The organism is Candidatus Methylomirabilota bacterium, from assembly GCA_035709005.1.
In the GTDB taxonomy this organism is placed as follows: Bacteria; Methylomirabilota; Methylomirabilia; order Rokubacteriales; family CSP1-6; genus 40CM-4-69-5.
This window is the reverse complement of the sequence record DASTFB010000040.1, coordinates 56251-96983: the sequence shown is the minus strand read 5'-3', so window position 1 is coordinate 96983 and position 40733 is coordinate 56251. Positions and strand designations below refer to the sequence as shown.

General features: G+C 69.3%; 39 protein-coding genes (1 of these 39 running past the window's edge). 16 read left to right on the top strand and 23 right to left on the bottom strand.

The window, feature by feature from the left end:
• Positions 1-33 precede the first annotated feature (33 nt).
• From VFR64_06155 to VFR64_06140, 4 genes are read right to left on the bottom strand one after another with little or no spacing between them, the layout of a single operon-like run.
• Positions 34-1182, bottom strand: coding sequence for a cobalamin-independent methionine synthase II family protein (locus VFR64_06155; GenBank protein ID HET9489317.1), 1149 nt, complete (start codon positions 1180-1182; stop codon positions 34-36).
• Positions 1179-2387: a TRAP transporter large permease gene (locus VFR64_06150; GenBank protein HET9489316.1), complete on the bottom strand. Its 1209-nt coding sequence runs from the start codon at positions 2385-2387 to the stop codon at positions 1179-1181. The genes VFR64_06155 and VFR64_06150 overlap by 4 nt, the downstream gene beginning before the upstream one ends.
• Entirely contained in the window at positions 2384-2857 is a 474-nt protein-coding gene (locus VFR64_06145; protein ID HET9489315.1) for a TRAP transporter small permease, read from the bottom strand. The genes VFR64_06150 and VFR64_06145 overlap by 4 nt, the downstream gene beginning before the upstream one ends.
• A gap of 16 nt (positions 2858-2873) precedes the next feature.
• Positions 2874-3302 (bottom strand): hypothetical protein, encoded by a 429-nt coding sequence (locus VFR64_06140; GenBank protein ID HET9489314.1) that lies wholly within the window; start codon positions 3300-3302, stop codon positions 2874-2876.
• 116 nt (positions 3303-3418) lie between these two features.
• Between VFR64_06140 and VFR64_06135 the strand changes: the two genes are divergently transcribed.
• The gene (locus VFR64_06135) at positions 3419-3970 is read left to right on the top strand and encodes an OmpA family protein (GenBank protein HET9489313.1); all 552 of its coding nucleotides are present in this window, start codon (positions 3419-3421) and stop codon (positions 3968-3970) included.
• Positions 3971-4478: 508 nt separating this feature from the next.
• The gene (locus VFR64_06130; protein ID HET9489312.1) at positions 4479-6356 is read left to right on the top strand and encodes an ABC transporter substrate-binding protein; all 1878 of its coding nucleotides are present in this window, start codon (positions 4479-4481) and stop codon (positions 6354-6356) included.
• Here the strand turns inward: VFR64_06130 and VFR64_06125 are convergent.
• The gene (locus tag VFR64_06125; GenBank protein ID HET9489311.1) at positions 6353-7837 is read right to left on the bottom strand and encodes an ATP-binding protein; all 1485 of its coding nucleotides are present in this window, start codon (positions 7835-7837) and stop codon (positions 6353-6355) included. The genes VFR64_06130 and VFR64_06125 overlap by 4 nt on opposite strands.
• Positions 7838-8138: 301 nt before the next feature.
• Between VFR64_06125 and VFR64_06120 the strand changes: the two genes are divergently transcribed.
• From VFR64_06120 to VFR64_06100, 5 genes are all read left to right on the top strand, one after another.
• Positions 8139-9752 (top strand): FAD-binding protein, encoded by a 1614-nt coding sequence (locus tag VFR64_06120; protein ID HET9489310.1) that lies wholly within the window; start codon positions 8139-8141, stop codon positions 9750-9752.
• Complete coding sequence (locus tag VFR64_06115; GenBank protein ID HET9489309.1) at positions 9749-10078, top strand: ferredoxin family protein; 330 nt, start codon at positions 9749-9751, stop codon at positions 10076-10078. The genes VFR64_06120 and VFR64_06115 overlap by 4 nt, the downstream gene beginning before the upstream one ends.
• Positions 10044-10868: a cation:proton antiporter gene (locus tag VFR64_06110; GenBank protein ID HET9489308.1), complete on the top strand. Its 825-nt coding sequence runs from the start codon at positions 10044-10046 to the stop codon at positions 10866-10868. Before VFR64_06115 ends, VFR64_06110 begins: the two co-directional genes overlap by 35 nt.
• A gap of 76 nt (positions 10869-10944) precedes the next feature.
• Positions 10945-12300 carry a DUF2254 domain-containing protein gene (locus VFR64_06105; protein HET9489307.1) on the top strand — a complete coding sequence of 452 codons (1356 nt, stop codon included), beginning with the start codon at positions 10945-10947 and terminating at the stop codon, positions 12298-12300.
• Complete coding sequence (locus VFR64_06100) at positions 12297-13304, top strand: mechanosensitive ion channel domain-containing protein (GenBank protein HET9489306.1); 1008 nt, start codon at positions 12297-12299, stop codon at positions 13302-13304. The genes VFR64_06105 and VFR64_06100 overlap by 4 nt, the downstream gene beginning before the upstream one ends.
• 230 nt (positions 13305-13534) lie before the next feature.
• Here VFR64_06100 and VFR64_06095 read toward each other — a convergent pair whose 3' ends face one another.
• Complete coding sequence (locus VFR64_06095) at positions 13535-15076, bottom strand: ABC transporter substrate-binding protein (GenBank protein HET9489305.1); 1542 nt, start codon at positions 15074-15076, stop codon at positions 13535-13537.
• A gap of 209 nt (positions 15077-15285) precedes the next feature.
• Here VFR64_06095 and VFR64_06090 point away from each other — a divergent pair, with 209 nt between their 5' ends.
• Together VFR64_06090 and VFR64_06085 are read left to right on the top strand one after the other, a co-directional pair.
• Positions 15286-16224 (top strand): ABC transporter permease, encoded by a 939-nt coding sequence (locus VFR64_06090; protein ID HET9489304.1) that lies wholly within the window; start codon positions 15286-15288, stop codon positions 16222-16224.
• 18 nt (positions 16225-16242) lie between these two features.
• Positions 16243-17178, top strand: a complete 936-nt coding sequence (locus VFR64_06085; protein ID HET9489303.1) for an ABC transporter permease — start codon at positions 16243-16245, stop codon at positions 17176-17178.
• 40 nt (positions 17179-17218) lie between these two features.
• On the opposite strand, the gene VFR64_06080 is transcribed toward VFR64_06085, so the two are convergent.
• Together VFR64_06080 and VFR64_06075 are read right to left on the bottom strand one after the other, a co-directional pair.
• Positions 17219-17878 (bottom strand): redoxin domain-containing protein, encoded by a 660-nt coding sequence (locus VFR64_06080; GenBank protein HET9489302.1) that lies wholly within the window; start codon positions 17876-17878, stop codon positions 17219-17221.
• Positions 17879-17903: 25 nt separating this feature from the next.
• Complete coding sequence (locus VFR64_06075; protein HET9489301.1) at positions 17904-21089, bottom strand: adenylate/guanylate cyclase domain-containing protein; 3186 nt, start codon at positions 21087-21089, stop codon at positions 17904-17906.
• Between the two features lie 197 nt (positions 21090-21286).
• On the opposite strand from VFR64_06075, the gene VFR64_06070 reads away from it, so the two are divergent.
• Entirely contained in the window at positions 21287-21448 is a 162-nt protein-coding gene (locus VFR64_06070) for a hypothetical protein (protein ID HET9489300.1), read from the top strand.
• A gap of 164 nt (positions 21449-21612) precedes the next feature.
• Complete coding sequence (locus tag VFR64_06065) at positions 21613-21837, top strand: hypothetical protein (protein ID HET9489299.1); 225 nt, start codon at positions 21613-21615, stop codon at positions 21835-21837.
• A gap of 68 nt (positions 21838-21905) precedes the next feature.
• Here VFR64_06065 and VFR64_06060 read toward each other — a convergent pair whose 3' ends face one another.
• Positions 21906-22202, bottom strand: a complete 297-nt coding sequence (locus VFR64_06060) for an ABC transporter substrate binding protein (GenBank protein HET9489298.1) — start codon at positions 22200-22202, stop codon at positions 21906-21908.
• Between the two features lie 97 nt (positions 22203-22299).
• On the opposite strand from VFR64_06060, the gene VFR64_06055 reads away from it, so the two are divergent.
• Positions 22300-23241 (top strand): hypothetical protein, encoded by a 942-nt coding sequence (locus VFR64_06055; protein HET9489297.1) that lies wholly within the window; start codon positions 22300-22302, stop codon positions 23239-23241.
• Positions 23242-23245: 4 nt separating this feature from the next.
• On the opposite strand, the gene VFR64_06050 is transcribed toward VFR64_06055, so the two are convergent.
• Together VFR64_06050 and VFR64_06045 are read right to left on the bottom strand one after the other, a co-directional pair.
• On the bottom strand, positions 23246-23605 hold the full coding sequence (locus tag VFR64_06050; protein HET9489296.1) for a response regulator: 360 nt from the start codon (positions 23603-23605) through the stop codon (positions 23246-23248).
• Between the two features lie 167 nt (positions 23606-23772).
• Complete coding sequence (locus tag VFR64_06045; protein ID HET9489295.1) at positions 23773-24951, bottom strand: PAS domain-containing sensor histidine kinase; 1179 nt, start codon at positions 24949-24951, stop codon at positions 23773-23775.
• A gap of 499 nt (positions 24952-25450) precedes the next feature.
• On the opposite strand from VFR64_06045, the gene VFR64_06040 reads away from it, so the two are divergent.
• From VFR64_06040 to VFR64_06030, 3 genes are all read left to right on the top strand, one after another.
• Positions 25451-27052, top strand: coding sequence for a hypothetical protein (locus VFR64_06040; protein ID HET9489294.1), 1602 nt, complete (start codon positions 25451-25453; stop codon positions 27050-27052).
• Between the two features lie 150 nt (positions 27053-27202).
• Entirely contained in the window at positions 27203-28573 is a 1371-nt protein-coding gene (locus tag VFR64_06035; protein ID HET9489293.1) for an FAD/NAD(P)-binding protein, read from the top strand.
• 679 nt (positions 28574-29252) lie between these two features.
• On the top strand, positions 29253-30284 hold the full coding sequence (locus VFR64_06030) for a 2-dehydropantoate 2-reductase (protein ID HET9489292.1): 1032 nt from the start codon (positions 29253-29255) through the stop codon (positions 30282-30284).
• Here the strand turns inward: VFR64_06030 and VFR64_06025 are convergent.
• From VFR64_06025 to VFR64_05975, 11 genes are all read right to left on the bottom strand, one after another.
• Positions 30232-30621: a hypothetical protein gene (locus VFR64_06025; protein ID HET9489291.1), complete on the bottom strand. Its 390-nt coding sequence runs from the start codon at positions 30619-30621 to the stop codon at positions 30232-30234. The genes VFR64_06030 and VFR64_06025 overlap by 53 nt on opposite strands.
• A gap of 14 nt (positions 30622-30635) precedes the next feature.
• Complete coding sequence (locus VFR64_06020) at positions 30636-31268, bottom strand: OmpA family protein (GenBank protein HET9489290.1); 633 nt, start codon at positions 31266-31268, stop codon at positions 30636-30638.
• A 33-nt stretch (positions 31269-31301) separates the two neighbouring features.
• On the bottom strand, positions 31302-32573 hold the full coding sequence (locus tag VFR64_06015) for a hypothetical protein (protein HET9489289.1): 1272 nt from the start codon (positions 32571-32573) through the stop codon (positions 31302-31304).
• Positions 32574-32640: 67 nt separating this feature from the next.
• Positions 32641-33084 (bottom strand): hypothetical protein, encoded by a 444-nt coding sequence (locus VFR64_06010; protein HET9489288.1) that lies wholly within the window; start codon positions 33082-33084, stop codon positions 32641-32643.
• 58 nt (positions 33085-33142) lie between these two features.
• On the bottom strand, positions 33143-33421 hold the full coding sequence (locus VFR64_06005) for a hypothetical protein (GenBank protein HET9489287.1): 279 nt from the start codon (positions 33419-33421) through the stop codon (positions 33143-33145).
• A gap of 155 nt (positions 33422-33576) precedes the next feature.
• Positions 33577-34647 carry a sigma-54 dependent transcriptional regulator gene (locus VFR64_06000; protein HET9489286.1) on the bottom strand — a complete coding sequence of 357 codons (1071 nt, stop codon included), beginning with the start codon at positions 34645-34647 and terminating at the stop codon, positions 33577-33579.
• Between the two features lie 389 nt (positions 34648-35036).
• Positions 35037-35246 carry a hypothetical protein gene (locus VFR64_05995; GenBank protein ID HET9489285.1) on the bottom strand — a complete coding sequence of 70 codons (210 nt, stop codon included), beginning with the start codon at positions 35244-35246 and terminating at the stop codon, positions 35037-35039.
• Entirely contained in the window at positions 35240-35488 is a 249-nt protein-coding gene (locus tag VFR64_05990; protein ID HET9489284.1) for a CBS domain-containing protein, read from the bottom strand. The genes VFR64_05995 and VFR64_05990 overlap by 7 nt, the downstream gene beginning before the upstream one ends.
• 101 nt (positions 35489-35589) lie before the next feature.
• On the bottom strand, positions 35590-37257 hold the full coding sequence (locus tag VFR64_05985; protein HET9489283.1) for a glycosyl hydrolase family 28 protein: 1668 nt from the start codon (positions 37255-37257) through the stop codon (positions 35590-35592).
• Between the two features lie 46 nt (positions 37258-37303).
• Complete coding sequence (locus VFR64_05980; protein HET9489282.1) at positions 37304-38356, bottom strand: zinc-binding dehydrogenase; 1053 nt, start codon at positions 38354-38356, stop codon at positions 37304-37306.
• 186 nt (positions 38357-38542) lie between these two features.
• A complete protein-coding gene (locus VFR64_05975) occupies positions 38543-39157 on the bottom strand; it encodes a porin family protein (protein HET9489281.1) in 615 nt (204 codons plus the stop codon).
• A gap of 296 nt (positions 39158-39453) precedes the next feature.
• On the opposite strand from VFR64_05975, the gene VFR64_05970 reads away from it, so the two are divergent.
• Positions 39454-40368 (top strand): YihY/virulence factor BrkB family protein, encoded by a 915-nt coding sequence (locus tag VFR64_05970; GenBank protein ID HET9489280.1) that lies wholly within the window; start codon positions 39454-39456, stop codon positions 40366-40368.
• Between the two features lie 139 nt (positions 40369-40507).
• Here VFR64_05970 and VFR64_05965 read toward each other — a convergent pair whose 3' ends face one another.
• On the bottom strand, positions 40508-40733 hold the final stretch of the coding sequence (locus VFR64_05965; protein HET9489279.1) for a pyridoxamine 5'-phosphate oxidase family protein. 245 nt of this gene lie beyond the right edge of the window; the window shows 226 of its 471 coding nt (coding positions 246-471); its start codon lies off the right edge, out of view; the stop codon is at positions 40508-40510.

Here is a 40733-nt window from a genome sequence, read left to right as displayed (position 1 = left end):
GAGCTCGCTCAGCCCCCGAGGGGCGTCACGAGTCTACCCCGCCCACACTCGCCGGGCCACGCGACCGACAAGGCGGAGCTTCGCCTCCTGCTCCGCCGGGGTGAGCGGGTTGCCCGCCTCGCCCGAGGCGAAACCGCACTGGGGACTCAGGGCCAGGCGCTCCAGGGACACGATGGCCGCGGCCTCGCGGATGCGCCGCGCCACCGCGTCCTCGTCCTCCAGGGCGCCGCGCTTGGTGGTCAGCAGGCCGAGCGCCACCTGGACGTCGGGGCGGACGTGTCGGAGCGGGCCGAAGTCCCCCGCCCGCGGGGTGTCGTACTCCAGCAGGAGGCGGTCGTAGTTTGCCAGCCGGGGCAGGACCTCGCCGGCGATGCGCTCGTAGCCCCCGTCGGCCAGCCAGCGTCCCCCGGGCGCGTTGCCGCGGCAGATGTGGATGGCGCGGGTGATCCCCGACACCCCGGCGAACAGCTCGTTGTCGATCTCGGCGTCCTCCACCAGCTCCGCCGCCATGTCGTGGCCCCAGGCCTCGAATGCGGCGCGGTTGTCCGCGTCCACGTGCCACTGGGCGTAGTTCGGCGCATCCATCTGGACGTAGTCGCCGCCCAGCGCGACGATCCTGGCCACCACGTGCTCGCGCAGGTACCGGGCGATCGCCCGGAGCAGATCGCCGGCCGTCGGATAGGCCGCGCGCGAGTATTCCGGATGCCAGAAGATCCGATGCCAGCTAGGCGCGGGGATCGTGAACTTCGTCCGACGCCGGGCGTTGGCCCGCAGGAACGCGTACTCCTCGGCCACGATGTCGCGGACCACGGTGAGCGGCCTGGTCACGAAGGGCCGGGTGGGCGCGGTCCACACCTGGGCGCGCTGGCCGCCGGGCTCCTTCCAGAGCGACCACCACCCCGGATCGGCCGGCAAGAACGCGTAGCCGGCCAGCGGCGCGCGGGCCACCCCGGCCTCGCGCAGGGGAATGGTGACGACCCACGAGTTGCGGCGCAGCTCCCCGTCCGTGATGACGTCGAGGCCGGCCGACTCCTGCAGCGCGATGGCCTCCCGGACCGCGCGATCCTCGACCCGCCAGAGCGCGTCGGCGTCGATCCGTCCCTCCTGCCGGGCCTGCCGCGCCTCGCGCAGATAGGCCGGCCGCAACAGGCTCCCCACCACGTCCGCGCGCGCGATGCTCACGGCATGAACCTGGGCAGCCACAGGGAGAGCACCGGGAAGGCGATCAGGATCGCCAGGCGCACCACGTCGGCGACCATGAACGGCAGCACGCCGCGGAACACCGTCCCCGTGCTCACCTCGGGGAGCAGGTTCTTGAGCACGAAGAGGTTCATCCCCACGGGCGGGCTGATCAGGCCGATCTCGACGACGGTAACGATCAGGATGCCGAACCAGACCGGGTCGAAGCCGAGCTGCACGATCACCGGGAAGAACACGGGGATCGTGAGCAGGATCATGGAGGGCTCCTCCATGGCCGTCCCCAGCACCACGTAGATGGCGCAGATCGCCGTCACCGCCAGCAGGGGATGCACGTCGAAGCGGGTGACGAACGCCTTGAGATCGGCCGGCATCGTGGTGATGTTGACGAACTCGGCGAACACCAGCGCGCCGATGAGGATCGTGAACAGCATGGCGGTGCGCGCGCTCTCGATGAGTGCAGCATACAGCGTCCGCCGGGTCAGCGCGCGACGCCCCAGCGCGAACGCCATGGCCCCGAACGCGCCCAGGCCGGCGCCCTCGGTGGCCGTGAACATCCCCACGTAGATGCCGCCGATGACGAACACGAAGAGGGCCGCCACGGCCCAGACCTCCTTGAGGGCCAGCCAGCGGACGCGCCACGGGGACCGCTCGCCTGCGGGTCCCGCGTCGGCATCCCGCCAGGTGACGTACGCCACGGCCACGCACAGCAGCAGGGCGGCGATGATGCCGGGCACGATGCCGGCGGCGAACAGCTTGCCGATGTTGGTCTCGGTGAACACCCCGTAGATCACCATGATCGTGGACGGCGGGATCAGGATGCCCAGCGTGCCGCCCGAGGCGATCGCGCCGGCGGCGAGCCGGTCGGAGTAGCGGAACCGCTTCATGGAGGGGTAGGCCACCTTGGCCATGGTGGCCGCGGTGGCGATCGAAGACCCGCAGATCGCTCCGAAGCCCGCCGAGGCCACGATGGTGGCCATGGCCAACCCCCCGCGCAGGTGCCCGATGAAGGCGTAGGCGGCGCGAAAGAGCTCCTCCGACATGCCGGCCCGCGTGGTGAAGTTCCCCATCAGGATGAACAGCGGCACCACCGACAGCGTGTAGTTCCGTCCGGTCTCGTAGATCTTGGTCTGGGCGATGGCGAAGGCCACCGCCAGGAGCGCGACCAGGCCCAGCAGGCCTTGGGTCATCGGCGCGCGAGGGCCTTGGCCAGATGGATCAGGCCGGTGACCGCGATCATGATCGCCATGAAGTAGACGAAGGGCCCGTACACGATGCGCAGCACGTCGGTGGCGTCACGGTACGCCCAGATCCGATCGGCCTTGAGCCAGACGAGCCGGCTGAGCAGGGCCAGCACCGTGGCCGAGACCACGTGGACCCCGCGTTCGAGCGGCCGCCGGGTGGCGGCGGGCAGGAGCCGATCGATGAAGTCCATCGTGACGTGCCCGTCCGCGTACGAGACCAGTGGCAGACCCGCGAAGATCAGCACCACCAGCAGCAGCTCGGTGACCTCGAAAGCGCCGGCCAGAGGCCGGTTGAGGACGTAGCGCCCCATCACGTCGACGACCGTCAACAGCATCAAGGCCATGAGCAGGATGGAGGCGGCGATGCCGAGGACCGCGTCGGCGCCCCGCTCCCATCGGGACTCGGACGCGGTCACTGGCCGCGGGTCTTCTTCAGCTCTTCACGGCCACGCCGGATTTCAAGAGCTCGAAGGATTCCGGGGCCGGCTTGACGAACGCGGCGGCGCCGAGCGCCTTGGCCACCGCCTCGGCCACGCCCCCGCCCGTGCGGATCTTGAGGCCCTGCACGTCGTTGGTCCCGCTCACCGTCCGCTTGGTGAACATCTGGCCCGGCCCATCGGTGAACACGCCGAGCAGCTTCACGCCCCGGTACTCGCCGACCTTGTGGAAGTGCTTCCAGTGGACGCGGGAGTAGGCGACGGAGTTGCTCAGCGCCGTTTCGCCGCTGCCCGGCAGCTCCGGCAGGAGCGGCAGGACGTGTCGGGCCGGGGTGTAGCTCGCCGTGACATAGGAGACGTCGACCAGGCCGTCCCGCACCGCATCGAAGGTCCCCGGCGGCGCCGACGGATGTTTGGGCAGCATGGTCTCCTCCAGTCGGGGGTCCGCGGTGAGCGGGTAGTGTAGCAGATCGCTTGACTTGGTCCGTGACGGCCCTATATTCGGGGATTCTCCAGCGACAGTGCGGCATGGAGGTAGCCATGAAGATCTATGGATCGCGCGTCATCGCCTTCACAGCCATCGTGTCGGCCGGGTTCGTCGCCCCGGGGGCTGGCCCCACGGCCCTCGCCCAGGGCACCGGCGTCCTGGCCCAGGCGAGCACGCCTGCCGCGGCGCAGCAACCCGCCGCATCCGCGCCCCCGGCGACCATCGGCCTGCCCCGACTCCGAGACTACGAGGCGATCCCGGAATTGCGTGACATCTACTTCGACTTCGGAGAAGCCGCGATCCGGCCCGGCGACGCCAGGATCCTGGACGCCAACGCCGCGTGGCTTCGCGCGAATCCCGACCAGGTGGTGCTCATCGAAGGCCACTGCGACAATCGCGGGGTCACCGGGAGCAAGCACGAGTTCAATTTGGCGCTGGGCGAACGGCGGGCGGTGGCCGCGATGAATTACCTCGTCGCGCAGGGCGTGGAGCGGAGCCGCATCAAAGTTCTGAGCTACGGCGAGGAGCGGCCGCTCTGTGCTGAAGACAACGAGCGCTGCTGGACCCAGAACCGGCGATCGCGGTTCCTGGTGAAGCCCCGCTAGATCAACCGGCACACAATCGTCCAACTTCGGCCCGCCGTCGGCCAGGCCGGAGACCAAGGCCGGCCCGGGTGTGCAGTTTCTACAAGCGCGTTGTAGGCTTGGCCATCGCGGCTCTGCAAATCCATGCGCCACCTCGCCCCGCGACAGCAGTGATCACCGGGTTACGCGGCCCGCCCGCTGGCATTGCAAATGCCTGGATTACGGCTTTTCTCACCGCAGGCCCGGAGGGCCGGGAACCTCGTTCGCGGCTGCCGGCCAGTGACGAGGGGGCACGGCTATGAACGAAGAACGCAGCGGAGCGTCGGAGGGTTCACGCTCGCCGTGCGGGCATTCCAACGTCCCAGGCGCTCACTTCTGTGATGTCTGCGGCGTCAAGCTGGCGCTGCAATGTTCCCGGTGCCACGCGATCAACCGCGACCAGGCAAATTTCTGCAGCAACTGCGGTACGAGTCTTCGTGAGGTCCCGCAATCCGTCGATCGGACATTCTTCGGCCACCTGCCCTGGGCGATGGCGGGAAGTGAAGCTCAGGCCGACGGGCCCGAGGATACCGAGCGTCTGGAGGAGGTAGAGCGATTCCTCGATCGCCGCCCGGGAACGCGACGGGCCTGGATCTGGCTGGGGACCGTGGCGGTGAGCGCCATGCTCGGTGTGCTCGGCGCCGCTCTGGTCCGGTCGCAGCTGGGGACGCCCAGCAGCGACGCGAATCCCCGCGCGCTCACCTCGCAGCAGGAGGTCGCCGGGAGGCCGGACAGTGCGCCCTCGTCAGGGGCCCAGGCCCAGCCGCCTCCCCCCAGCGACGACCCGCCGGCAACGGCGGTCAGGGCTGACGAGCACCAGCCGGCGCCGGCTTCCCCCCGGGCCGGCGGGGAGCTGACATTCGTCGTCCCGGCGGAGCCCCCTTCCTACGATGCCCACCGGGAAGAGACCTTCGCGCTGATGCACCCGGCGGCCGCCCACTACAACACCCTGCTCCGCATCGATCCGTTCGACAAGACGGGCACCCGGGTCGTCGGCGACCTGGCCGAGGCCTGGACCGTCTCCCCGGACAAGCGCACGTACGTCCTCAAGCTTCGTCGAGGCGTGAAGTTCCACGACGGCACCGAGATGACCTCGCGGGACGTGCGGGCCACGTACCAGAAGATCATCAACCCTCCCCCGGGGATCACCTCGGCCCGAAAGGGCGAATATCTCGAGATCGAGACCGTCCAGGCGCCCGAGCCGTACATCGTGGCGTTCAAGCTCAAGTGGCCCTCGCCCTCGTTCATCCATTCGCTGGCCTCCCCGTGGAACTGGATCTACAAGGCCGATATCCTCGAGCGCGATATCCGCTGGTACGAGAAGAACATCATGGGGACGGGGCCCTTCACCTTCGTGGCCCACCTCAAGGGCTCGCACTGGGTCGGTCGCCGCAACCCCCACTACTGGGACCGCGGCAAGCCCTATCTCGATGGCTACCGCGCCCTCTTCATCCGCGACGACGCCACGCAGGTCGAGGCCATCAAGACCGAGCGCGCGCACATCCAGTTCCGTGGCTTCTCGCCGGCCCTGCGCGACGAGATCGTCCGGGCGCTCGGCGACAAGGTCACGGTGCAGGAGAGCCCGTGGAACTGTGGACTGGTCGTGGCCATCAACCACGAGCAGAAGCCGTTCCACGATCGGCGGGTGCGCCGCGCCTTGTCCCTGGCTCTGGATCGCTACAAGGCCGCCGAAACCTTGTCGAAGACGGCCATCGTGCGCGCGGTGGCGGGCGTGCAGGTGCCGGGCACTCCGTTCGCCACGCCGCCCGCCGAGCTGGTCAAGCTCGCCGGCTATGGGCGGGACATCCGCAAGTCCCGCGCCGAGGCCCGCCGCTTGCTCGCCGAAGCGGGGGTAGGCAAGGGATTCGCCTTCACCCTGAAAAACCGTAACGTGCCGATGCCCTATCGGCACATCGGCGCCTGGCTCGTCGACGAGTGGCGTCAGGTCGGGCTGAAGGTGCGCCAGGAAACGCAGGAGTCGGGCCAGTACTTCAAGGACCTCCGGGCCGGCGGCTTCGAGGTCAGCACCGACTTCCAGTGCGGGTACGTCGTCAATCCCGACCTGGATCTCTACAAGTTCCAGTCCCGCGAGCGGAGCGACGCCAACTACGGCCGCTACACCGACCCGGTCCTGGACGACCTCTACGTGCTCCAGAGCCGTACGGTGGATCCCGAGCAGCGCCGCCGGTACATCCGCATGCTGGAGAAGCATCTGCTCGACGACGAAGCCCACTACATCTACACGCTGCAGTGGCACCGGATCGTCCCGCACAGCGCGCGGGTGCGCGGCTGGACCATTACGCCCAGCCACTATCTGAACAATCAGCTCGATACGGTCTGGCTCGCGCCCGAGTCGAACGGGCGCTAGGCGATGTAGGGCCTGAGCCGCACGGTCACGCCGGTGCCGACGTCGACCTCGCTGCTGACGTCGAGCTGCCCGCCCAGCTGGCGGACGATCCCGAGGCTGCAGCTGAGCCCGAGGCCCAACCGCTGCGGCCCCTTGGTCGTGAAGAACGGCTGCGCCGCCCGCGGCAGCACGTCCGGCGGCATACCGCTGCCGGTGTCGGAGACGGTACAGACCACCCAGGCGCCGCCCGTCGAGGTGGTGATCGTGACCGTGCCCCGATCGGCCACGGCCTCGATGGCGTTGCGCACGATGTGCGCCAGCGCCTCCTCCAGCAGGGCTTCGCTGCCGACCACCCGGGGCACCGCCCCGGACTGCAGGACGAGCTCCACGCGCGCCCCCCGGGCTTGCGCCTCCGCCTGATCGGCGCGACAGAGCTCCACGGCCCGCTGGACGGTCAGGTTCAGATCGGCCGAGTCGCTGGCGGCGTGCGGCCGCCGCACGGAGCATTGCCGCAGCCGGTCGACGAGGCGCGCCGTGTCCAGCGTCGCCTGCTCACCGATCGCGAGCAGGCTGCGATGGTGGGCATCATCGAGCTTGGGCTTGAGCAGCTGGATGCCGGCCAGGATGACCATGAGCCGGTTGTTGACGTGGTGGGCGACGCCGGCAGCCAGCTCCTCGGTGGCCCGCAGTCGCGCCTCGTCCACCAGCGGATCGCGCGATGCGCCGAGCTGTTCCAGCGTGGCCCGGAGCTCGGCGTAGAGGCGCGAGTTCTCCAGGGCGAGGGCGGCGTGTCCGGCGATGATCGACAGCAGCTGGAGGTCGGTGTCCCCGGTCAACGTGCCCTCCAGCGCGAGCGCGCCGAGAACCTTGCCCCGGGCCCGGAGCGGGATGACCCGGGCCGGCGCGACGGCGGTCCCCCCGGCGATGACGTCGCCGGCGGGCAGCCGGTGACCGACCCAGCGTGAGTCGTCGACGTCGCCGGCCGTGGCCACGCAGGTGAGCTCCTGAGAGGCCGTGTCGAGCTGGTACAGCATGGCCTGCCGCACCCCGAGAACGTCGAGGATCGTCGAGACGATCCGGTGAGGTACCCGGCTGACGTCGAGCGGTTCGACCAGGTCCCGGGTCATCGCGGCCAGCGCCGTCGCGGCCTCCGCGCCGCGCTCCCGCTCGATGAGCCGGCCCGTCAGCTGGCGGTTGGCCTGAGAAAGCTCCGAAGCTTGGTCGGCTCGCCGCTTGAGGTGCCCGGTCACCAGAACGACGACGAGGCAGGCCAGCGCGACGATCTTGACGTGCCGGAACGGCTCATCCAGCCCGAAGGGGACGGCGATCTCGCGTAGCAGCGCTTCGCAGACGATGAGCGCCGAGCTGACCAGTCCGGACCCCACGCCGCCACGGAAGACCGAGTACACGACGCACGCCAGGTAGAGCGGGTGCGCGACAAAGTCGCCCTCCGTCAGCGCGTTCACGCCCAGGACGGTCGTGGCCGTGACGAGCGGGCCCATCAACCGGTCTGCGCGCATCGCCGACCCCCGTCCTGGTCGCGCCTTGACCACCATGGCAGCGTTTCGGCTTCGCAAGGCATATGCCAGACGCACGCGCTCGTAACTTCGCTACACTGCAACCAACTCACGCGCTGGCTCGCGGCTGCGGCGACGGCCGGCCGTCAGTGTCGTGACGCGCTGAAGCCCTGCGAACACGGGAAAGGTTTTACCGTGTCGCACGGAACGGTGGCCGGTAGAACAACCCTGGCCCATGACCCATAATGGGCGCCGCACGGACAGGGCCCGCGAGAGGGAGAGGACAGTGATCGACAGCCCGGAAATCCCCCGGCGTCGCAATGCGGAAGCGCTCGACGCCTGGACGGACGTGCTGGTCATCGGTGGGGGCCCGGCCGGCGCCTGGGCCGCGCTGGCGGCAACCGAGGCAGGCGTCCGTGTGATGCTCGTCGACAAGGGGTATCTGGGCACCAGCGGCGCCACGGCACCGTCCAACACCGGAACCTGGTTCGTGCCGCCGGGCGAGGGCCGCCGGCTGGCCATCGAGCAGCGGCAACCGCGCACCGGAGGCCTCGCCGACCCGCACTGGGTCGAGCGCACACTCGACACGGCGTGGGAGAAGCTTCACTGCCTGGCCGACTGGGGCTATTCGTTCCCGCACGGCGACGACGGCCGGCCGTACCTGGCCAATCTGCGCGGCCCGGACTACATGCACTTCATGCGCCGGCGCGTCCTGGCGGCCGGGGTCACCGTGCTTGACCACCATCCGGCGCTGGAGCTGCTGGGTGACGGGGACACCGTGGGCGGCGCCGCCGGGATCGATCGCCAGCACGACCGCCCGTGGCGAATCCGCGCCGGCGCCGTGGTCCTGGCCACCGGCGGCTGCGCCTTCGGCGAACGTATCTTGGGGGCGGCGACGTTGACCGGCGACGGGTATCTGATGGCCGCCGAGGCGGGCGCCGCGCTGGCGGGCATGGAGTTCTCGGCCCAATATGCATTCACTCCCAAGCCGAGCGCGCTCAACAAGGGGCTGCCGTTCCGCTGGGCGTCGTTCACCCGGCAGGACGGCACGCCGATCGCCACCGCGGGCCGCGATCGCCACGCCGCGGTGGCCCAAGCCTTGCTGGAAGGGCCGGTCTTCGCCCAGTACGACAAGGCCGAGCCCGACGTGCGGGCCTGGCTCAGGCAGGGTCAGCCGAATTGCTTCCTGCCGCTCGACCGCAGCGGGGTCGATCCCTTCACCGAGCGCTGGCCGGTGACGCTGCGCTGCGAGGGTACCGTGCGCGGCGTCGGTGGCATCCGGCTCCTCGACGACACCTGCGCGACCGGCGTACCCGGCCTCTACGCCGTCGGCGACGCCGCGACGCGCGAGCGGCTGACCGGCGCTATCAGCGGCGGCGGTGGGCCGAATTCCTCCTGGGCCATCGCGTCCGGGAACTGGGCGGGGCGGGCGGCGGCGATCTTCGCCGTGCGGATTCGAGCCCGGATCGCCGACCGGCCGGTGACGCCGCTGGGCCGGGCCGGGTTGCGGCCGGCGGGGACGGCGCGGGGGGCGCTCGCCCCGCACGAGCTGGCCCGCGCCGTGCGGGAGGAGATGCTGCCGCTCGACCGCAACTTCTTCCGAAGGGAGACGACGTTGCGTCGGTCCCTGGAACGGCTCGACGCCTGCTGGGGCGAGCTGCAGGATCAGGAGCCGGGGGATGCGCTGGCTGCCGTCAAGGCGCGCGAGGCGGCGGCGTTGGTCGCCACCAGCCGCTGGGCCTACCGGAGCGCCCTGGCGCGGACGGAAAGCCGCGGGATGCATCGGCGCCGGGACCTGCCGGATGCCGATCCCGCTCTGGTCTGCTCGTTCCAGGCGAGCGGGCTGGACGACGTGCGGGTCAGCCGCGCCGACCCTCGGACCAGCGCACCCGCTCCATGATCGAGATCGTGTCGGCCCGCCGTTGCATCGCCTGCGACGTATGCGTGAAGGTCTGCCCGGCCGACGTGTTCGAGGCGATGCTGGATGCCGCGCCGGTCATCGCCCGCCAGAGCGACTGCCAGACGTGCTTCCTGTGCGAGATCTACTGCCCCACGGACGCGCTCTATGTCGCGCCCGACGCCGAAGCTCCCTCCGCGGTGAGCGAGAGCGAGATCGAGGCCGCCGGACTCTTCGGCAGCTACGCCCGCGCGCTGGGGTGGCGCCGCGGCCGGCCGGGCGGCGCCGAGCACGATCCGACCTTCCGCCTGCGCGCCGCCGTTCAGTAAGGCGTCGCCAGCCGCGGCTGTCTCGCCGCCGCCGCGGCTGCGCCATCTCCTCAATGTGGAAAGCGGCCTCAACGACGGCCTGGCCCTGCCGATCGTCCTCATCCTGCTCGCCAGGCGCCAGACGGAGCCTGGCGTTCTCGTGGGCGAGGCCGGGCTCGGCGTGGTCCTCGGCGTCGCGGTGCCCTGGGTCGCCGTGCGCTTGGAGCAGACGCGCCTGTTCAGCGCCGCGCCTCGCTACGAGCCGCTGCTGGTCTTCGCCGTGGGTCTGCTGCTGTTCGCGGGGGGCTCGCTCACCCACGCCAATCTGTTTCTGGCCGCGTTCGCGGGCGGCGCCACCCTGGCCTCGCTCTCCACTGCCCTGCGCCAGGCCTTTCACGAGTTCGGCGAGACGCTCAGCGAGCTGCTCAAGCTCGCTGCCCTCCTGGTGTTCGGCATCCTGATGTCCCCGCCGTTCCTCGCCGAGGTTCCGCTGCCTGGCTATGTCTTCGCGCTGCTCGTCCTGTTTCTGGCCCGCCCGCTGGCGCTGGCCATCGCGCTGCTCGGCAGCCGGCTGGACTGGCGCGAGTGGGTGGCGGCCGCCTGGTTTGGACCCAAGGGCTTCGCGTCGGTGGTCTACGGCCTGCTGATCCTGCGCGGCGGCGTGCCCGATGGCGATCTGATGTTCCACCTCATCGCGTTGGTGACGGTGATGTCCATCGTCGCCCACTCGTCGACCGACGTGCTGGTGGCTCGCTGGTTCCGGCACGCGGCGGACCGGCCGGACGAGCGCCTCCTGGGCTCCGATGCCTGAGGCGTCGCCCTCCCCCCGGCTTCGCGGAGCCGACTGAAGGGGCGGTGGCACGGGCCTTGCGTTCGCCCCGAGGGAAGTGGCCCGGCTGCTAAATCTCTGGGACGCGCTCCGCGGAAGTTTCTGGTTTCTTCCCGCTCTGATCACCGCCCTGGCCGCCGCGCTGGCGCTGGGCCTGCTGGCGCTGGACCGTCGGCTGGACAATCAGCAGCTCGCGGGGCTCCTCTGGCTCTACGCCGGCGGGGCGGAGGGCGCCCGCAGCCTACTCTCGGCCGTCGCGGGCTCGATCATCACGGTCGTCGGCCTGGCCTTCTCGATCACCATCGTCTCCCTGCAGCTGGCCGCCGCTCAGCTCGGCCCCCGCCTGCTGCGCAACTTCGTCCGCGATCCGGGCAACCAGGTCGTTCTCGGTATTTTCGTGGCGACGTTCGTCTATTGCCTGCTGGTGCTCCGGACCGTGCGAGGGCGGGACGGCCTCGCCGACGGCACGTTCGTGCCCCACCTGGCCATCACCGGCGCCCTCGGCCTCGCGATGCTGAGCGTCGCGCTGCTGATTTACTTCATTCATCACGCGTCGATCTCGATCCAGGCCGACCACGTCATCGCCTCGGTGGCGCGAGAGCTCGACGGCGTCATCGACAAGCTCTGGCCCGACCGCTTCGGGCACGAGGACGGCGAGGCCGCCGCGGCGCCCCCGTGCGCGGTCACCGACGGCTCCGCCGTCGCCGCCCACGGCGGCGGCTACGTCACAACCCTCGACGAAAAAGCCCTGCTGCGCGCCGGCCGGGACCGCGACGTCGTCGTCCACCTCACCCGGCGTCCGGGCGACTTCCTCATGGCCGGAGAACCGCTCGCCTGGGTCCTGCCGGCCGACCGCGTGGACGAGGATCTGAAACGTGTCATCACGTCCGCCGTCGTGCTCGGTGCCGAGCGCAGCCTGCTCCAGGACGCAATGTTCGGTATCGAGCAGTTGGTGGAGATCGCGGTGCGGGCCCTGGCGTCCGGACACATCGACCCGACCACCGGGCTACGCTGCATCGATCGCCTCGGGGCGGCCGTCGCGCGGATCGGGGGCCGCGACCTGCCCGCGCCTTATCGTCGCGACGCGGCCGGCATCGTCCGGGTCGTAATGCCAGCGCTGACCCTGGATGACATCGTCGTGGCCGCCTTCACGCCCATCCGCCTGCAGGGCGCCGGCAGCCGGTCGGTCGCCCTGCGGCTGCTGGAAACCTTCGCGCGCGTGGCCGCCCGGCACGACCGCCGCGGTCTGCACCTCGCCCTGCTCGGCGAAGCCCTGCGCGTCCGGCGCGCGGCGACCGCGGCGCTCACCGACCCCGCCGACCGCGAGGCCGTGCAGGCGGCGTTCGAGCGGGTCCTGCGCGTGAGCCGTCCCGACGCGCGGAGGGACCTCGACGTCGGCGGCCTCGCCGCATGAGTGACGTGTTCCGCCTCGTCGGTCCCAACCACGCCGTCGAGCTCTTCGGCGTGACGCTCGTCGGCGTCAACGCCATCAACGGGCGCAAGCTGCTGTTCACGCTGCTCTTCATCGCGCTCATCCTCCTCGTGGCCCGCGTGCTCCGCCGCGCCTCCTTGTGGCTGGTCCGCGGCCGTGGATCAGAGCGCGTGGTGTTCTGGGCGCGACAAGGGATCAACCTCACCGCCGCCGCGCTTCTCTTCATCGGCCTCGTGTCCGTCTGGTTCGACGACCCCGTGCGACTGGCCACCGCCCTCGGCCTCATCACCGCGGGTCTGGCCTTCGCGCTCCAGAAAGTCGTTACCGCCATCGCGGGCTACTTCGTCATCCTGCGCGGCCAAACGTTCAACGTCGGCGATCGGATCGTGATGGGCGGCGTGCGCGGCGACGTCATCGCACTGGGCTTCACCCAGACCACGATCATGGAGATGGGCCAGCCGCCGCCGGTGCAGAAGGACGACCCGGCGATGTGGGTGCAGAGTCGGCAGTACACGGGGCGCGTGGTCAGCGTCAGCAACGCCCGGATCTTCGACGAGCCCGTGTACAACTACACGCGCGAGTTCCCCTACCTCTGGGAGGAGCTCGCCGTTCCCATCCCGTACACGGCCGATTGGACGCGCGCCGAGCGCATCCTCCTGACCGCCGCCGAGACGCACGGCGTTCCCGTCGCCGAGCTGAGCGCCGAGGTGCTTGCCGAGCTGCAGCGGCGATACTTCCTAAAGCCGACCGACGTCCGCCCCCGTGTGTACTTCCGTCTCACCGACAACTGGCTCGAGCTGACCGTCCGCTTCGTGGTCCGGGACCACGGCATCCGGGAGCAGAAGGATGCCGTCAGCCGCGAGGTGCTGGCCGGGCTGGACGCCGCGGGTATCCCCATTGCCTCCGCGACGTTCGACGTCGTCGGCCTCCCGCCCGTGCGGCTGGCCGACGAGGCGCCGCGGCCGGCGCGACGCGAGGCGGGCTGAGCGATACCGCAGCGAACCGAGCCGTTAATCGAGGCGGCGGTCGGCCCGGGCCAGGAGGGAGGCGCCACACGAGCTCGAGGCTCCGGCCGGGCACGTGGCCCAGGTCGCGGAGCCCCTCACTCAGCGCGGCGACGAGTTGATCGACCTCGCGCGTGGCCGGCACCGGACCGATGACCAGGATCCGGGACGCCGTCATTCCTCACTCCGCGTGAGCCGGCACGAGCCGGCGGTCAGCTGGCCGGCTTCTTCACCACGATCTCCCAGGCCGGGAGGTTCTCGTTGTGGTTGGCCTTGAACTGCACGTTCTTGTTCAGGCCCCACACCTCGTGGATCTTGAGAATCGGCACGTGAGTGGCGTTGTCCCGCATCCAGTGGTTCACCCTCTCGTAGGCCGACTGCTGCTCGGCGGGATCTGCGGTACCGACCGCCTTGTCCAGCATCTCGTCGAACTCCTTGAAGCAGTGGGGGCTCCAGGCGCCGCCGCAGGCGCTGAAGCCGCGGAAGGAGACCGGGGTGTACCCCGCCCCGTTGCCGAAGGCCTGCATGTACAGGGCCGGCTCCTTGCGCGTTCCCTGCTGGAAGGCCGTGAAGGTCCGGCGGTAGAGCGGGAAGACCATCGCGTTGCACCCGGCGTCGATCTTGATCTCCTTCAGCATGCCGGAGAGGGCCTCGCAGATCTCCTTGTCCGCCGGGTACCTCCCCGAGGTCGCGAAGAACTGGGCCTTGAAGCCGTCCGCGTAACCCGCCTCCTTCATGAGCTGCCGGGCCTTGGCGAGGTCGTACCCGTACCAGGTCATCTTCGGATCGTAGCCGGAGTACATCCAGGGGTGGAGCATCTGCTGCCAGCGGTCGGCAAAGCCACCCAGGAAGGTCTTGACGATACCCTCGGAGTTGACGGCGTGGTTCACGGCCTGCCGCACCCGCACGTCGGCGAACGGCCCGCCGTGCCCGGTGAAGAAGCCCATGTACATGATGCGCACGCTGGGGACCGTGACCACCTCCGTCTTCGGGTTGGCCCGGATCTCCGGGACAAACTGGGGGGCCACCCCGGTGATGACATCCATCTCGTCGGCGATGAGGGCTTTCACGCGGGTCGTGCTCTCTCGGACGCTACGCAGGATGAGGTCCTTCGGCCGGTCGGGGTACATGGTATTGCCCCACCAGCCGGGGTTCGCCTCGAAGACCATCCGCTGGCCCTTGGTCCACTCCTTGAGCAGATAGGGGCCCGAGCATTGAGGCTCGCGCGAGGCAGTGGCCGAGTCCATGTTCTTGACCTTCGGGTTGACGATGTGCCCCCAGCGCTGAAGCAGATTCAGGATGCCGTTGTCGGGCGACTTCAGGTGCAGGATCGCGGTGTGCGTATCCGGGGTCTCGACCCGGTCGATGCTCTTGAAGTAGACGACCAGGCGGCTCTTGGTCTTCGGATCGAGGATGCGCTCGAGCGAGAACTTCACCGCCTCGGCCGTGACGGGGGTGCCGTCGAAGAACTTGGCGTCTTTGCGGAGGCTGAACTTCCACGTCTTGGCGTCGACGCGCTCGAACTTCTCGGCGAGCCAGGGCTTGAACCCGCCCTCCTCCCCCTTCGACTGGATGAGGTTGTCGCAGGCCCAGGGCCAGATCATGGTCCCGATGAACTCGGACTGGATGTGCGGGTCCATCGTGAGGGGCTCGCCCGTGAGCGCGATCGTGACCTGGCCTTTCGGGGCGGCCGCCACCGGCACCGCCAACGCCACGATGGCCAGGGCCGTCAAGGTGATGAGCCATTTATGCATGTGTGTCTCCTCCCTCAAGGGGCTGGGTGATCTGCGAGAGGGACCAAGCGGTGCAGGACAGGTATCACGACATACCGCGGAGGTCAATGACGGAGAAAAGAGGAGCCGCGGGCTTGACGGCCAGAGCAAAAGCGGCGAGCATACCCGCGAGTTCCACGTTCTGGCGGAGGTTCCCCTCTAGGCTCCGCCGAATCTTCGGGGGTCGGCGCATGCGCACGTACGTCACCCGGAGTTTGCTCCAGGGCTTGATCGTCATCAACGGGGTCCTCCTCATTGTCTTCCTCATGCTCCACCTGACGGGGGACCCGGCGGGCGTTCTCATGCCGGTCGACGCCACCCAGGAGGACCTGGAGCGCTTCCGCAAGGACATGGGCTTCGACCGGCCGCTCCACGTCCAGTACGGTTACTTCCTGTTCGGTCACGGGGAGAGGAATCGGGGGGTGGTCCGGGGTGATTTCGGGTTCTCCTACCGTCACGAGGTGCCCGCCATGGGCCTCGTCGTCGAGCACATTCCCGCCACGGTGTACCTCGCCCTGATCTCGATGATCATCGCCCTGGCCATCGCCATTCCGGCGGGGATCCTCTCGGCCGTCTTCCGCAACACCTGGATCGACCACGTGAGCTCGGTCATCTCGATGTTCGGCCAGTCGCTGCCGAACTTCTGGATGGGCCTCATGCTCATCATCGTCTTTTCCGTGTATCTCAGATGGCTGCCGACCTCGGGCTACGAGGGGCCGGAGCACGTCATCCTGCCGGCGCTCACGGCTGGCCTGTACGCGACGGCCCGTCTTATGCGGATGATGCGCTCGACGCTGCTCGAGGTGATGGGGCTGGACTTCGTGCGCACGGCCCGCGCCAAGGGGCTCGGCGAGGCCTCCGTCATCGTCCGGCACGCCCTGAAAAACGCCGCCATCCCCGTGGTGACGCTGGTGGGGCTGGAGCTGGGGCTCCTCCTGAGCGGGACGGTGGTGACCGAAGTCGTTTTCGCCTGGCCGGGGGTGGGCTTCCTGACGGTGGACGCCATCATCAACCAGGACTACCCGGTGGTCCAGGCGGCGGTGACCCTGCTCGCGATCATGTTCGTTGGGGTGAACTTGACGGTCGACCTCGTGTACGCGTGGCTGGATCCCAGGATTTCCTATCGGTAGGAGGCAGAGACAGGACGCATGGCCATCGAGAGAACGATCGTCGCCGAGCGCACGTTTGATGGGTTCGACGGGCTGGCGCGGGAGGGCCCGTCGGGCCTGGAGCGGGCCTGGCGCAAGCTCGTGCGCCGGCCGCCCGCGCTCTTCGGCCTGTTCTGCGTGATGACGGTGGTCATCTGGGCCGCCACGCCCGGTCTCTTTGCCCCGCTCGATCCGCTGGACCAGAACCTGGACCGCTACCTGAAGCCCCCGGGTCACGTGGATGCCCAGGGCCGGACCTACTGGCTGGGTACGGACCAGCAGGGGCGCGACATCCTGAGCCGCATCATCTGGGGGTCGCGCATCTCGCTCGTCGTGGGCATCGCCACCGTCCTGGTGAGCGGTCTCATCGGCGTGACGCTCGGGCTCATGGCGGGCTTCTTCGGCGGCAAGCTGGACGCGGTCATCAGCCGGGTCGTGGACACCGCCCTGGCCATCCCCTTCATCCTGCTCGCCATGTCCCTCATCGCGATCCTCGGGGCCAGCCTGCAGAACATCGTCGTCGCCATCGCGCTCAGGACGTGGATCGTCTACACCCGAGTGGTGCGGGGGGAGGTGCTCGCCCTCAAGGAGCACGAGTTCATCACGGGGGCCCGGGCCATGGGGTGCCGCACGCTACGGATCCTGGTGGTCTATCTGCTCCCCAACGTGCTCTCCTCCGCCATCGTCGTCGCCACCCTCTACCTGGGCCGGATGATCATCATCGAGGCCTCGCTCTCCTTCCTCGGCGTGGGCGTGCCACCCCCGACGCCCACCTGGGGCGGGATGCTGTCCGACGGCCGCGCCTTCCTCGACACCGCCTGGTGGATCGCCTTCTTCCCGGGCGTCGTGCTCATGCTCACGGTCCTCGGTGTGAACCTCCTGGGAGACTGGCTGCGCGACGTCCTCGACCCCCGGATGAAGCGCCTCGCCGAGTAGGCCGGCCGGATCAAGCGCGGCGTCGAACCCCGCGAGCGGCTCAGCGGCCCGGCAGAGCCCGCACCGCGGTGAGAATCTCCGCCTCGGACGGGAACTTCCCGACGCCGGCCAGGCCTTCGGCGGCGCACTCGATGTTGGCCCAGCGCACGATGCCGTCCCGGTCGATCAGGAACTGGCCCTTGAGCTGGGGCCACTGCCGCTCCAGGTCGGCCCGGTCGGTCTCGTTCTCGGTGTAGCCGTCGAGCTTCGCGGCGGCCATGGCGGCTTGCGGAATAGGCAGGGGCTCGGCGAACTCGCCGGTGGGGTTGATCCGTGTCGTCTCCATCGCCTTCAGGAGCTCCGGGGTCGCGGCCGGCTTCGGCACCCCGTACGCGCGGTGCGTGCTGAGCGCCACGTCGGCGGCCAGCCGCAGCCGGGTCGGGCGGAACTTGAAGTAGAGCCGCGCGTTCTCCGGGGTTGTAGCCACGACGCCGAGCGTCTCCACACCCAGTGCCTTGAGCTTGCCTTCGAGCGGGCCCATCTGGGCGATCGAGCGGCGACAGAAGGGACACCACAACCCGATAAACAGAGCCAGCAAGAGAGGGCTCCGGCCCCGGTAGTCGTTCAGGGACACCGTCTCCTCTCGGTCCACCGCCGGAAGGGTGAAGTCGGGGGCCGGCTCGCCCGGGGCCACCGGCCGGCGCGATTCGACAGACGTCATGTCGAGCTCCTCCGTGTGCGGTTCTTCAATAGAGGAATGGAAGCACCATCAGCCCGTCGGGCTCGAGCCCCGCCCGCGCGCAGATTTCTTGGGCCTTGGCCAGGTAGGTCTCAGCCATGGCCTGGTTCCCGGCGTCGAGATACAGCGTCGCGAGGCCATCGTAGCAGGGGAAGAGGAGCTGCGGCTCTCCGACCTGCTCGGCCAGCGCCAGGGCCTCCTCGTACATGGCGAAGGCTTGCCGGTGTTCACCGTGGCACTGGTGGATCTGCCCGAGCACGATGAGGGGCACCGCCAGATGATCGAGCAGGCCCAGGCGCCGGTCGAGATCGATGGAGGCCTGCGCGGCCTCGACGCCCTCGGCCTCGCACCGATCCGTCAGCGCGCAGTACGCCACCGCCAGATTCGCGTACAGGCGCGACTGGAATCCGAGATCGCCCACCTTCTTGGCGGTCTCGAGTCCGCGCAGGCACGTCTCGATGCTGCGGCGCGGGTCGAGGGAGCTGTAGAGCACCCCTAGATTTGTATACCCACGACAGGCTGTCTGCAGCAATTCGCGCGCCTCGGCCAGCTCGATGCTGCATTCGATCTGCGCGACCGCCTCGGCCAGGCGGCCGGTGCGCGCCAGCGCCACGCCGAGCGTGTTGTAGGCCTGCGCGCGCATTGCCGCCGCCTCCCGCGCCCGCTCGGGCGCGGTGGCGGCCTCCTCCTCATGCGTCGCCTCGGCCAACGCCTGCTCGGCCCACGCGATGGCGCCGGCGTTGTCGCCGGCGCGAAAGGCCAGCCGCCCCATTTCCTGTAAGAGATGTGCCCGCTCGATCGCGTCGCCGTCCTGGCCGAGCAGCTCGAGACCGGCGGTAAAGCACACCGCGGCACGCTCCCGGTCGCCGCCGTCCCAATGGAGTCCCCCGAGCTTCCGCTGCAGGCGGGCGGCCGCCCCACGGTCGGTTGCCGTGTCGATCCCCGTTCGCACCGCCTCGTAGAGCGCGAGCGCCTCGCCCCGCCGCCCGGTCAGCCCCAGCAGGTCGGCAAGCCGCTCCTGCGCGGCCCGGACATCCGCGTCGCAGCCCGTGCACTCGGCGAGGGTCTGCAGGGCCCGCTCGTAGTGGCGGATCGCGTCGTCGTTGGCGTAGACCGAACGCGCCCAATCGCCTGCGGCCACGAGGTAGCGCGCCCCGCGGAGCTTGTCCGGGCTGAGGCTCCAGTGGTGGCCGAGGGCTTCCAGGTCGCTCAACCGGTCGGGACGCGGCCCGACGGCGTGCTCGAGGGCACGTGCGGCCCGCTCGTGGATCTCCGTCCGGCGCGACAGCAGAAGATTCTGGTAGACCACCTCGTGGACCAGCCCGTGCGTGAACCGATACTGGCGCCCGTCGGCGCCAGAGCCGACCGCCTGGAGGAGACCGTCCGCCACGAGCCGAGCGAGCGCCGTCTCGAATGTCGCGCCCGCGGTCGCCACGCTGCGGAGGAGCGTCGTGTCGAACACCGGCCCCACCACTGCCGCCTCCTGGAGCAGCCGCCGCGCATCGGCCGGCAAGCGATCGACACGGGAAAGCACCAGCCCGTGGAGCGTGGGCGGAACGTCCACCGTCTCGCATGCCGCCGTGCACATCCAGCGGTCACCCCGTTGCACGAGCACACCCTTTCCCACCAGGCTGCGGACGATCTCTTCGACGAAGAGCGGATTGCCACCGGCCCGGGCGGTGATGAACTCTTGCAGCGGCTCCAGACCATCGAGGGCGCCGCCGAACAGGCCGGCCACCAGGGCGCGCGTCTCGTCCCGGGAGAGCGGGGCCAGCCGGATGACCAGCTGGGCCGCCCGGGCCGCGAGCGGCGGCCGGGTGTCGGGCCGATGCGAGAGCAGCAGCATCAAGGGCCGCTCCGCCAGTTGATCGACCACCTGGCGCAGCAGATCCGCCGAGGCGGTATCCGCCCAGTGGAGATCCTCGACGACGATGAACAACGGCTCCCTGTCCAGGCGCCGCTCGACGAGGGCGCGCGCGGCCAGCCCGATCTGGCGCTGGAGCTGCTCGGGCTCGACGTCGGGGCGGCTCTCACCCTCCAGGCCGAGGACATAGCTCAGCACCGGCGCGAAGGCGGCCGCCTCATCCAGCAGGGCGCCCCGGTCCTCCTGACGGCTCTCGCGGAAGAGGGCCCCGAAGACGCCGTAGGTCGGCTCACCGAGGGACGAGCACGCCGCGCGGCGCACGGCCACCCCGGCCAGCCGCCCGTCGGCATCCAGTCGCGCCAGCAGTTCGGCGATGAGCCGCGACTTCCCGGTACCGGCTTCGCCGACAAGGCTGACCACCTGGGCTCGGCCCCGCCGCATCCGGTCGAACGCGGCCAGCAACTGATCGAGCTCGTCCGTCCGGCCCACGAGCGGCGCCGCCAGGCCGAGCGCGGCGAGGCCCCGCGCCGATCCCGGCTGGGCCAGCGCGCCGAGCAGACGATGGACGACGATCGGCTCGGTCTTGCCCCGGAGGGTGATCTCGCTCGCCGGCTCGAAGGCGAAACGGTGCCGCACGAGGGCGTGGGTGGCCGCTGATACCAGGATCGTGCCGGGCGCCGCGGCTGCCAGCAGGCGCGCCGTCGTGTTCACGGTGTCGCCGGTGACGGCATACGTGGCGCCGGCGGCGCCGCCGAGCTCCCCGGCGACCACCGGGCCGGTGTGGATTCCCACGTGCAGGGTGACCGCCTGGCCGAGGCGCCCCGCCCAGGCCTGGTTGAGCGCCGCGCTGCCCTCGAGCATGTCGAGCGCGGCGCTGCAGGCCCTGGCCGGATCGTCCTCATGCGCCACGGGCGCGCCGAAGACCGCCAGCACGGCGTCACCCACGAACTTCTCCACGAAACCGTCATAGCGGGTGATCGTCCGGGCGAGCGCCTGGAACAGGGCGTTCTGGAACGCTCGGACGTCTTCAGGATCGAGCCGCTCGGACAGCGCGGTGAAGCCGGAGAGGTCGGCGAAGAGGACGGTCACCTGACGGCGGTCGGCCTCACGGCCGGCCGGGGCCGGCGCCGGCTTGGGCCCGACAGTGGCCGGCGGCACTGCCTCCGGCGTCGTGGGCGCCCGTGAGCTTCCGCAACGGGGACAGAACGCGAAGTCGGGTGCGCAGAGGAATCCACAGGCCGGGCAGGGGGCGGGCAGCTGACGCCCGCACCGCGGACAGAACGCGTACCCCGCCGGGCTTTCCGCGCCGCAGCCGGGACAGGTCGACATATCCCCACAATTCTACCGATACGGGGTCGGGAGTGTGGTCAGACCACAGGCAGCGTCCCGACCCCACCGCGCGGACGTCACGACGACGCCAGGTTGACGGTCGATGGCGCGTAACCCTGCGCCCGGAAGCCCGGCCCCGCCGTGGCCCGCACCTTGCTCTTCCTCCGCCGCTACGTTTTCGTAGATTGGAGCTCTGAATGGCCGACGACGGTCGCTGTCCCGTGTGCCGAGCCTTGCGCCTGCCGGGCGATCGCCTGTCGTATCAGGCCGGCCAGCTGCTGCACATGGAGTGCTACGAAGCGACGCGGCGACCCCCCGAAGAAGAGGGCGACGAGCCGTCGACCGAAACCGGCGCGTAACACGCCGGAGAGCCATCCTGTGTCCCGGTGGCGCCGGCGCCACCGCCGATACATGGCCTGGAACCTATCGGCCGCGGCGCTGGCCGGCAAAACTCGGAAAAGTTTTTCCCGGATTGCCTTCGGGGACCGCGCCGCGTTACACGAGAGAGCACAGGGCGGCTCTCATGAACAACGAGCCTGAGCTTCCGGGCCTGCTGCTTTCGTGCCGCGAGCACGCCATCGCCTTCTGCGGGCGATGCGCGCGTCGCTACGGCTCGCGCGACCTGTTCATCGAGCGGGTCGAGACCGAATATCGCTTCCGCTGTCCCACGTGTGGATCCGACCTGACGGATGCCATCGTCGACCACGTGTGGTCGTGCCGGGCCTTCAGCGGACGCAAGGCCTCGTGACGCGAACCGGGCGCGGACGGCTCCGGAGCGGCCAGATGACGACCGTCATTCGATCACCAAGCCCTCGGTTACTCGATTAGGTGGTCGGCCCGCAGCAACAGGGACTGGGGGATGGTCAGTCCCAGCGCCTTGGCAGTCTTGAGGTTGATCACCAGGTCGAACGTGGTTGCCTGCTCCACCGGCAGCGTGGCCGGGTTGATCCCCTCGAGGATCTTGTCCACCAGGCGCGCCGCCTGGCGGCCCAATGCCTGCTGGTTGGGCGCATAGCTGATCAGCCCACCCTGCTCCACGAAGAACGAGGTCCGGAACATCGCCGGAATCGCCTGCCTCAGCGCAGCCTCGAGCGTGGATAGCCGGAAGATCAACAGGCACCCGTGGAGAGGTGCCGGCCACCCCGAGACGAGCTAGAATCTCCTCAACACGCGCTCGCGGGAGGGCTGGCCGGGCGCGAGGAGGCGGGTCATGGTGGGACTCGGATTGGCATCGTCGCACGCGCCGATGATGTTCCAGAAGGCTGCGTACTGGCCGCGGGTCGTGGAGCGGATTCCCGCGGAAGCCCGGGAGCAGCTTCCCAAAAGCGCCCGGACCGAGATCGCCACGCCCAGCATCATCGAGAGCCACATTCGGCGCATCGAGGCGGCCTTCGCCGTCCTCCGCGAGCAGCTGCAGGCCTTCCGCCCGGACGCGCTGATCATGATCGGCGACGACCAGGGCGACATGTTCGATGAGGTGAACAACCCCATCTTCTCGATCTACACGGGAGACGAGCCGCTCTGGGGCCGGAGCGCCCGCGACCCCCTGGGCGTCCGGCCCGAGGAACGGACGAAGCTGGTTTTCCCGCAGCACGCCCAGCTGGCCCGTCATCTGCTGCGGGGGCTGGTGAAGCGAGGCTTCGATGTCGCCAACATCGGCCGATTCGAGCCGCGCGGTAATCCTGCGCGCGGCGTGTCCCACATGGTCTCCAATCTCGTGCCCGAGATCGATCCCGGGCTCACCCTCCCCCTGGTCTGCGTGTTCATCAACGAGTACTATCCGCCGCTGCCCAGCGCCGCGCGGTGTGCCGAGCTCGGGGTGGCGATCGCCGATGTCCTCCGCGACCGTCCGGAACGCATCGCCATCTACGCCTCCGGCGGCCTGTCGCACTACCCGGGCATGTACAACGCCGGCTGGATCGATCAGCCTCTCGATCGCTGGATTCTCGAGCGTCTGGAGCGCAACGACCTCGCGGCCCTCGAGCATCTCTTCACATTCGACTCCGACAGCGTGCGTTCGGGCACGGGCGAGGTCCGGGCGTGGATCAGCGTGGCGGCCGCGATGAACCGGCCGGCGAGAATCGCCGATTACGTGCCGGCGCACTGCACCCAGACCGGGTGCGGCTTCGTCTACTGGCCGCCGGAGGTCTGAGGGCTCAGCGCCCCGCGGCGCGCGCGATGGCCATGCAGAGCACATCGGGCTCCACCGGTTTCGGCAGGTGGTCGACGAACCCGGCCGCCAGCGCTCGTTCCCGTGGATGCAGGCGCCCGTACGCCGTGGTCGCCACGACCGGCACCTCACCGATGGGGCTGGAAAGCCGTCGGATCTCGCTGACCAGCCAGTAGCCGTCCCTGCCGGGCATGGCGATGTCGCTGAGGACCACATCCGGGCGCCGGTCCTGCACGAGCCGGAGGGCCTCCGGCGCCGTCGACGCCGTCAGAACCACCGCCCCCGCCGCTCGCAGCGCCGTCCCGAAATAGTCGAGACTGCCGCTGTCGTCGTCGACGATCAGCACGGCGAGTCCGGCGAGGCTGCGTGGTGGCCAGGACGGTCGAGGCGTCGAGGAGGCGTCGTGGCCGCCGGGCCGGGGGTCGTCCCGCCCGGGACGATCGGCCACTCCTCCGCGGAGCCGGCGGCCGCCCGCGGGGGGCTGCGGGAAAGCTTCGGAGCGGACCAACGGAATCATACTCGGGACCTCTCGCGGGAATCGGAATCGGGGCCGCGGATGGTGGCTAATGGAAGCGCGACCGTGAAGGTTGCTCCCTTGCCCTTCCCGGCGCTCTCGGCCTTCACCTGCCCGCCATGGAGCTCGGCCATGGACCTGACCAGCGCCAGTCCGAGGCCCAGACCGCCGTGGGCCCGGGTACTGGAGGCGTCTTCCTGACGGAAGAGCTCGAAGACATGCGGCAGCGCCTCGGGGCTGATACCGACGCCGTTGTCTGTCACCACGATCTCGGCGTACATGTCGGACCGCCTCAGCGTCACGTCGATACGCCCCCCGATCGGCGTGAACTTGATGGCATTGATCGCGAGGTTCCAGATGATCTGCCGCATCCGCTCCGGCGCGCACAAGATGGGGCCGACGTCGGGCGCGAAGTGCGTGACCAGCGCGATGCCTTTGGCGTCGGCGGCCGGCCGGACGATGTCAAGGGCCCCATCGATCAGGGACGGTAACTCGCACTTCTCGAAGGTCAGCTGCATGCGCCCGGTGACGAGCCGGGACAGATCCAGCAGGTCGTCGATGAGCTGGACCTGGGTCGTTGCGCTGCGAGTGATGACGCTCAGGGCGTGACGCCGGGCGGCCTCGTCCAGGCTCCCGTTTTCGAGCAGGCGCGCGTACCCCAGGATTGAGTTGAGCGGCGTGCGTAGCTCGTGCGAGACGGTGGCCAGCAGATGGTCCTTGGCGCGGTTGGATGCTTCGGCCTCGATCAGCAAGCGGTCGCGTTCGTCCTCGAGGCGGCGGCGCTCCGTCATGTCGCGCGCGATCTTGGACGCGCCCACGACGCGCCCGGTCGCGTCCTTGATCGGCGACACACTGAGCGAGATGCTGAGACGGCGGCGGTCCTTGGTCACCCGCACGGTCTCGAAGTGATCGATGCCCTCGCCCTGCCGGATCCGCGCCAGGATGTCCGCTTCTTCGGCGTGTCGCTCCTCGGGAATGATCAATGTGATGTGGCGACCGATGGCCTCCGCCGCCGTCCAGCCGAACATCCGCTCGGCGCCACGGTTCCACGACAGGATCACGCCGTCGAGGCTCTTGCTGACGATGGCATCGTCGGCGGAGGCGACGATCGCGGCCAGATGGCTGCGGGCGTCGCCGATGGTCGGAAACACGCCGCCAGAGAGTTCCTCTCGGCTCACGGGGAGTATCGTACCGTACCGGGGTGCCTGCCGCGCGAACTGGCAGCCGGTAGGAATATTTTTTCCCTCTTGCCCCTGGTGATTCTCGGGCGGGCGTGGCAATCACGGCATACGTTCGTGGACACGGGCATCGTGCTGCTCGCCCTCTCGCTGGTCACGCTGCGACACACGTCGTCCCCCGTGGGCCGTGCTGATCGGCTCCGGGGCGATTCTGGTCGCGCTGGCTATGGCCGTCGAGCGTACCCTGCGGCGGGCCCCGAAGGGGCGAGATCGTGGGCTTCACGGCGGATCCTCTCTTCGCGGACACGCGGCGGCAGCAGATGCTCGAGGCCGTTCCCGGTGCGCCCCGGCACTTTGCCCGGCATCGGGCACTGTGCCCGCCCGCGTTCAGTGGCCCCTGCGGTAAGTCCGCACCGTGCCGTACCAGAGCCCCGGCACGGCGTGTGCCTATGGGCAGGACCGGTTCAGTCCCCCACGCGAGTGGGGAAGGAGGACGACGATGCGTGTGTCAGCGATAGCAATGGCGCTGGTGCTGCTCCTTGCGCTGTCGGGCGCGGCCACGGAGAAGCTGGGCACCGTGAACTTCCCGACCTCGTGTAGCCCGGCGGCCCAAGCCGAGTTCACCAGGGCGGTGGCGCTGCTACACTCCTTCTGGTTCCAGCACGCCATCAAGGGGTTCGAGGCCGCGGCGGCGGCCGATCCCACCTGCGGCGTCGCCGGCTGGGGCGCGGCGGTGGCCTGGCTCGGCAATCCGCTGGCCGGCGCTCCGCCGGCGAAGAACGTCGAGCTGGGGGCTATCGCCGTGGATCGCGCCAAGCGGATGGGCGCCAAGAGCCAGCGCGAGCTCGACTACATCGCGGCCATCGAGGTCTTCTACAAGGACCACGACAAGGTCGACCATCGCACCCGCGCGCGGGCCTACGAGAAAGCCATGGAAGCTCTGGCCGCGCGCTATCCCCAGGACCGCGAGGCCGCCATCTTCTATGCGCTCGCCCTCAACGTCACGCTCGACCCCAGCGACAAGACCTACGCCAATCAGCTCAAGGCGGCGGCCATCCTCGGCCCGATCTTCAAAGAGCAGCCCAATCATCCGGGCATCGCCCATTACCTGATCCACAGCCACGACTTCCCGCCCATCGCCGAGAAAGGCCTGGACGCCGCGCGACGTTACGCCACCATCGCCCCCTCGGCGCCCCACGCCCAGCACATGCCGTCCCACATCTTCACCCGGCTCGGCTACTGGCAGGAGTCGATCGACACCAATCGGGCCTCGGTCGCCGCGGCCAAGGACGAGCTACGCAGGGCCCGGCTGGAAGCGGGTTCCTACAACGCGCTCCATGCCATGGACTACATCGTCTATGCGGCGCTGCAGCTGGCCAAGGACCGGGAAGCCCGGGCGGTGTACGACGAGGTCCGGCGCATCGAGAAGATCGATACCGAGCACTTCGCGGCGGCGTTCGCCTTCACCGCCATTCCCGCCCGCTACACGCTGGAGCGGCGGCAGTGGGCGGAAGCCGCCGAGCTCACGCTGCATCCCCGGAGCCTGTCGTGGCAGAAATTCCCGCAAGCCGAGTCGATCCTGGTATTCGCCCGTGGCCTGGGCGCGGCGCGCGGCGGGGATGTCGCTGGAGCCAGGAAGGAGCTCGCCCGCCTGGAGGCCTTGCGCGATCGGCTGGCCGAGGCGAAGAACGCGTACTGGGCCGAGCAATCGGAGATCCAGCGGCTGGCCCTCGTCGGCTGGATCGCCCGGGCCGAGAAGCGCGATGACGAGGCGGTGAAGCTCCTGCGCACGGCGGCCGATCGCGAGGGCGCCACCGAGAAACACCCGGTCACCCCGGGCGCCATCCAGCCGGCCCGCGAGATGCTCGCCGAGCTGCTGCTCGAGCTGAACCGGCCCGCCGAGGCGCTGACAGAATTCGAGGCGTCTCAGCGGACGGATCCGAACCGGTTCCACAGTCTGGCCGGGGCTGCCCGTGCCGCGCAGCAAGCCGGCAACGGGCACAAGGCACGGACCTATTACGAGCGGCTGCTCGTGCTGGCGAAGAATGCCGACACCGGGCGCCCCGAGCTCAAGGAGGCCCGAGCCTACCTCGCAAAGTAACGTGCGGGACGATCAGGGCCGGGGGGCGGGCGGGGGGCGAATCCCGTCCGCCCCCCGGAGCTCCGCCATCAGGGAGTTCCACGCCTTGCCCACTGCTCGCTGTAAGGTCGACACGAAGACGGATCGGGTTCATCATGCGCCCGACAAGTCATGAGCCGAATCGCCATCGTCGGGGCCGGGTTGTCGGGAAGGCTGCTGGCCCTGAACCTGCTCCGCCTCGCCGCGCCTACTGCAGCCATCAGCATCTGGATGCTCGATCGAGGCGACGAACGGTGCATGGGCCCGGCCTATTCCAACGACGCGGATTCCTTGCTCCTCAACGTCCCGGCCGGTCGGATGGGGGCCCTGGCGGACGAACCCGAGCACTTCGTGAAGTGGAGCCGGGACCGCGGGGCTCCTGTGGGTCTCTTGGACTTTCTGCCCCGGACGCTGTACCGGGAGTACGTCCTGGCTCTGATGGGCGAGGCGTTACGGGCCCGAGCAGGCGGAGTGACGCTCGAGCACATCCAGGGCGAGGTGACGGACATCGCGATCAATGGCGGCCGCGCTACGATCCAGGTCGCGGACCAGACGTCCTTCGTCGTGGACCGAGTGGTGCTGGCGCTGGGAAACTTCCCACCCCCTCATCCGCCCGTCCAGAGCCGGTCGGCCCTCGACAGTGACCGGTACGTTCGCAACCCCTGGACCGCCGGCGTGCTGGACTCCCTCTCACGCCGGGACACGGTGTTCATGGTCGGCACGGGTCAGACCACCGTCGATCTCGCCACGGCACTCCATCGACGGGCCCACCAGGGACGGATCATCGCGCTGTCCAGGCGCGGGCTCTTGCCCCTGGCCCACCGCGGCTTCGAACCGTATCCGCCCTTCTTCGCGGACATCAAGGACTCGAAGAGGCTCCTGGACATCTTCAGGACCGTCAGAAAGCACTTCGAGCGGGCGGACGCGACCGGCGTCGACCTGCGGGCGGTCATCGACTCGTTACGTCCTGATACCCAGACCCTCTGGTTCAATCTCGCCGAAGAGGAGAAGCACCGGTTTGTTCGTCATCTCTTCCGGTACTGGGAGATCATCCGCAGCAGGATTCCCCCGGCGAGCGAGGCGACGATCGACGGGATGCGCGCCTCCGGGCAGCTCGCCATCCTGGCCGGAAGAATCAGGGACCTCGTGCCCACGCCAACGGCCATGGAGGTGCATTACGTCCGCCGGGGACGCACCTCGCCCGAGGTCGCCGCGGCCGCGCTGGTCATCAATTGCATGGGGCCGGAACTCGACTACCGCCGCATCGACGAGCCTCTGGTGCGCAATCTGCTGCGGCGGGGGCTGATCCGTCCGGGCCCCGCGCAGCTCGGTATCGACGCCCGCGGCGACGGCGCGATCATCGGGGAGAACGGCTCCGCGTCCGACGTCCTGTACACGCTCGGGTCGACGATGCGGGGCGTATTCTGGGAAGTGCTGGCGGTTCCCGAGATCCGCCTTCAGGCCGCGCGGCTAGCCGCGGCGCTCCTCGCCGCTCGCCACTGAGCTGCGGCCGCGCGTCCCGGCTCAGGCGCCGTAGAACCACAATACCCGGGTGATGGCCGGGCTGTGGGTCCGTCGGGTGAGCTCCAGCGCGTCACTGACCCCGGACGTGCAGCGGACAGGCTCGGCGGCTCCGGGTTCGGCCGCGTTCAATACCCAGAGGCAGCGCCTCGAGCAGGCCACCCCCAGCGCGTGGCGTGGCGTCGAATCGGCCTCACCGACGTACGACAGGGGGGGCGCCATGTCGGCGAAATGGCCGATCCGCGGAGGCGGGACCAAGGGGGTCGAGGGCCGTAACGAGCAGGCCGTCACGTCGCGATGCCGGCGCGATGGACAGGCGTCGGGATCGGTACGCACCGTCACGCTGGCGGTCACATCCTCGAGTGGGCAACGCACGGTGTGTTGGGTGGCTACCAGCCGTCTCATAAAGCCCCTCCCCGGCCCTCGTCGGGCTCTGGCCTCGTGAAATGCATCGGCAATGCCAGAGCTCCCGGCAGAGATTCCGAGGGCTTGCAGCGAGGTCGCCACCCCGCGCTGGGGCTCCGCCGCCCCGCTGTGGCGGTCGTTCCCAGCTCTAACCTTCGATCGCCCCGGTCAACGACGAAGGCCGCGGCCACCCTCTCCAGCCCCGGCACAGTGCTATGCTCGGAAGCGCTTCAGATCATACGGAGGCGAGGACGACATGATCCAGCGAATCGGCATCATCGGCGCGGGGGCCATCGGGTGTGTGGTGGGGGGGATGCTCACACGAGCGGGGCGCGACGTCACCCTCGTCGATCAGTGGCCGGAGCACGTCGAGGCCATGAAGCGGATCGGCCTTCGCCTGAGCGGCACGTGCGGTGAACATCTGGTCCCGGTCCGGGCGCTGCACATCCACGAGCTGCAGTCGGTCACGCGCCCCTTTGATGCGGTCTTCATCTCCGTCAAGTCGTACGACACGGAGTGGGCGACGGCGATGGCCCTGCCCTACCTCACCCCCGAGGGCGTGGTGGTCGACTTCCAGAACGGCCTGAACGACGAGCGCGTCGCGGCGGTGGCCGGCAAGCACCGCACGCTGGGCTGCGTCATCACGATCGGCGCCGGGATGTACGAGCCCGGCCACGCGATGCGGACCGACACCGGCACGGTTGGGTTCAAGATCGGGGAGCACGACGGCCGCGTCACCGACCGCGCCCGGGAGCTCGCGTCGTTGATGGGCGCCGTGGCGGAGACTCAGGTCACCACCAACCTCTTCGGCGAGCGCTGGTCCAAGCTCGCCATCAACTGCATGGCCAATCCGCTGGCCGGCCTCACCGGCCTGGGCTCGGCCGAGGTCCGGCTCGACCCCAAGGTCTCGGCCGTGGGGGTACATCTCGGCGCCGAATGCATCATGGTGGGACGAGCCGCCGGCCACGAGGTGGAGCCGATCTACGGCCTTCTCGCTCAGCGCTTCGTCGATGCCTACGAGGGCCGCGGCTTGCCCGAGCTGCTCGCCGACATCGCCGACGTCGCGCGCAAGCGAGGCGGCGGCCGCCCCTCCCTCCTGCAGGACGTCATGCGGGGCCGCCGGACGGAAATCGACTTTCTCAACGGCGCCGTCTGCGAGCGCGGCCGGCGTCTGGGCGTGAAGACCCCCTTCAACGACGCCATCGTCGAGATCGTGCGCGGCCTCGGGGTCGGCTTCAAGCCTGATCCCCGGCACCTGGATCCGCTGATCGGCATGCTGCCCCGATAGGCAGCCCATCCATTTCCTTCAGCAGGACCCGGACGATCTTCCGTGAATGCTCGTCCAGGAGGGAGAGCGCCGAGGACCTGACGTCGTCGCCTTCCTTGTGAAGGACTCGGCCGATGAACGCCAGGCACGTCGACCAGCCCTCGGAGGCCTCGGCGCTCCGCTCGGTGCCCCGCTGGAGCGCGGAACACGCTTCCCCCAGGGCCTCACCGAGGCGGTTGAGCCTGGCCAGCGCGGCCTCGGCCGTCGTCCACACGTCAGCCGCGTCCACCTCCACCGGGGCCGGCCCCACGCCGGCGCCCGGACGCTGCGCTCCTGGTCCGACGACGCCGGCGGCCACGGCTGATCCCGTCCTCACTCCGGGGACTGCATGAGCTTGACCGTCACGCGTCGCTTCTGTTCGGGAGGGGTCTTGTCGTCACGCAGCTCGCCGGCCGCCGACAGCAGCAGGACGCGCGGATAGCCCACGCCCTTGGCGAGCAGGAACCGGCGAACTGCTTCCACACGCCGCAAGCTGAGCTTCATGTTGTAGTCGCGCGAGCCGGTGGGATCGGTCGTCCCCTCCAGGTCGACGGTCAGAAACGGGTTCTCCCGCAGTTCCTTGAGCACGGCCAGCAAGGCCTTCTCGCCCGCGTCGTCGAGATCGGCGCGGTTCACGCCGAACCGCACGTGCACGACACCGAGCAGCGTCCGGGCCTTGCGCGGCTCCCAGGCGACGCGGGCAATCGTCGGGCGGCGCACGCCGTTGTCGAAGGCGTCGAAGGCACCGGTCCGCGTGAGCGCGATGTCGGCCAGATCCCGCGCCCGTCTGGCCACCGCCGCGGTCCGCTCGACCGACGTCTCCAGCGACGTGAAACGCCGGTCGACGTCCACGAAGCGCTCGTCGATCTCGGCCTCCTGCTTTTCGAAGAGCGCCAGGGTCCACGATCGCGATGCACAGCCGCTCGCCGACAGCCCGAGCAGCACCAGGATCACCAGGCTCGCCACGCTCCCTCTCATCATCCTCCTCCTGGCCGGCGCCTAGGAACCCTCGTCGAGTCGCGCCTGCTGTGAGAGCTGCTCCTCGGGGTGCTCGACCAGCGCAGGGTCGAGCTGGTAGCGCTTGGCCACGGCCATCCATTCGTGTGGCGCGCCCCAGGCCAGGAGCCGCTCGTTGTCGAAGAGGAACCAGTACCGCACGCCCCCGGCCTCCCGGCCATCGACGAGGACTTCGCCGATCTCGATGGAGCTCCCTCCCTGGGAGCGCTGCGGCGCCCGTAGCCGCAGGCCGTCGATCTTCACCACGGAGCCTTGGCGCCTGGCGTACGCGGTGGCGAAGAGCTCGAGGACCCGGTTCTTGTGGTCGCCCCGTTTGAGCCGGGCCAGCTTCGTGGCGGGATGAAAGGCAATAGTCTCTGCCGCCGACTCCTCCGCCGCCGTGGCGGGTGAAGCCGCCGGCGCCGCGGCACGCTGGACCGGGGACGCCGACCGGGCGATGGAGGCCCCGACTCTGGCGCTCGCCGTCGCCGGCCGCAGCGCCGTGAGCTGGAGCACCACCTCGCCCTCCACTTTCTGGTTCGACCAGCCCGTCCCGAATCCCAGGGCCCCGGCAATGGCGTACGGGTGGGTCCCCGCCGCCGGCAAGCCCGTCGCCCCGCCCGACGTTCCAAAGCCGATGCCCAGCATCGTGTTCTTGGGCCGGACGATGAAGTCCACGATGGCCACGGTGGCTCCCTGCTTCATCGCCTTGTAGGCCGCCTCGCACAGGGCAGTGATGAAGGGGCCGTCCGAGGAGCTGGCCACGGCCGTGCCGACATAATTGCCCATCGTCAATGGGATCCCCGGCGACTCCTTTTGCGACGTGTAGAAGAGCTTGATCGACGTCGAGTCGCCTCGCGAGGTGCCGTACCAGCGGACGTCCGAGTCCCGGCACGTCTTGGCCTCGGCCAAGCTCATCTCCTTCGGCAGGAACACCGGCCCGTTCACGAACGTGTCGGGCCTGTACGGCTGGCTGAAGTTGCTCGCCGGCGGAACGAACCCGGGCAGCTGGGGAAGACTGGGCGAGCCCTCGATGATGATGCCCTGGTAGGGATCGGCGCCGGAGTAGATCTCGAGGGTTCCGTTGTTGACGCCCGTGTTGCCGCCGGAGTAGAACTGCGAGTTGCTGTTGGTGTTGGTGTTGTTGACGTTTCCCGTCGAGAGGCTATTGGCATTGCCACCCGGGGGCGGGCCGGCGGCGGGGGCCTGGGCCCATGCATAGCCGGCCGCCAGCACGGTCACCGTGCTCACCAGCAGGGTCAGGATCGCTCGCATCGTCATCATATGAAAAGACGGGCTGGCCGGCTCTGGCCGATACCAGAGCCGGCCGGCAGATCCCCGCCTACTTCCGAACTGGAACCGCAATCGTGGGCACGCCAATCGTCACGTTCTGCTTGTTTTCGTTGTAATTGGTGTTGTTGATGTCGCCGATCTTGACGGAGTTCTTGTTGAAAATGGACGACTTCACCGACCCACCCGTCGCCTTGACGTCCTGGGTCTGCTTGGCCTCGTTGAAGCTCTTGTTGGAGAGCTTCGAGGCGGCGTGGGCCTTGGCGTCGGCATCGGCTTTGGACGTCGCGAAGTCCGTGGCTCCGCGGCTGGTGGGAACTTTGCTAGGGACCTTGCGCGGGAACTTGCTGGGGGCCTTGACGACGGCATCCACGGGGCCGTTCGGCTCGCTGACGACCGCGTTCGCCGGGGTGGTGGTCGAAGTGTCCTGAGCGATGGCCAGGGCTGGCGCCACGGCCAGCCCCACCGCGACGAGAACCAGGACGAAGTACTTCATCGTAACCTCCTCACGTGAAGGTTCACCGCACGCTGGCGCTCATCGGCGCCAGCCGCCGTCACCGGCCAGGCGCCCGATACAGCCGGCCCGGCTGGCCATCGGTGATCGTGTCGCGGAAGCGCGGCACCGGGCCCTCGGAGGCCGAGGGGTCCCCCGTCCTCCGGGCCCGCCGATCGTGCTCGGCGCAGTTCAGATACGCGCGATCGGTCCGGCCCGCCATCACGGCGCACCGAGTTCCGATGTCGGAGGGATCGGTTGGTCCTTTGCTGAGACCGGCCTCCTCATCTCCGACCTCGGCCGCCAGGAGCAAAAGCACCACGAAAGCCCACCGTCGCATCGGCCCTCCTGTGCTCTCGACCCGCTGCCGAGCGGTCTCGTCACAGGCACGATGTGTGCCAGGCGACGATCATCGCGGCGACGGCGACTTGCACGCGGTGCGGCGATCACGAACACACGCTGCCTACACAAAATGAGAGGCGGAGCCCGCGTTTCCTAACGGGCGTCCGACGAAACGCGCGGAGGCACCTGCGCTGTCTCCGCCGCTCGTCGATCGAGCTCGTAGTACTTGATCTTCTCGAGGAGGGTCTTGTAGCTGATGCGCAGAACCTGGGCGGCCTCGACGCGCCGCCAGCAGACCTGCTCCAGGACGCTCTTCAGCATGCGGCGCTCGGTCTCCTCGGCCGCTTTGCGGACGACGTCCTTGAGGCCGAGCGTGTCGGAGCCGAGCTCGGGCCAGAGGCCGTCCGCCGGCACGGCTCCGGGCCCCGTCGCGGTGGACAGCGGAGCATCGAGGGATCCGGGCCTCTCGACCTCCTGCAACTCGTCGACGACCGCCTCACTCCCCAGTATCACGATCCGCTTGACGATGTTCTCCAGCTCGCGGACGTTCCCGGGCCAGTCGTACTGCATCAGGCGCTGCAGCGTGCTCTCGGAGACACGCGGCGGCGAGCAGCCGTGCTCCTGGCTGTAACGTTCCAGGAAATGTTCGACCAGCACGGGAATTTCCTCGCGTCGCTCCCGCAGCGGCGGAACACGGACGCTGACGACGTTGAGACGATAGAAGAGGTCCTCGCGAAAGGCCCCGCGCTTCACCTCCCGCGCCAGATCGCGGTTCGAGGCCGCCACGACCCGCACGTCCACCCGAATGTCATGGCGGCTGCCCAGCCGGCAGAACTCGCGGTCCTGCAGTACCTGGAGCAGCTTGGCCTGCAGGGCGACCGGCATCTCGCCGATCTCGTCCAGGAAGATCGTCCCCGCCTCGGCCAGCTCGAACTTGCCCGGCTTCTCGTGGACGGCCCCGGTGAACGCGCCCCGCTCGTAGCCGAACAGCTCGCTTTCGAGCAGCTCCAGGGGCAGGGCCGCGCAGTTCACCTTGACGAAGGGCCCGTCGCGCCGCCGTGAGCGGCCGTGGACGGCCCGGGCCACGATTTCCTTTCCCGCGCCGCTTTCGCCGCAGATCAGGACGGTGACATCGGATGCCGCCACACGGTCGACGATTCCGTTCAGCCTGCGCATAGCGTCACTGTTCGTGAGCGCCTGATACGAATCGAGTCCAAGGGTCATTGTCACTTCCCGGCGCACTGCGAATAGCACCGCGACCGGCGGTCATTATGTTGTCGGTCCCGCGCCGGCCCAAAAAAAAAGCGCGATGCAGCACCGACCGATGCGTGGAAGAACTACAAACGTATTCGTGGCTGGGGAAAACTTTTTCCCAGAAGCGTCTCAGAGCGAGGCGGCTACGGAGTCTGCGACATGAGATGGGCCACGCCGACAACTCTGCCGACGGGGAGGACGAACGCGATGCCCCGGCCCGTATCGTTCAGCTCGGCCGCCCGGACGATCTCTCGCAGGATGGTGTCGACCTGTTCCGGCCGGGTGATCGTCAGCTGAGGCCGAGCGCCAGGGCCAGCAGGACCAACGCGCTCAGGACTCCGGTGGTCACACTCCCGGCGTCATGCGCCAGGGGCACCAGCACGAGCATGAGCGAATACGATGAAGAGCAGAAGCATGCCGAGGATCGCCAGCGCCGATCCGGCCAGGAACTGGACGAAGAGCGCGGCGGGCGCGCCGACCAGAACGACCTGGAGCATGCACACCACCGCGATGAGCGGCAAGACAGCCTTGAGCACCTCCATGAGTTTGGCGATCAGCAGGGTCAGCATGCGAGGCGGATGGATCTGAGATCGGGGATCCAGCGCCGGCGATCGGGACTGAACATCTTCAGGAAATCGAGCTTCGTCACCAGACTGAGTAGCGCGCCGTTGTCATCGACCACGGGCGAGGCGTTGAAGTCGTGCGTCTCGAAGAGCGCCTTCAACGCCAGCAGCCCGGTGCGTGGACCGACCGTCTTCGGCGCGCGCGTCATGAGGTCTCGAACCGCACGCTCTTCGATGTGCTTCTCCATTCGTGCCTCCCCTGCCCTGACGGGCGCCATGTCCCCGAGACGTCCAGCCTGGATGTGTAGCATACACAGGCGCCGTCCACCGCCCGGACGGCCAAGGGGAATCAGTCGGCCTGGAGCAGAGTTGGGCCCGGCTTGGCCGCCGCCGCGCGCAGCCCGTCCTCCGGAGGCATGGCGGTCCTGGACATCACGCTTCCCTCGGTGCGCAACGCGGCCGGGTCGACCTCAGGATCGAGAAGGATCACCTGGGTGAGGCCGGCGCCGGCGACGACGCGCACCCGGGCCGTCGCCGGCCCGCTGAGCCGGGCGAGCGTTTCGGCGTCCGGGGACCGTATCCCGCTCAGCAGGCAGTCCTGCGCGGACCGCAGCCAGGCGACGGCCGCGCCTCCCGCAGGCGCCGTGACCACGAGATCCGCGATGCTGGCCTGGCCGACGTCTTCGAGGACCAGGCCCGGACGGGGATCGGGGAAATCCACGAGGAGCGCGGTCCGCTCGACGCGCAGGCCCCTGACGTGCCGGCAGTAGAGCCCGTAAGCCGGGAGATTGCGGAATCGCGCGGCATCGGGATACTCGCGCTTCCGCTGGGGCACCGGGCGTGACACCAGGTCGGCGTCTCCGCCGCCCTCGCCGGTGATCGAGATGTCGCTCAGCGTGATGTCCGACACGTCGCCACCGGGGACGCCCATGATGGACGAGGTCCACTCGGCGCCGGTGGCCACGAGATGGGAGATCGTGACCTTTGTCAGCTCGCCGGCCCTGGGGACGGCCTGGCCCCAGCCCCGCTCGCCGAGCCGCACGAAGATCGGGGCCCGGACACCGCGCATGGTGATGCCCGAGACTGCGACCCGCTCGAGCCGGCCGCCGTCCACGTTCTGGATGGACACCCCCGCGCTGGGATACGGTCTGATGTCGAAGGGCGGGGGATCCCAGAGCTCCCGGCGCGCCGACAGCGTGCAGTCGCGGAACACGATGTTCCGGAAGTCGCCGCTGGACTCGGTGCCGACCTTCAGACCGTTGCGGATGTCGACGAGGTCGCAGTCGGTCACGAGGACGTCTTCCGTGGAGCGGCGGACGCCGAGGGCCAGGCTGGCCTTGAGCACGATCGCGTCGTCCCGGGATTCCACCCGGCATCCGGCGATGCGCACGTGGCGGCAACAGTCGGGGTCGATGCCGTCGGAGTAGCCGTTCCGGATGATGACACCCCGGATATCGACGTGATCACAGCCCAGGAGGCTGATGTTGTAGTTGGGGGCGTTCTCCAGGGTCAGGTCGTGGATGGCGATGTGACGACACTGCTTCAGGGCGATCGGCTTCGGGCCGCCCCGCGAGCGGCGGTTGCCGTCGATCCGGCCCGGCCCCACGATGCCGACGTGCTGCAGACCGCGTCCCTGGAGCAGGGCGAACGCGAAGTCGCTGGTCTCGCGGTCCGCGAACGGCTCGTACTCGAGCTTCTCGTACGGATCGAAGTCGACGTCGTCCGCGCTGGCGATCAACGTCGCTCCGGCTGCGAGTCGCAGCACCAGACGGCTCCGCAGGCGCAGCGTGCCCGACAGGTAGTCTCCGGGCGGGAAGTCCACGATGCCGCCGGGGGGGGCGGCATCGATCGCCACCTGAATGGCCGCGGTGTCCCTGGTCTTGCCGTCGCCTCGCGCGCCGTAATCGCGAACGCTCAGCCGGGCGGGCTCACTCGCCCCGGGAAGCGACCACGAGGCGAGCCAGGGAATGCCGAAAAGCCCGGCTGTCCGCACGAAGGCCCGGCGCGAGAGGCTCACGTCCGGGGCTCAGGTGCAAGCCCGATGCCTCGTGGACCGGCCTGACTCAGGACGGCAGGATGACCGCCTTGCCGGTAGTCTGGGTATCGAAGACCTTGTAGGCTTCCTCGGCCTGCTCGAGCTTCCAGCGGTGAGTGAAGAGCTTTTCCACGTCCACATTCCGGTCGGCGACGAACTCGGCGCAGTCGGCCTGGCCTTGCCTGGAGAAGGTCCAGGAGCCCACCAGCGTCACCTGCCGGCGCAGCAGGTCCGGACTGACGTCCAGCGTCACCTGGCCGCGCTCGCCGACGAAGCACGCCGTCCCCCACGACCGCACCGCGCGCACCGCGGCGGCGCGAGCCTCCGGCGCCGAGGAGGCGTCCAGGGTCTTGTGCGCGCCCTCGCCGTGCGTGAGGTCGCGGATGGCTTTCACCACGTCGGTCGCCTTCGGGTCGAGGATCTCGTGCGCGCCCAGCTGGCGGGCGAGCTCGCGCCGCTCGGGCGCGGTGTCGACGGCGATGACGCGCGCGCCCATCACGATGGCCAGCTGCGTCGCCGACAAGCCTACCGGCCCCTGGCCGAAGATGGCGATCGTCTCACCGCCCTGCACGTTGAGCCGCTTCAGGGCGCCCCAGGCCGTCCCCGTTCCACAGGCGATCGCCGCGCCCGTCACGAAGGAGAGCGCTTCCGGCAGCGGCACCAGCGTCGACACCGGCACCCTCATGTATCGGGCGTGCGCGCCGTGCCCACCCGAGCCGTAGACCACCGCTCCCGCGAGGCACATCTGCGTCCAGCCCGCCCGGCAGTGCTTGCAGCTGCCGCAGCCTTCATAGTGGTGGTTCATCACGCGCTGGCCGGCACGGGCTTCCTTCTCGGTGACGCCGGCCCCCACCGCGGCGACGACCCCGCAGGGTTCGTGGCCCGCGATCACGCCGGCCACTCGCCTGATGCCGCCGGTCACCGCCCCGGCCGGCTGGGCCGGGGCGCGATAGTTGTGGAGGTCGCTGCCGCACATGCCCGACGCCTTGATCTCGAGGATCACGTCGCGCGGGCCTGGTGTCGGATCGGGGAATTCCCTGAGCTCGAGCTTGCGATCCCCGAGAAACACGACGCCCTTCATGACGACCTCCGTTGGTGGACTCAGCACCTTCTGCGCTTGTGTGGCCTGCGGGACCGGGCTCGTCGGCGGCTGGTTCCACCACTCTCAGACGTTGAGGGTCCCGCCACTGATTGTCTCTTGCGGCCAAGGCCGACTTGATCGCCGATTTCGTCACCTTCGCCATGATCGGCTCCTGGCCAGGCGGCCTTACGGGAAGAAGATGCGAAGGCCGAACGAGAAGAGCAACGAATCGAGCTTGACGTCGCTCGTGCGGCCCTCCAGCCGGATCTCGTGGCCCCGCGAGATCAGGTACTTGGCCTCCATCCCGAGGGCGATGTTGGAGGCCACGAAATACTCCACACCGGCGCCGAGCGCTCCCACCACGTCCCAGGTATTGCCGTCGATGTCGATGTCGAAGTCGAACACCGGCTCTTTCTGGTCGTTGATCTCGGTGAAGCTGACGCCCACCCCGGCCAGGGCGTACGGGGTGAGGCGTCCCTGGCGCAGGGGGTACCGCAGGCGTAGCTGCGGCACCACGGTGTAGATCGCATACTCGGCCACGGTGTTACCCCGCGGCAGCCCGTGGAGCTTGAGGTTGAGCTCGTACCCGTCCCCGGCCAGCTCCAGGCTCAGGTGCCGGCCCAGATTGACGCCGAGCCCCACGCCGACGAGCTGCTGGAGCATGCTGCCTTCGATGTGCGGGTTGAGATCATCGTCCAGGAGCAGCGCGCCGCCGATGCGAATGCCGAGATAGCCGCGGACGGCGTCGGTGTCGGCGGCGGCAGCCAGCCCCGGCCGCCCCAGCGCGGCGATGAGCGCCACAGCCGCCAACAGCCCCGCCGACCGGAGACACCGCCGCCGGCACCTCAGCTCACGACCTCGCGATAGATCCCGTTGCCCATGGACGACACCAGCGGGAAGAATACCGACGCGGCGAACCCGTGGCAACCGCCGCCCCTATCGGCCTTACCCGGGGTGACCGTCGTCGGTGGACGCGCCTGGTCTCCGGCGGAGGTCGCCGAGGTCGCTGGCACGCAGTTTGAGTGCGTCCAGCGATCGTGGCGACCGTACGGCCCCTTCGGCAGGCTGCAGCCAGCCCCCACGCACCCGACGAGCGCATGTCCATCTGGAAGCTCGGCGGCCTGAGTGTGCTCGAGCTCGGCAAGCGCGTGTGGCGGGAAGCGAACCAGGACGAGATCTTCGACCGCGCGGCGGGCCTGTCGTACTACTTCGTGTTCGCGCTGTTCCCGGCGTTGATGTTCCTCACCGCCCTGCTCGGCATGCTGCCCATACCGGATCTGATGAACCGGCTCATGGCCTACGTCGAGCAGGCGATGCCCCCCGACGCGGCGTCGATGGTCCAGAAGACGCTGGGAGAGATCGTGGGGGGTGCGCGGGGCAGCCTGCTCTCGATCGGTGCGCTCGCCGCGCTGTGGGCGGCCTCGGGCGGCGTGGTGGCGATGATGACCGCGCTCAGCATCGCTTATGACGTGCAGGACAACCGGCCCTGGTGGAAACGCCGGGTGATTGCCATCGCCCTGACCTTCGGGCTGGCCATCGTGATGCTCTCGGCGGCGGTGCTGCTGGTATTCGGCGGCACCATTGGCCGATTCCTGGGCGACACGGTCGGCCTCGGTAATCTCGCCGTCACCGTCTGGAACGTCGTCCAGTGGCCGCTCGCCGTGGGGTTCGTCGTGTTCGGTGTCGCCCTCCTGTACTACGCGGCGCCGGCAGTGGAACACCGGAAGTGGTACTGGGTGACGCCCGGCTCCCTGGTCGCGACGATCGCCTGGATCGCCATGTCGCTCGGCCTGCGGCAGTACGTCTCCCACTTCGGCAATTACACGGCGACGTACGGCTCCATTGCCGGCGTGATCCTCCTGCTCCTGTGGTTGTACCTCACGGGCGTCGTGCTCCTGCTGGGCGGCGAGGTGAACGCCGAGATCGAGCACGCGGCGGCCGAGCGCGGGGCCGCCACGGCCAAGGCCAAGGGCGAGCAAGCGCCCGGCGTCGCCAGCAAGCCGGCCCCGTAGGCCGCCTAGCCCTTCACACCGGAGCCGCCCGTCGTCGTCCGGCGGTGACTGCGGCGTCGGCGGTTCCGAGCGTCGCGCGCCAGGCGGCTCCGACCACGGTCAGCTCGTCAGGCATCGCAGCCAGGGACGTACAGCCGGCTCATCCGACGCGGTCCGGCCGCGACAGGAACTCGGCGGTCGTGGAAACGATTCGGAGGTGCCCGGGACCGCCCTTGGCCTGCCCGTAGTAGCGTGTGCGGAACCGCCACTTGCGGATGTTCGCCAGCTCCGCTCGCAACGCCCGGGGCGAGGTGTAGTACTTCGCGCCGATGCGGAGCAGGATCCGCCAGGGCGGCAGTCCTCGCCGGACGGTGGCGGTGCCTCGC

Coding starts and splice junctions, on each gene's coding strand:
- VFR64_06000 (HET9489286.1), bottom strand. CDS start 34,647: ATGACCCTTGGACTCGATTCGTATCAGGCGCTCACGAACAGTGACGCT.
- VFR64_06065 (HET9489299.1), top strand. CDS start 21,613: ATGAACAACGAGCCTGAGCTTCCGGGCCTGCTGCTTTCGTGCCGCGAG.
- VFR64_06070 (HET9489300.1), top strand. CDS start 21,287: ATGGCCGACGACGGTCGCTGTCCCGTGTGCCGAGCCTTGCGCCTGCCG.
- VFR64_06090 (HET9489304.1), top strand. CDS start 15,286: ATGCGCACGTACGTCACCCGGAGTTTGCTCCAGGGCTTGATCGTCATC.
- VFR64_06085 (HET9489303.1), top strand. CDS start 16,243: ATGGCCATCGAGAGAACGATCGTCGCCGAGCGCACGTTTGATGGGTTC.
- VFR64_06080 (HET9489302.1), bottom strand. CDS start 17,878: ATGACGTCTGTCGAATCGCGCCGGCCGGTGGCCCCGGGCGAGCCGGCC.
- VFR64_06115 (HET9489309.1), top strand. CDS start 9,749: ATGATCGAGATCGTGTCGGCCCGCCGTTGCATCGCCTGCGACGTATGC.
- VFR64_06100 (HET9489306.1), top strand. CDS start 12,297: ATGAGTGACGTGTTCCGCCTCGTCGGTCCCAACCACGCCGTCGAGCTC.
- VFR64_06135 (HET9489313.1), top strand. CDS start 3,419: ATGAAGATCTATGGATCGCGCGTCATCGCCTTCACAGCCATCGTGTCG.
- VFR64_06140 (HET9489314.1), bottom strand. CDS start 3,302: ATGCTGCCCAAACATCCGTCGGCGCCGCCGGGGACCTTCGATGCGGTG.
- VFR64_06150 (HET9489316.1), bottom strand. CDS start 2,387: ATGACCCAAGGCCTGCTGGGCCTGGTCGCGCTCCTGGCGGTGGCCTTC.
- VFR64_06015 (HET9489289.1), bottom strand. CDS start 32,573: ATGCGAGCGATCCTGACCCTGCTGGTGAGCACGGTGACCGTGCTGGCG.
- VFR64_06075 (HET9489301.1), bottom strand. CDS start 21,089: ATGTCGACCTGTCCCGGCTGCGGCGCGGAAAGCCCGGCGGGGTACGCG.
- VFR64_06030 (HET9489292.1), top strand. CDS start 29,253: ATGATCCAGCGAATCGGCATCATCGGCGCGGGGGCCATCGGGTGTGTG.
- VFR64_06095 (HET9489305.1), bottom strand. CDS start 15,076: ATGCATAAATGGCTCATCACCTTGACGGCCCTGGCCATCGTGGCGTTG.
- VFR64_06125 (HET9489311.1), bottom strand. CDS start 7,837: ATGGGCCCGCTCGTCACGGCCACGACCGTCCTGGGCGTGAACGCGCTG.
- VFR64_06055 (HET9489297.1), top strand. CDS start 22,300: ATGGTGGGACTCGGATTGGCATCGTCGCACGCGCCGATGATGTTCCAG.
- VFR64_06005 (HET9489287.1), bottom strand. CDS start 33,421: ATGCGACGGTGGGCTTTCGTGGTGCTTTTGCTCCTGGCGGCCGAGGTC.
- VFR64_05980 (HET9489282.1), bottom strand. CDS start 38,356: ATGAAGGGCGTCGTGTTTCTCGGGGATCGCAAGCTCGAGCTCAGGGAA.
- VFR64_06130 (HET9489312.1), top strand. CDS start 4,479: ATGGCGGGAAGTGAAGCTCAGGCCGACGGGCCCGAGGATACCGAGCGT.
- VFR64_05970 (HET9489280.1), top strand. CDS start 39,454: ATGTCCATCTGGAAGCTCGGCGGCCTGAGTGTGCTCGAGCTCGGCAAG.
- VFR64_05995 (HET9489285.1), bottom strand. CDS start 35,246: ATGCTGACCCTGCTGATCGCCAAACTCATGGAGGTGCTCAAGGCTGTC.
- VFR64_06040 (HET9489294.1), top strand. CDS start 25,451: ATGCGTGTGTCAGCGATAGCAATGGCGCTGGTGCTGCTCCTTGCGCTG.
- VFR64_06035 (HET9489293.1), top strand. CDS start 27,203: ATGAGCCGAATCGCCATCGTCGGGGCCGGGTTGTCGGGAAGGCTGCTG.
- VFR64_05990 (HET9489284.1), bottom strand. CDS start 35,488: ATGGAGAAGCACATCGAAGAGCGTGCGGTTCGAGACCTCATGACGCGC.
- VFR64_06010 (HET9489288.1), bottom strand. CDS start 33,084: ATGAAGTACTTCGTCCTGGTTCTCGTCGCGGTGGGGCTGGCCGTGGCG.